Origin of the sequence: Mesorhizobium sp. L103C119B0 (assembly GCF_000502235.1) — a bacterium.
GTDB lineage: Bacteria > Pseudomonadota > Alphaproteobacteria > Rhizobiales > Rhizobiaceae > Mesorhizobium.
Window position 1 is genome coordinate 505,874 of record NZ_AYXE01000006.1, and the last position, 41,661, is coordinate 547,534.

The 41,661-nt window shown below is 63.6% G+C and carries 40 protein-coding genes and 2 pseudogenes (1 of these 42 running past the window's edge); 24 read left to right on the forward strand and 18 right to left on the reverse strand.

Going from position 1 to position 41,661, the window contains the following annotated elements; all coding sequences use genetic code 11:
- Positions 1–813, forward strand: a pseudogene (locus tag X728_RS01000000166715) (LysR family transcriptional regulator) (it extends 98 nt beyond the left edge of the window).
- Positions 814–824: 11 nt separating this feature from the next.
- Here X728_RS01000000166715 and X728_RS153630 read toward each other — a convergent pair.
- The 9 genes from X728_RS153630 to X728_RS153590 form a co-directional block, all read right to left on the reverse strand.
- A complete protein-coding gene (locus tag X728_RS153630; protein WP_023831524.1) occupies positions 825–1,007 on the reverse strand; it encodes a hypothetical protein in 183 nt (60 codons plus the stop codon).
- 65 nt (positions 1,008–1,072) lie between these two features.
- Positions 1,073–3,394 (reverse strand): Tex family protein, encoded by a 2,322-nt coding sequence (locus tag X728_RS153625; protein WP_023831525.1) that lies wholly within the window; start codon positions 3,392–3,394, stop codon positions 1,073–1,075.
- A gap of 114 nt (positions 3,395–3,508) precedes the next feature.
- Positions 3,509–4,690 (reverse strand): serine hydrolase, encoded by a 1,182-nt coding sequence (locus tag X728_RS153620; protein WP_023831526.1) that lies wholly within the window; start codon positions 4,688–4,690, stop codon positions 3,509–3,511.
- A gap of 32 nt (positions 4,691–4,722) precedes the next feature.
- Entirely contained in the window at positions 4,723–5,919 is a 1,197-nt protein-coding gene (locus X728_RS153615) for a serine hydrolase (RefSeq protein WP_023831527.1), read from the reverse strand.
- 62 nt (positions 5,920–5,981) lie between these two features.
- On the reverse strand, positions 5,982–7,016 hold the full coding sequence (locus X728_RS153610; protein WP_023671767.1) for an extracellular solute-binding protein: 1,035 nt from the start codon (positions 7,014–7,016) through the stop codon (positions 5,982–5,984).
- Positions 7,017–7,039: 23 nt separating this feature from the next.
- Positions 7,040–7,840, reverse strand: a complete 801-nt coding sequence (locus X728_RS153605; protein WP_023671766.1) for an ABC transporter permease — start codon at positions 7,838–7,840, stop codon at positions 7,040–7,042.
- On the reverse strand, positions 7,833–8,753 hold the full coding sequence (locus tag X728_RS153600) for an ABC transporter permease (RefSeq protein WP_023696888.1): 921 nt from the start codon (positions 8,751–8,753) through the stop codon (positions 7,833–7,835). The genes X728_RS153605 and X728_RS153600 overlap by 8 nt, the downstream gene beginning before the upstream one ends.
- 2 nt (positions 8,754–8,755) lie before the next feature.
- A complete protein-coding gene (locus tag X728_RS153595; RefSeq protein WP_023691713.1) occupies positions 8,756–9,856 on the reverse strand; it encodes an ABC transporter ATP-binding protein in 1,101 nt (366 codons plus the stop codon).
- Positions 9,857–10,012: 156 nt separating this feature from the next.
- Positions 10,013–11,692: an amidohydrolase gene (locus X728_RS153590; protein WP_023831528.1), complete on the reverse strand. Its 1,680-nt coding sequence runs from the start codon at positions 11,690–11,692 to the stop codon at positions 10,013–10,015.
- A 270-nt stretch (positions 11,693–11,962) separates the two neighbouring features.
- Between X728_RS153590 and X728_RS153585 the strand changes: the two genes are divergently transcribed.
- Together X728_RS153585 and X728_RS153580 are read left to right on the forward strand one after the other, a co-directional pair.
- A complete protein-coding gene (locus X728_RS153585; protein ID WP_023686329.1) occupies positions 11,963–12,616 on the forward strand; it encodes a TetR/AcrR family transcriptional regulator in 654 nt (217 codons plus the stop codon).
- 24 nt (positions 12,617–12,640) lie between these two features.
- Positions 12,641–13,672, forward strand: a complete 1,032-nt coding sequence (locus tag X728_RS153580; RefSeq protein ID WP_023831529.1) for a histone deacetylase family protein — start codon at positions 12,641–12,643, stop codon at positions 13,670–13,672.
- A 90-nt stretch (positions 13,673–13,762) separates the two neighbouring features.
- Here X728_RS153580 and X728_RS153575 read toward each other — a convergent pair whose 3' ends face one another.
- The 3 genes from X728_RS153575 to X728_RS153565 all read right to left on the reverse strand — a co-directional run bounded on the left by X728_RS153575 (position 13,763) and on the right by X728_RS153565 (position 18,001).
- Positions 13,763–14,956, reverse strand: coding sequence for a TMEM43 family protein (locus X728_RS153575; protein WP_023831530.1), 1,194 nt, complete (start codon positions 14,954–14,956; stop codon positions 13,763–13,765).
- A 92-nt stretch (positions 14,957–15,048) separates the two neighbouring features.
- Complete coding sequence (locus X728_RS153570; protein ID WP_196815075.1) at positions 15,049–17,538, reverse strand: insulinase family protein; 2,490 nt, start codon at positions 17,536–17,538, stop codon at positions 15,049–15,051.
- Between the two features lie 10 nt (positions 17,539–17,548).
- Positions 17,549–18,001 (reverse strand): insulinase family protein, encoded by a 453-nt coding sequence (locus tag X728_RS153565; RefSeq protein ID WP_023831532.1) that lies wholly within the window; start codon positions 17,999–18,001, stop codon positions 17,549–17,551.
- 507 nt (positions 18,002–18,508) lie between these two features.
- Here X728_RS153565 and X728_RS153560 point away from each other — a divergent pair.
- Both X728_RS153560 and X728_RS153555 read left to right on the forward strand, forming a co-directional pair.
- A complete protein-coding gene (locus X728_RS153560; protein WP_023831533.1) occupies positions 18,509–19,219 on the forward strand; it encodes a helix-turn-helix transcriptional regulator in 711 nt (236 codons plus the stop codon).
- Positions 19,216–19,986 (forward strand): helix-turn-helix transcriptional regulator, encoded by a 771-nt coding sequence (locus tag X728_RS153555; protein WP_023683474.1) that lies wholly within the window; start codon positions 19,216–19,218, stop codon positions 19,984–19,986. The genes X728_RS153560 and X728_RS153555 overlap by 4 nt, the downstream gene beginning before the upstream one ends.
- Before the next feature lie 31 nt (positions 19,987–20,017).
- Here the strand turns inward: X728_RS153555 and X728_RS153550 are convergent, their stop codons facing one another.
- The 6 genes from X728_RS153550 to motA all read right to left on the reverse strand — a co-directional run bounded on the left by X728_RS153550 (position 20,018) and on the right by motA (position 24,886).
- Positions 20,018–20,455, reverse strand: a complete 438-nt coding sequence (locus X728_RS153550) for a hypothetical protein (RefSeq protein WP_023671756.1) — start codon at positions 20,453–20,455, stop codon at positions 20,018–20,020.
- Positions 20,452–21,534, reverse strand: a complete 1,083-nt coding sequence (gene flhB, locus X728_RS153545) for a flagellar biosynthesis protein FlhB (protein WP_023831534.1) — start codon at positions 21,532–21,534, stop codon at positions 20,452–20,454. The genes X728_RS153550 and flhB overlap by 4 nt, the downstream gene beginning before the upstream one ends.
- 13 nt (positions 21,535–21,547) lie before the next feature.
- Positions 21,548–22,564 carry a flagellar motor switch protein FliG gene (locus tag X728_RS153540; RefSeq protein WP_023831535.1) on the reverse strand — a complete coding sequence of 339 codons (1,017 nt, stop codon included), beginning with the start codon at positions 22,562–22,564 and terminating at the stop codon, positions 21,548–21,550.
- A gap of 44 nt (positions 22,565–22,608) precedes the next feature.
- The gene (gene fliN / locus X728_RS153535; protein ID WP_023831536.1) at positions 22,609–22,998 is read right to left on the reverse strand and encodes a flagellar motor switch protein FliN; all 390 of its coding nucleotides are present in this window, start codon (positions 22,996–22,998) and stop codon (positions 22,609–22,611) included.
- Positions 22,999–23,031: 33 nt separating this feature from the next.
- Positions 23,032–23,382, reverse strand: a complete 351-nt coding sequence (locus tag X728_RS1000000171555) for a FliM/FliN family flagellar motor switch protein (protein WP_245266137.1) — start codon at positions 23,380–23,382, stop codon at positions 23,032–23,034.
- 628 nt (positions 23,383–24,010) lie between these two features.
- Positions 24,011–24,886, reverse strand: a complete 876-nt coding sequence (gene motA / locus X728_RS153530) for a flagellar motor stator protein MotA (protein WP_023671751.1) — start codon at positions 24,884–24,886, stop codon at positions 24,011–24,013.
- Positions 24,887–25,030: 144 nt separating this feature from the next.
- On the opposite strand from motA, the gene X728_RS153525 reads away from it, so the two are divergent.
- The 19 genes and pseudogenes from X728_RS153525 to X728_RS153440 form a co-directional block, all read left to right on the forward strand.
- A complete protein-coding gene (locus X728_RS153525; RefSeq protein WP_023831537.1) occupies positions 25,031–26,842 on the forward strand; it encodes a DUF1217 domain-containing protein in 1,812 nt (603 codons plus the stop codon).
- 7 nt (positions 26,843–26,849) lie between these two features.
- Positions 26,850–27,575, forward strand: coding sequence for a flagellar basal-body rod protein FlgF (gene flgF, locus X728_RS153520; protein WP_023671749.1), 726 nt, complete (start codon positions 26,850–26,852; stop codon positions 27,573–27,575).
- A gap of 4 nt (positions 27,576–27,579) precedes the next feature.
- On the forward strand, positions 27,580–29,001 hold the full coding sequence (fliI, locus tag X728_RS153515; protein ID WP_023710976.1) for a flagellar protein export ATPase FliI: 1,422 nt from the start codon (positions 27,580–27,582) through the stop codon (positions 28,999–29,001).
- A complete protein-coding gene (locus X728_RS153510) occupies positions 28,988–29,854 on the forward strand; it encodes a hypothetical protein (protein ID WP_031195436.1) in 867 nt (288 codons plus the stop codon). The genes fliI and X728_RS153510 overlap by 14 nt, the downstream gene beginning before the upstream one ends.
- Positions 29,855–29,939: 85 nt before the next feature.
- Entirely contained in the window at positions 29,940–30,320 is a 381-nt protein-coding gene (flgB, locus tag X728_RS153505) for a flagellar basal body rod protein FlgB (protein WP_023683310.1), read from the forward strand.
- A 2-nt stretch (positions 30,321–30,322) separates the two neighbouring features.
- Positions 30,323–30,739 (forward strand): flagellar basal body rod protein FlgC, encoded by a 417-nt coding sequence (gene flgC / locus X728_RS153500; RefSeq protein WP_023686341.1) that lies wholly within the window; start codon positions 30,323–30,325, stop codon positions 30,737–30,739.
- Complete coding sequence (locus X728_RS153495; protein ID WP_023686342.1) at positions 30,739–31,074, forward strand: flagellar hook-basal body complex protein FliE; 336 nt, start codon at positions 30,739–30,741, stop codon at positions 31,072–31,074. Before flgC ends, X728_RS153495 begins: the two co-directional genes overlap by 1 nt.
- 11 nt (positions 31,075–31,085) lie before the next feature.
- Entirely contained in the window at positions 31,086–31,874 is a 789-nt protein-coding gene (gene flgG, locus X728_RS153490; protein ID WP_023686343.1) for a flagellar basal-body rod protein FlgG, read from the forward strand.
- A gap of 6 nt (positions 31,875–31,880) precedes the next feature.
- The gene (gene flgA, locus X728_RS153485; RefSeq protein ID WP_023831539.1) at positions 31,881–32,408 is read left to right on the forward strand and encodes a flagellar basal body P-ring formation chaperone FlgA; all 528 of its coding nucleotides are present in this window, start codon (positions 31,881–31,883) and stop codon (positions 32,406–32,408) included.
- A complete protein-coding gene (locus X728_RS153480) occupies positions 32,405–33,646 on the forward strand; it encodes a flagellar basal body P-ring protein FlgI (RefSeq protein WP_023683306.1) in 1,242 nt (413 codons plus the stop codon). The genes flgA and X728_RS153480 overlap by 4 nt, the downstream gene beginning before the upstream one ends.
- 3 nt (positions 33,647–33,649) lie before the next feature.
- A complete protein-coding gene (locus tag X728_RS153475; RefSeq protein WP_031195437.1) occupies positions 33,650–34,231 on the forward strand; it encodes a MotE family protein in 582 nt (193 codons plus the stop codon).
- Positions 34,228–34,932, forward strand: a complete 705-nt coding sequence (flgH, locus tag X728_RS153470) for a flagellar basal body L-ring protein FlgH (RefSeq protein WP_023686346.1) — start codon at positions 34,228–34,230, stop codon at positions 34,930–34,932. Before X728_RS153475 ends, flgH begins: the two co-directional genes overlap by 4 nt.
- A gap of 17 nt (positions 34,933–34,949) precedes the next feature.
- The gene (locus tag X728_RS153465) at positions 34,950–35,450 is read left to right on the forward strand and encodes a flagellar basal body-associated FliL family protein (RefSeq protein WP_023686347.1); all 501 of its coding nucleotides are present in this window, start codon (positions 34,950–34,952) and stop codon (positions 35,448–35,450) included.
- Positions 35,447–36,183, forward strand: a pseudogene (gene fliP / locus X728_RS01000000166725) (flagellar type III secretion system pore protein FliP). Before X728_RS153465 ends, fliP begins: the two are co-directional and overlap by 4 nt.
- 210 nt (positions 36,184–36,393) lie before the next feature.
- Entirely contained in the window at positions 36,394–37,278 is an 885-nt protein-coding gene (locus tag X728_RS153460; RefSeq protein ID WP_023683303.1) for a flagellin, read from the forward strand.
- A 281-nt stretch (positions 37,279–37,559) separates the two neighbouring features.
- Positions 37,560–38,444 carry a flagellin gene (locus tag X728_RS153455; protein ID WP_023683302.1) on the forward strand — a complete coding sequence of 295 codons (885 nt, stop codon included), beginning with the start codon at positions 37,560–37,562 and terminating at the stop codon, positions 38,442–38,444.
- A 189-nt stretch (positions 38,445–38,633) separates the two neighbouring features.
- A complete protein-coding gene (gene fliF, locus X728_RS153450) occupies positions 38,634–40,274 on the forward strand; it encodes a flagellar basal-body MS-ring/collar protein FliF (RefSeq protein WP_023831540.1) in 1,641 nt (546 codons plus the stop codon).
- A gap of 3 nt (positions 40,275–40,277) precedes the next feature.
- Positions 40,278–40,904 (forward strand): hypothetical protein, encoded by a 627-nt coding sequence (locus X728_RS153445; RefSeq protein WP_023683300.1) that lies wholly within the window; start codon positions 40,278–40,280, stop codon positions 40,902–40,904.
- Positions 40,905–40,935: 31 nt separating this feature from the next.
- Positions 40,936–41,661: flagellar motor protein MotB (locus X728_RS153440; protein ID WP_023831541.1), on the forward strand; the 726-nt coding region annotated here is incomplete at its 3' end.

Genomic DNA, 41,661 nt, shown 5'->3' on the forward strand with positions numbered 1-41,661 from the left:
CAATTTGACCCAAGGGGCCGTCAGCCGCCAGATAGCCCTTCTGGAGGAACAGTTCGGCCGCCGGCTGTTCGAGCGCGACAGCCGCAATGTTCGGCTGTCCACGGCGGGCGAAATCTATGCCGAAGCCGTGCGGGCGGCACTCGGGCAATTGCACGACGCGGCGCTCGGATTGATGAGCAATCGGCATAGCGGCATGCTGAACCTCGCCATACTGCCGACCTTCGGCACGCGTTGGCTGATGCCGCTGATCCCGGATTTCGTCGCAGAAAACCCTGACATCACCATCAACTTTGTCACCCGCATCGGCCGCTTCGACTTCGCCCGCGAGCGGCTCGACGCCGCCATCCATCATGGCCAGCCCGACTGGCCGGACGCCGACTCCACGCTTCTGATGCGCGAGANGTAATGCCGGTGGTCTCGCCAGACTTCCTTGCCAGCCGCGATATCACCACCGCGGCCGACATCAGCCGCCTGCCGCTGCTGCACATGGCGACGCGTCCCGGGGCCTGGGGCGAATGGTTCGAGGAACAGGGCTTGAGCGCACCGATCGGACCCGGCATGCAGTTCGAGCAATTCGGCACCGTTGCCCAAGCCTGCATGGCGGGGCTTGGCGTCGCGCTCCTGCCGCAAGTTCTTATCGCCGGCGAATTGCAGCGCGGTGAGCTCGTGCCGGCGCCGGGACAGCCGATGCAAAGCCGCAGCGCCTACTACCTCGTCGTCCCGAACGACAAGCGCGGCCACCCGCCCGTCGTCAGCTTTCGCGACTGGCTGCTGAGCCAGGTTGAGAAGGAACCGGCCGTTCTGGCCTGGTAGCTACTTCCGCTTCATCGGCTCGGTTTCCGGCTGGAAGCGCAGCGTTTTTGCGACTTGCGTTCGGCAACTTTCGCATCGAGCTTGCTGTTGATCCGGGCGAAAGCCTGGTCTCCATCGACCGAACTGCCACTCGCCATGCCCTCGTCCCAAAGACGCCCCAACTCTTGGACACTCACTTTCTCGAAACTTGCCATATCGCGCGTATCTCCACACAAGGATGGTAGATAACGCTCTAGCGATTGCAAGGAACCATTCGAGGCTACTTCCGCTTCAAGGCATCGGCCAGTGCTGCGCCAAACGCGCCTTGCTGTGCCGGTCGTACCGGCTGACGCTGCGGCATCGGCGAAGGTTGCGCCGGCTTGCCGCCGCCATTGTCGCGCGGCCCCTTCGGCGTCCCGCCCTCGCCGCCGTCCTTGCGCATGGACAGCGCGATGCGCTTGCGCTTGATGTCGACATCGACGACCCGCACCTTCACCACGTTGCCGGCCTTCACCACCTCATGCGCGTCCTTGATGAAACGGTCGGCCAGTTGCGAGACATGCACCAGCCCGTCCTGGTGCACGCCGATATCGACGAAGGCGCCGAAGGCAGCGACATTGGTAACGGTGCCTTCCAGAAGCATGCCGGGCTTCAGATCCTTGATGTCGTCGATGCCATCGGCAAAGGTTGCGGTCTTGAAGCCGGGGCGCGGGTCGCGGCCGGGCTTTTCCAGCTCGGCAATGATGTCGCGCACCGTCGGCAGGCCGAAGCGTTCGTCGACGAAGACTCGCGGATCGAGCGCCTTGAGCGCTGCGCTGTCGCCCATCAGCGAGCGCACATCGCGGCCGCAGGCAGCGACGATCTTCTTGGCCACGCCATAGGCTTCCGGATGGACCGACGAGGCGTCGAGCGGCTCGCTGCCATTGGCAATGCGCAGGAAGCCTGCGGATTGTTCGAACGCGCGCGGTCCAAGCCGCGCCACCTTGAGCAGTTCCTTGCGGCTGGCGAACGGCCCGGTCGCATCGCGATGCGCGACAATGGCATCGGCAAGCGACGCGCCTAGGCCTGACACGCGGGCCAAAAGCGGCGCCGAGGCGGTGTTGAGATCGACGCCGACAGCATTCACCGCGTCCTCCACCACCGCCTCCAGCGAGCGGCCAAGCCGGTACTGGTCGACATCATGCTGGTACTGGCCAACGCCGATCGATTTCGGCTCGATCTTGACCAGTTCGGCGAGCGGGTCCTGCAGGCGCCTGGCGATCGACACCGCACCGCGCAGCGACACGTCGAGCCCGGGAAACTCAGCCGCCGCTGTCGCCGAGGCCGAATAGACCGAGGCGCCGGCCTCGCTGACGATCACCTTGAGCGGCTTTGGCCCACCATCCGAAGGCATGTCGGACAGCATGTGGGCGACCAGCTTTTCAGTCTCGCGGCTGCCGGTGCCGTTGCCAATCGAGATCAGCTCGACCTTGTGCAGGCGGATGAGCTTGGCGAGTTCCGCCTGCGTGCCGCGCACATCGTTCCGCGGCGGAAATGGATAGACCGTCGTCGTCGCCAGCACCTTGCCGGTGCCATCTACCACCGCGACCTTGACGCCGGTGCGGATGCCGGGATCGAGCCCCATGGTCGGCCGCGATCCGGCGGGCGCTGCCAGCAGCAAATCCTTGAGGTTGCGTGCAAAGACATGGATCGCCTCTTCCTCCGCCCGCTCGCGCAGGTCACGCATCAAATCGAGCGTCAGGTGCAGCGAAAGCTTGATCCGCCAGGTCCAGCCGGCGACTTCCATCAGCCAGCGGTCGCCCGGCAGGCTGCCGCCGATGGCGTAGGCATTGGCGATCATCCGCTCGACCGGCTTCACCGGCGAGGCATCGTCGGCATCGACCTCTATGTCGAGCGACAACACCTCTTCGTTGCGGCCGCGCAGCATGGCCAGCGCACGGTGGCTCGGAACATTGGCCCAGCGCTCGACATGCTCGAAATAGTCGGAGAATTTCGCCCCGGCCTCCTGCTTACCGTCGACGACACGGGCACGCATGAAAGCGCGCTCCTTCATGTAGGTGCGAAGCTTGCCGACCAGATCGGCATTTTCCGCGAACTGTTCCGACAGGATGTCGCGTGCGCCTTCCAGTGCGGCCTTGGCGTCGGTCAAATCCTCGGTCACATAAGCCAGCGCCGCCTCGGCGGGCACCAACGACCGGTTGGCCAAAATAGCCTCCGCCAATGGCCCCAGCCCGCGCTCCCGGGCGATCTCGGCCTTGGTGCGGCGCTTGGGCTTGTAGGGCAGGTAGATGTCTTCCAGTTCAGCCTTAGTGGCGGCAGCCACAATTTTGGCCTCAAGTTCCTCGGTCAGCTTGCCCTGCTCGCGGATCGAACCGAGAATGGTATCGCGGCGCGCATCGAGTTCGCGCAGATAGGCCAATCGCTCGGCAAGGTCGCGCAATTGGGTGTCGTCGAGCCCGCCGGTGACCTCCTTGCGGTAGCGCGCCACAAACGGCACCGTCGCGCCCTCATCGAGCAACCCTATAGCTGCTGATGCTTGCTCCGGCCGCGCCCCGATCTCTGCCGCGATGATGGATGCGATGCGTTTGCTGTCTGCTGCCATGCTGGTCCCTGTCGCAAAGAGCGGCGACCATAGGCGCTGATGTCCGTCACGCCAACCGCAGTGTTCTCAAGCGTCAAAGAGGTCCACAGGAAAGCGCCTTGCCTTGGCTCGTCCTCAGACCATCCCGCTCAGCGCCTCGAAAAAGGCAACGATCTCGCGTTCGAGCGGATAATCTTCAGGCACCGGCTGCGACCCCATTTTTGCAATCACCACTTCCGTCTTCGGATCGACGTAGAGCCATTGGCCATGGATGCCGATGCCGCAGAAAGCACCGTTTGCCGCACCCGTTTGGTACCACTTGTTGCGATAGCGGCCCTTCGGGAACAGATGCACCATCGTGCCGCGCTGCCAGGCCTCCGCGCTGCCGCCGGCAACGGTCGTATCGCGCACCCAGCCTTCCGGCACGATGCGCCGGCCATTGGCCGTGCCGCCCTGCCGCATCATCTCGCCGATACGCGCCAGGTCGCGCGGCGTCACCGAAATGCCGCCGGCGGTGCGCGCCGTACCTTCCATGTCGACGCCGATCGAAGCCTCGCTGACAGCACCCAGCGGCAGCCACAGTTTCTCGCGCATCAGGTCGGGGAAGCGCTGGCCGGAAGCTCGTTCGAGCAGCAGGCCGAGCAGATCGGAATTGGGCGAACGGTAGCGGAAGGTTTTGCCATGCGGTTCTTCGAGCCGCTGCAAGGTCAGAATGAATTCGCGCAAGCTTTCAGTGCCGCCGCCCGGATTCCACAGCGTCGCGCGGCGGTAACGGGCAAAGGCGCTTTCGGGATCGAGATAGGCCTCCTCGAAATCGAGGCTGACGCTCATGTCGAGCACATGCCGGCAGCTTGCATCGGCATAGGCCGAGCCGGCGGCTTCCGGAATGTACTGGGTCACCGGCGCTTCCGGGTCGAACACGCCCTCGCCTTCCAGTATTCCGGCGATGATGGCGGTGACCGATTTGCTGATCGAAAAGATGATGTGACGGGCGCCGAAATCCATATTGGGCGCGAACCAGTCGCCGATGACCTTGCCAGCCTTCATCACCGTCAGCGCGTCGCTGCTCGAACGTGTGAGGAATTCGGCCACCGTTTCCGGGGCGCTGGCGATCGAAACCTTTTCGCCGAGCAGGCCGCTCAGGTCCCGCACCGGCGCTTCGACGCTTCCCGGCGTCGCCGCCACGGGAGCGGTCGGCACCAGTTCGCCAAGGTTCTGGAATGACCAGCGGTTGAACGGGCTTTCGCGCCAGTTGGAGAGCAGCACCTCATTGCGGGCGAAGCCGTAGCGGGTCTCGAACGCGGTCTTGCCGGTCATGAACGTTTCCTCGGAGGGTGATTTGTTGTGGGTCAACCAAGCGCCATGGCGATGGTGTGCACCGCCTTCAGCGTTGCCACCGAATAGGCGACATTGCTGAAATCCGGATAGGTCGAAAGCTTGACCACGACCATGCCGGTGTCCCAGTCGATATGGATCATCTGCCCGAACACGCCCCGGCACATCAGCGCGCGTGAGCGCGGGTTTTCGATCCAGAACTGGTTGCGATAGCTGCCTTCGGGCAGGCTCGGATTGAAGTCCGGCCCATGCCTGCCGTTGCGCGTCGCCTCGATCCAGTCGGCCGGCACGATGCCGCGGCCCTTGTCGAGGATCAGCTGGCCGAAGCGGGCGTAATCGCGCAGCGTCGCGTTGAAGCCGCCATCGGCCAGCGCATAGCCGGCGCTGTCGACCGTGAAGCAGGCGCTTTCGTCGGCGCCGAGCTTTTGCCACAGCTCCTCGGACACCAGCTGCGCCAGCCGTTTACCGGTGACCCGCTCCATGATGAAGGCAAGCACGTCGGTCTCGATCGAGCGGTACTCGAACGCGACGCCATGCGGCCGCACCTTGTCCTTCAGCTGCTGGATCAACTCGAACAGATGCGGCGGCCATTGGAAATCCGGATCGCTGTCCGGCGGCACCGGCTTCCAGCCCGTGGCGACATCAACCTGGCCGATGTCGGAGTAACGGTCGGTGTATTCCTCGGAAAACCGCACGCCGGTGGTCATATCCAGCACATGCTGCACGCTGGCGCCGTCCCAGCCGGTCGCGCCGAGCTCCGGCAGATAGGCGGTCACCGGTTTGGCCGGGTCGATCAAGCCGCGCCCAACCAGAATACCGAACACGGTGCCTGTTACCGACTTCGCCATCGACTGCGACAGATGCAGCGTACGCTCGGCCATGCCGTTGAAATAGCGCTCATAGGCGACCTTGCCGTCTTTGAGCACCAGGAAGCCGTCCGTGTAGGTCTCGTCGAGCAGGCCAACGAGCGTCGTCGGACGGCCCTTGCTGTCTTCCACCGGCAGCGCGTCGAGATCGGTCTCTGCGCGCTCAAGACGATGGCGATGGCCATTGCCGCGCCAGACCTCGATGGTCGGCAGGAATTCGCGGATGTGTTGGAAGGCCCAGCGATTCCATGGCGGCCGGTCCCAGTCGAGCTTCGGCAGCACCATTTGAGGCGGCGAGCCCTGCATGATCGACGGCCGCGGATCGCTGTTGCGATAGGAGTCCATGAAAGCCATTCCGGAAAAGAAAAGACCCGGCGGCGCAGGCCGCCGGGTCTGTCAGGCTGCGGTTATTTCTGCAGTTCGGTCCAGATCTTGGTGTAGATGTCCTGGATCTCAGGCGCGCACATCTTCTGGAATTCGCCTTGTGCCTTCGCAGCCTCCGGAATGACGACTTCCGGGGCATCCTTCATATCGGCCGGCATGTACTTGTCCGAGCCGGTAATGGCGTTTGCGTAGCGATGGAAGGCCGAGAGGCCGGCCGCGTTTTCCGGATCCATGATGAAGTTCTGGAACAGCTTGGCGTTCTCGACATTTTTGGCTTCCTTGAGAACGACGACGTTATCGCTCCACAGGCCGTAGCCTTCCTTCGGATAATTGTAATGGATGGCCGGATTGGCCAGCCGCTGACGCAGCGCCGAACCGTTCCAGTCGCTGGTCGCCTTGAAGTCGCCGGCGCCCATCTTTTCGATGGTGTTGTATTCCATGGCGATCCAGTTCGGCTTGGCCGCGACAAGCGTGTCGCGCACCTTCTTCAGCACCGTCTTGTCGTCGGTGCACTGCTGGCCGCCGACATATTTGATCGCCGCGAAGATAACGTCATTCATCTCGGGAACGACATTGGTCTTGCCCTTCAGCTCGTCCGGCGTGTTGAAGATGATGCCCCAGCTGTCGGCTGGTCCCTTGTAGGCATCGGTGTTGACGACGACACCGACGGTGCCCAGCGCCCACGGCACGGAATATTTGCGGCCGGGGTCGAAGTCTGGATTGGCCCATTCCGGCGCCACGTTCTTGAAATTCTCCATCTTGCCCGGATCGGTCTCCTGCACGAGGCCCTCCTTGATCCAGATCGGCACGTAGGTTTGCGACGGAACGGCGATGTCGAAGCCGGTGCCGCCCTGGCGTACCTTGGCGAGCGCCGTATCGTTGGAATCGTAATCGGTGATGGTCACCTTGACGTTGTATTTGGCTTCGAACTTTTTGATCACGTCGGGGCTGGTATAGTTGCCCCAATTGTAGATGTTCAGCTCGCCATCGGCGCGGGCCAGGCTCGTCGTTGCGAGCAGCGCCAACCCGATGGCGGCTGTCGTTGTTTTCCAGTTCATGGTTTTAGCTCCCATTTGTCGGTTCAGTCTCTTTTCCTGCTGACGAAGAAAAACAACGTGACGATCGCGACCGAAAGCAGCAGGAAGGCGGTCGATATCGCGTTGATCTCAGGCGTGATGCCGCGGCGGATCTGGCCGAGCATGTAGGTGGGCAGCGTATCCTGGCCGCCCGATTTGACAAACTCGGTGATGACGACGTCATCGAGCGAGATGACGAAGGCCAGCATCAGTCCGGCCAGTATGCCGGGCCACAAAAGCGGCAGCGTGATGCGGCGGAAGGTCTTCCAAGGCGTCGCGTACAGATCGGCGGCCGCGCGCTCCAGCGTCAGGTCCATGTTTTCCAGCCGCGCCCGGATCGGCAGATAGGCGAACGGGATGCAGAACGCCGTGTGCGCGGCGATCAGATAGCCGATGCCGGAATAGCCGGTGAAAATCTTGATGCGCGAGAAGAAGATCAGCAGCGCCACGCCGGTGACGATCTCGGGCACCATCAGCGGCTGGTTGATCGCCGCATATTTGAAGGTGAGGCCCGGATAGGACGCGGTGCGCGTGGTGGCAAGCGCGGCCATGGTGGCAAAGATTGTCGACAGCACCGCAGCCACGGCGCCGATCTGGAACGAGCGTAGCGTCGCGTCGATAACTTGCACGTTCTGCCAAGCCGACTGGAACCAGCGCATCGAAAAGCCGCCCCATTCGGACGTCGAGTTCGCCGCGTTGAAGGCATAGGCGACCAGCACGATGATCGGCAGATAGAGCACGATAAAACAGGTCGCAGCGATCACCGTGAAGCCGGTCTGGTGCTTGATGGAAAAGTTCTTAGCCATGCCGCGCCCCCGACTTGCCGGCATTGCGCACATAGGCAAGCAGCGCCACCATGACGATGATCATCACCGTGATCGACAGCGCCGAGCCGAGCGGCCAGTTGCGGCCTTGGCCGAACTGCAATTCGATCAGGTTGGACAGCATCATATTCTTGCCGCCGCCAAGCACGCTCGGCGTCACATAGGCGCCAAGGGCTGGAATGAAGACCAGGATGGAGCCGGCAATGACGCCGGGTTTGACCAGCGGGAAAATGATCTTCCGCAATACCTTGAATCGGGTCGCGTAGAGGTCGTAGCCCGCCTCGACGAGGCGAAAATCAAGCTTCTCCATGCTGGCATAGATCGGCAGCACCATCAGCGGCAGATAGACATAGGCCATGCCGATCAGAATCGCCGTGTCGGTGAAGAGGATCTGCACCGGCGCCGAGACGATACCAAGCTTGATCAGGATGGTGTTGATGATGCCTTCGTTGCGGATGATCTGCAGCACGGCGAAGGTGCGGATCAGAAGGTTGGTCCAGAACGGAATGGTGATCAGGAACAGCCAGAGATCCCTGGTTTTCTCGCTGCGCGTCGCCATGAAATAGGCGGTTGGAAACCCCAATGCCAAAGTGGCGATCGTCGTTATCACCGCCAGCTTGATCGAGCGCCAGAAGATGGTGACATGCGCTGCCGCAAGCGAAAGCGTATCGTCGAAAATGTCGCGTTCCATGAACACCGACAGCCAGGCATCGGGCGAAAACTGCCACTTCACATCGCCATAGGGGCCAGGCGTCAGGAACGAGTAGATCAGCACGATCAGCAAGGGGCCTGTCGCGGCGAGGAAGATCACCAGCAAGGCTGGCGCTGACAGCAGCCACCGGTCGCGCACATCGCGTCGCTGCGCTGCCTTGGCGACTTGTTCCGCGGTCGCCATGATCAGTCCTTCAGCACTTGCGCGGCGTCGTTGCCGATCATGATGCCGATCTGGCCGCCCTGCACGAAGCCGTCACCGGCGCCGCGGCTGTTCTGACGCCGCACGATGAACGGCTCGCCACCGGCAAGGCGCAGATGGAAGTGCGTGTCGGTGCCGAGATAGACGATGTTTTCGACGGTGCCGGACAGCGAAGCGCTCGGGCTGGCCGTGCCCAACTGCGCATGCTCTGGACGCACGACGATGGTGACCTTGCCGCTGGGGCTGAAGCCTTCCGGCAGCGAGGCTGGGATTTCCACACCAGACGGCAGCTTCACCGTCGCCCGGCCACCAGTCGCGCTAACCACATCCGCCTTGAGGAAGTTCGACTCGCCGATGAAGTCGGCGACGAAACGCTCGGCCGGCCGGTCGTAGATGTCGCGCGGCGAGCCGACCTGCAGGATCTTGCCCGACGACATCACCGCGATGCGATCCGACATGGTCAGCGCTTCCTCCTGGTCGTGGGTGACGAAGATGAAGGTGATGCCCGTCTCGTGCTGCAGCCGCTTCAATTCGATCTGCATTTCCTTGCGCAGCTTGTAGTCCAGGGCCGAGAGCGGTTCGTCGAGCAGGAGCACCTTGGGCTGCGGCGCCAGCGCCCGGGCGAGCGCCACGCGCTGCTGCTGGCCGCCGGAGATCTGGCTGGTGCGGCGGCCCGCCAGCGCCTCCATCTTCACCAGTTTCAGCATCTCGGCGACGCGCGCCTTGATCTCGGCCTTCGGCTTGCCCAGCATTTCCAGGCCAAAGCCGATATTGTCGGCGACCGTCATATGCGGGAACAGCGCGTAGGATTGGAAGACGGTGTTGACCGGCCGCTTGAAGGGCGGCAACGGCGCGATGTCCTGACCGTAGAGGAGGATTTCGCCGGCGGTTGGAAAGTCGAAGCCGGCAATCAGCCGCAGCAACGTGGTCTTGCCGCAGCCGGATGGTCCCAGCAGGGTGAAGAACTCATTCTCGCGGATGGATACCGAGACCGTATCGAGGGCAGCAACCTGCCCCTCACCCGATCCGAAAATTTTACTGACGTTTACGACTTCAATTGCATTCCGATCCGGTTTTTCCGGCACGATACGCCTCACTGTTGACCCCGCTCTTGCTGGCGGAGTTTTTCCCCTGTTCGATGTGACCACACGGCCGGTAGGTTGGCAAGTCCGGCATTGAACCACAGTTCAGTCGGTCATTTCGTCTTGCAAGCGGCAAGCTGTGCAAGCCGCATGCCATTGTCAGGCCTGGTAGGTTACCTTGCCACCGCAGACCGTCGTCACCGGTCGCAGCTTGTGCAGATCGGCCGGCGCCGTCTTCTCGATATCGGCCGACAAAACCACCAGATCCGCCATGTAGCCGGGTTTCAGAACGCCTTTGCGATGCTCGGCGAATTCGGCATAGGCGCCCTCGACCGTGTAGGCGGCAATCGCTTCCTGCAGCGAGAAACTCTGGTCAGGATCGCCTTCTGCCCATGGTTTGCGCTGCACTGCCGCCTGAATGCTCAGGATCGGGTCGATCGCTGCCACCGGCCAGTCCGAGGCGAACACGACATGGGCGCCGGCGCTTTTCAGGGTGCGCCAGGCATAGCTCAGCGGCCAGCGGGCCGGCCCGATGCGTGACACCGTCGGCTCCAGCGGAAAATCCATGGCGCCGGGCGGATGCGACGGCTGCATCGAGGCGATGACGCCGAGTTCGGCAAAACGCGGCACGTCGGCTGCTGTGGTGACCTCGATGTGCTCAACCCTGTGCCGGCTGTCGCGCTTGCCATTGACCTTCTGCGCCGCCTCGTAACCGTCGAGCACTGCGCGCACGGCGCCGTCACCGATCGAGTGCACGGCGATCTGCAGCCCGCGTTTGTCGATAGCCACGGCGAGATCGATAAATTGCTGCGGCGTGAACAGCGGCTCGCCGACCCAGTCGGGACGATCCGCATAGGGTTCGACCATAACCGCGGTCCAGGAATCGAGCACGCCGTCATAGAACACCTTGACCATGCCCGATGACAGCCACTCGCTGTCGTAGCGCTCGGCCATGACGGACGCCTTCTCGAGCATGTCGAGCGTCATGAAATTCTTGTAGTGGAACGGGATCTTGACGCGGCAGGGCAGGCCTTCCTCGGCCTCGATCTCGGAAAGCAATTCGAGTTGGTAGAGATTGCCGTCCATGTTCTGGATCGAGGTGATGCCGTGGCGCGCGCACCAGGCAAGTCCGCGCCGCATGATGTCACGGTCAGCGGCCCGCTCGGCGGCCGACGGCATTGGGTCCGGCTCGCCGCCGGTCGACAGCCCCAACCGCACCCGGCTTTCGCCGGCAAGGTCGAGCACCGGACCGAAGGCCTCGCCCTCGCGCAATTCGCCCGCGGCCAGGCCGTCGTCACCCATCACGATCTCGTTGCCCGGACCGAGCGTGCGTCCCTTCAGGATGCCGGCCATCTCCAACGCCTTGGTGTTGGCCCACATCGTATGGTGGTCGGGTGCCGCCATGCAGAAGGGGCGGTCGGGCAGGATGGCGTCGAGATGATGGCGTGTCACCCGCTCGTCGCCGAGCACGGTGTAGTCGACGCCCTGTCCCACAAGCATCTTCGCCTCGGGCCACGTCGTGGCGTAGTCGCGGATGGCGCTTTGAAGCGCCTCGAAGCCATGGATACCGCCGAGTTGAAGATGCGCGAGCTCAGCCCCTCCCGAGAACAGATGCATGTGGGCTTCGATGAAACCGGGCAGGACCGAACCGCCCGTGGCGTCGATCACGTCTGTGGTCGTTCCCTTGAGTTTTTCGATGGCGGCGTGGTTGCCGATGGCGATGATGGCGCCGTCCTTGACGGCAATCGCCTCGGCGGCGGGATTATCATCGTCCATGGTCCGCACGCGACCATTGATGACGATCAGATCAGCATTTTGACCCGCACCCGTGACAGACATCGCGACTCCGCGCTTTTGACGACTGGCTGAGACCGACAACCCTCTTGTCCGACAAGCTGCCACTCCGCTGGAGCGGCGTTATCGGACGAAAACTGATGCCAGTGCGCTGTTTCGAAATTCCCCTTGTGATCTCTCAAAACAGCGTGGATAAAAGAATGCGACTAATTATTCGCGTTTGTCAACGTGCCGAATTTCGAATGTATTGTGGACAACACACCACTTGAGACCGGGACCTGTGTTGAAACCGGCAGGGAACGAAGGCATCAATCCGTGAAGCGCAGTCTCAGCCGCGAAACCAGGATGGCGCTCGAACCGCGCAAGCAGCCGCGGCAGGAACGGTCGAGCAAGGTGGTCGACCGGATACTCGACGCGGCTTTGATCCTGACGCGGGAGCAGGGAACCAAGACGCCGACGACGCTCGCCATTGCCCGGCGCGCGGGCCTGTCGGTCGGTTCGGTCTACCAGTACTTTCCCAACAAGGAAGCCATTCTCCTCGACCTCGCCCGGCGCTGGCTGTCGTCGTTTCCCGAGGTGATCGCCAGGCGCATCGAGGTCACCCCACCCACCAACCGCGACGAGTTTCGGCAGGAGGTGCGCAAGCTCTTCATCGATACCTCCAGAATATATCTCGAAAACGCCACCCTGATGCCGGTGATCGAGGCGATATCCGGCAATGCCGACCTCAGGCCGATCCAGGACGAATATGACGAGCAGATCATCGCGCTTTACGCCGCGTGGCTGCAGCATGTGAACCCGGCCCTTGAAGACAAGATCGCCAGCCGACTCGGCGTGCTGATGATGGATGTCGGGCACGCCTGCCGGCTTGTGGGGTTGAAGCGGGATCGCAAGACATACGACCTCATTGAGGACGATGTGGAAAGAATGTGGCTCGCTCTGGTCACCCCCTATCTCAACCTTGACTGATTTCGCTATTTCGAGAGGAAATTCATGAAGACTGTCTATTCGCCGCTTCATGCCGGCCATGCCGGCCAGATGGAACTGGTCACGTCGGCAATCGTGCCGGGTTTCGAAAAGCCGTCGCGGGCCGAGTTCATCAAGGCGCGGGTCGAGAGCGAGAAGCTGGGGCCGATCATCGGACCGGTCGAGCACGATCTCACAGCCGCCAAGCGCATCCACAAGGCCGACTATATCGACTTCCTGCCGACCGTCTGGCCGGCGTGGAAGGCCGCCGGCTTCGAGGGCACGGCGATGCCCTTCACCTGGCCGACGCGCGGCCTGCGCGGCGACGTGCCACCCAAGCGCGTCGACGCCTTGCTCGGCTACTATTCCTTCGACGCCGGCGCCACCTTCGTCGAAGGCACATGGACCGCGATCAAATCGTCCTATGACGTGGCGCTGACGACGGCGGCCTTGGTCAAGGGTGGCGAGCGGTCGGCCTTCGCGCTCTGCCGCCCGCCCGGCCATCACGCCGGTGCCGGGTTCATGGGCGGCTACTGCTACATCAACAATGCCGCGGTCGCCGCGCAGTGGTTCCTCGATCAGGGCGCAAAACGCGTCTCGATCCTCGACGTCGACTATCACCACGGCAATGGCACGCAGGAGATCTTCTATGAACGCGCCGACGTGCAGGTTCTCAACCTGCATGGCGATCCCATGGTGGAGTATCCGTTCTTCCTCGGCCATGCCGATGAACGCGGCGCCAGCGCCGGCGAAGGTTTCAACGTCAATTATCCCATGCCCTTCGGCACCAATTGGGACGCCTGGAACGCCTCGCTGGAGGACGCTTGCGCCAAGCTCGCCGCCTACGCCCCCGATATCGTCATCGTGTCGCTCGGCGTCGACACCTTCGAGAAGGACCCGATCAGCCAGTTCAAGCTGAAAAGCCCGGACTATCCGAAGATCGGCCATCGCATCGCCAAGCTCGGCCTGCCGACGCTGTTCGTGATGGAAGGCGGCTACGCCGTCGAGGAGATCGGCATCAACGCCGTCGGCGTGCTCACCGGCTTCGAGGACAAATAGGAAAGCAATTCCAGGACAAGTGTGAGGCGGTTTTCCGGCCGGAATTGCGCCAAAGAGATATGGGGCGGCTCCGGCCGCCCCGACCTCTATCTAGGCGGCCGCCGCCGGGTTGGGCGCAACCACCGGAACGGCTGGCCTTCGCGACCGACCGATACGGTAGACAATCACCGCCGCAATCACGCCTGCCGCCAGGATGGCGAGCGCCAGCAACGGTCGGTACCAGAACCAGGCAATCGCAATCGTCACCGTGCCGACCAGGATCGCCAGGACGAAGGCGATGATGCCGGTGCCCATCCGCGCCATGCTGCCGAGGAAGGGTATGACGTCGAGGATCACCCCGATCGGGCTGAGGAACAGCGCAAAGCCTATGGTCAGCAACAGCAAGCCGGCGCCGCGCAGCAGCCAGGTGATCAGCGTGTTGGCGCTGACCGCGTCGGCGAACATCTTTTCGGCCGGGACGTTGCCGGTATCGACCATCAGCAGCGCATCGCCGGCTTGCGTCTGGTAGGGCTCGAAGCGGCTGCCGGCCTGGCGCGCGATGATACTGATCACGCCCAGCGGCGCCAGTTCGTAGCCGATTCGATAGTCACCCAAAGCGGGCGTCGTGTTGTCATTGCCGAGAAAAATCTTGCCATCGACGATGCTGAGCGGTTTCGTTCCGGTATAGGCAGCCTTTATCGCCGCCGACTGGTCGGCTGAGAGCGAATAGTCCTTGTCACCCTCGATACGGTCCAGCACTGGCGTATCGAGATCGAAGGCGACAAGCTTGCCCTCAGGAATCTGGAAGGTCCGGCCGTGGATTTCCATCGGCGGATTCTGGTGGCCGTCCGGCTTCTTGAAGTCCGACGAGTCGATCTGGCTGTCGTCCCACACCTTGGAATAGCTGTAGGTGGTCACCGTCTCTTCGCCACCGCCGAGCTTCTTGGTCGTCTGCGACTTGGACTCTTCCTTCCACTGATACATCTCGACACTGCGCGACAGCCGCAGCCCTTGCGTGGCGATGCCGAAATCCGGATCCGCCAGGCCGCTGTCCGCCGTCACCAGTCCGCTGACATGAACCAGCTTGCCGTCATTGGCGGTATCGACGCTGTCGGCGCCGACCGAAACCACCGCTCCAGAACCTTCGGCCAGCGAGCGCGCCGTCTGCACGGCGCGGCCTTCGTTCCAGAACAGCCCGATCACCATCAGCACGATCAGGATAAGGCCGAAGATGACCCCGCCGACGGCGCGCTTGATCCGCCCGAACCACGAGACGGATGTGACTTCCCGAAATGAATCGCTCATCGTTTCCCCCGAAACAAAGTTGCCCAAGATTTAAACGCGGCCGGCGGCCGCCTCGTATCGATCAGTCGGCGTGGATCTGCGCGCCGCAGTCCCTATCGCCTGTACAGGAATGCACCGCCCGTGTCGTGCCGCCATCGCCGACCCGCCATGGCGATGCGGAGAGCGGCGCCTGGCGATTGCCCCCCGAGAAGATCGAGCGCCCGCATCGCCGTCTCTTCGCCGACCTCGTCACGCTTGACGATCTCGACGTCCTTGAAACCGATAGCGGCAAGCTGCGCCATCACCACATCGGGGTCGCCCGCCACCACGATCAGCGACGGATCGAGCGACGCAAGGGCCAGCGCCTGTTTCTGAACCGCATCGAGCGTCAGCTTTGTGCGCGCCGCCATGCGGGTTTGCTGGTCCTCCAGCGTCGATCCGCTGCCGACCGCGCCAATCAGCGAGGAGAACAGACCAGCCGACGTCTCGGCCGATCCAGCCAGCGCCCGGCGATAGACAGTCACCGTGCGGTCGACCTCGTCCTGCGCCACCGGCAAGGTGGTCAGGCCGGCAAATCCTTTCAGGATTTCGGTAATCGCCGGCCCTGTGTTGGCGCGCTCGACGGTGGTTGCCACGACCAATCCCGAGCCGGCCTTCATCGGGCTCATCAGATAGCTCGACACGCCATAGGAGTAGCCCTTCTCCTCGCGGATCACCGAATTCAGCCGGCTGGAGAAATCGGCGCCAAGCAGGTTGGAGACCGCGGTCGATTCGGCGCGCTCGCTCTCGTCGGTGCCGGGCGCCGGCCGCGCCACGAACAGCGCCGACTGGCTGGCGCCGGGTTCGGGCACCAGCAGCACTTTCTGTCCCCCGTTGAAATGCGCCGCCGGCGACGGCTCGACGGCATAGCCGTCGGTGTCGCTTGTCCACGCGCCGAATGCTTTTTCAAGGCTGGCGGCGACGGTCGCGACCGGCATCGGGCCGACGCTGTAGAAGGTCACCGCCTTCGGCGTGAACTCCGCCTTGAATGCGTCCCTCGCCTCGTCGAGCGAGATCGAGGCCAGCGCCTTTGCCGACCAGTCCACCGCTGCCTTGCCCGGCACCTGCGGGATCAGCGTCGCCTTTGCCATGCGGCCGGCAACGCCGGGCAGATCCGCCTCGCGGCCGTTTAGCCAGTCGACCGTCTGCGCCATCAGCACCGTCCATTCGGTCTTGTCGAAACGAGGCTTCAGCACCGCGTCGGCGAGCAGGCCAATACCCTGATCGAGCTTTTCCGGCGGCACGCCGAGCGTCATCATCGTGGTCAGCGTTCCGGCCTGGTGGCCGACGCCGGCGCCGATGTCGCTGGCCGCCTTGGCGAAATCAGCCGAGCCGCGATCGGCGGCCCCGCGTGTCGCCATGCTTGCTGCAAGCTCCAGCAATCCCTCCTTGCCTTCCGGCACGCTGTTCCAGCCGCCGGCGGCACTGGCCGCGACATAGACCATCGGCGCTTCCGGCATTGTGTAGTGGACGAGTTTGATGCCATTCGAGAGCGTCGCCGTTTCCATGGCGGGCAGTGTTGCCGAAGGCGCTTGCCCGGCCGCATGCTTCGGAATGTCGATCGCCGCTCGCTCCGGCGCGGTGAACGGCTGCGGTGTGCCGGACGAGCCGATCAGTGCATCGGGATAGCCGCCGCGCGGTCCGGGCTTCAGCACCAGCACGCTGGCGTCTTCCGGTTTCAACAGCCGCTTCATCGTGGCCTCGACATCCGCCACGCTGGCGTCCTTCACCCGCGGGTCGTCGACCAGCGCGCTCTGCGCATCGCCGAGCACGTCGGCATTGTAGGAGACGACGCCGGCGCGATCCTTCAGTGCTTCGCTGCCGAGCCGCGCTGCCTGCAAGATGCCCGTGCGCGCACGCTCGACATCGACCGGATCGAGCGGGGTCTTCAGGAAATCCGCGAACGCCGTTTTCATCGCGCTTTCCAGCGCTTCCGGCGCCACACCTTCGGCGGCACCCGCCTCGAAGGTAAAGCGGCCACCGAGCAGACCGCCGGTCCAGCTCGCGCTGGCATAGGTGGCAATGCCCAACTGCGAAACCAGCCGGTTGCGCAAAAATCCATATTCGCCGTTGCCGAGCAGTTCGGCGGCAATGCTGAGCGCACCATTGTCGGGCGACTGCGCCACCGGGCCACTGAAGCCGACCACGACGATGGGGCTTGGTACACGATCCTCGAGCACCAGCTTGAGCCGGGCCTGCGTCGGTGCCGGCACGGCGGGCCGCGCCACATCGGCGCCGCGCGCCACGCTGCCGAACGTGTCGGCAATCAGCGCCTTGGTGTCGTCGATCTCCAAGTCGCCGACCAGCACCAGCACCGCATTGTTGGGCAGATAGTAGCTGTTGAAGAAACCCCTGACATCGTCGAGCGTCGCCGCATCAAGATCGGCGACCGAGCCGATGACCATGCGGCTATAGGGATGCGGCTTCGGGAACAGCCCGGACCAGAAAGCTTCCCAGCCGGATGCGCCGGCCTTGTCGAGCACGTTCTGGCGCATCTCGTTCTTGACCACCGAGCGCTGCAGATCGAGCTTGGCCTGAGTCACCGAACGGCCGAGATTGGCCATGCGGTCTGCCTCAAGCGACAAGATCATCGGCAGTGACGACGACAGCCCGTCGACATAATAAACCGTGCCGTCCTCGGTGGTCCAGGCATTGATCTCGTTNCATCGGCAGTGACGACGACAGCCCGTCGACATAATAAACCGTGCCGTCCTCGGTGGTCCAGGCATTGATCTCGTTGCCGAGCGCGGCGTGCGCGCCGAACACGTTCGGCCAGGCCGGCGTGCCGGAAAACATCAGATGTTCGAACAGATGCGCAAAGCCCGAGCGTCCCGCGGGTTCATTCATCGACCCGACGCGGTAGCGCAGGTTCATCACCACCTTCGGCACGCGATGGTCGGGCACCAGCACCACCTGCAGCCCGTTGTCGAGCGCATAGGTAACGGTCGGCTCAGCCTTGGCGGGCGCTGCCATGCCGGCAAGAGCCGCAAGCACCACCGTGAACGCCAGGAAAACCTGCTTCATCATGACCCCCGATGCTGATGGCCGCGAGCAAGCGCCGCCAAATCCGCCGTATGACCGAAGGGATGCCCACCCCTCACGGCTGCCGAGACCCTATCGGAATCGATCGGCCCTCGATACGGCAGTATCGCAACACCCTCTGGCTTTTTCGTGTCGGCGTTTCAGGCCTTTTGCGGCGGAAAAGGCCGCGAAAGCAGCCCCTGAGTCGCTTGAGTCCAATAATATTGATTTTGTCAAATCGCGTTTGATGTCGGATTCATCTGCGGGTAGATTAGACCCGAATCAGCCGGTCCTTGGGGGGCGCGGCGACCACCCAAAGTCTCAAGTTCCGGCCAATGACCGGCACCAGACGCGGACGGCTTCGCGTTCCCTGAATGGATTCGGCGATCAGCGCGACCGCCGCGCCGTGTGAGTGCTTCGTAAACGTGATGCGTCTTCAAGTTCGGCCGCTGCTAACCCCAGCGTCCGGGCTCAAGAAAAGACTCCGGCCATGACATACAACCAAAGCATCCAATGAGCAGTTCCGCCGCGCCTCTCCAATCCGATACGTTAGGCTCGCGCCTCGAATCGCGCGGCGATCTCACCTCCTTTTTCATGCAGCTTGCCGCCGAGATCGGCGCCGACAGCTACATGCTCGTCGCCATCGTCCACGACCAGGACCGCAACGACGCCCGCATCGTCTCATCCAACTGGATCTTCGACGCCATTGAACTGATCGGCAAGCGGCTGATCGCCGGCCTTGCCCAGGGACCGCTGACCGTTGCACCTGGCATCCGCCCGAGGCCCCTGGTCGCCGCCGCGGCACCCGACGCCGGCGGACTGCTCACAGGCGAAGAGGCGCGCCTGCTCGACGTGCTTGGACATGCCGAAGTCTATTCACTGCGGCTCAATGTCGGCCGCCAGCGGCTGTTTGCGCTTTTCTCGGCGGCCGAGGCCGGCAGTATCGACCAGCCGGCGCTGATGAAGGCTCAGTTGAAGTGCTGTTACGCGCTGTCCGCCATCCCGCAATTGATCGCCGCCGTCGCCATGCAGGACCCGCTGTCCGACCGCGAGCGCGAATGCCTGTTCTGGGTGTCTGAAGGCAAAACCACCGATGAGGTCGCAGTGATCCTCGGGGTCTCGTCCAACACCGTCAACAGCTACATCACCCACGCCATCCAGAAATTCGCGGCGTCGAACCGCGCGATGGCCATCGCCACGGCGATCAGGAGCGGCATCATTTGAAACATGCTGACATCAAGGCGGCGGCCGAAGCCCTTTTCAACGAGCAGCGCAATCCGTTCGGCGCCTTCTCCATCGGTTCCGAGACGCACCATGCCGTTACCATCCCGGACGCGGTGCGCCGCTGCCGCTGGATCGCCGTCGACATCAACGCGTCGGCGTTTGGCCTCTACTTCGTCAGCCCCTCGCCGGAACGGGCGCGCCTGGTGCCGAGCTTCGATTCCGACTATCCCGCCACCGCGGTGACAACCAAGTTCATTGCCGGCGCCAATGGTGAGGAGATGGTTCGCCACAGCGGCGCCTCGACAGCGCCGCGCTGGTGGGCCGATGACGGCATCGCCGGCTCGGACGCCGTCTTCAAGAACCTCGCCTGGGCGGAGCGGACGGAGCCGCTGGCGCCGGGCACCAACGGCATTGGCTTTCCCGTCCATGCCGATCGCGGCCATTGCGGGCTGGTGGTGTTCCTCGGCTCGACGATCGCTTTGCCGGAGGACACGCTCTACGAAATCCACGCCCGCTGTTTTTCGCTGTTCGCCGCCGTCGCCCGCATTCGTCCGAACGATGCCGGCCGGATGCGGTCGATCTCCAAGCGTGAACTGGAGTGCCTGAAGCTGACCGCCAACGGCAACACCAGCGAAGAGATCGCCAGGCTGTTGAAGCTGTCGGTCCACACCGCCAACCAGTATCTCACCCAGTCGACGCAGAAGCTCAACGCGGTCAACCGCAACCAGGCGGTGGCCAAGGCGCTGCGGCTGGGGCTGATCGAGTGATCGCGTCTGGCAGTTGGAGTAAGACAAAAGATCAGCGATAGGCGAGCGGCTCGGTCCGGCGAATCCGCGCCTCTTCGATCACCGTCTCCAGCAAGGCCGTGTTGTGCTCGGGGTCCTCGCCCGGCTTTTCGAACGACACATAGTTGACCGCGACCGAAGACCTCTCCTCGCTCAGCGTCAGCTGGAAATAGACGGTGACGCCCGGCGGCCGAAGCTCGAGATCGAGCACGATGCGCGGGCTGCCGCTCCAGTCGACATGTGCCTCTCCGCCATGGCCGAGCCTGAGCGTGCCCGGCAGGAAGAACAGCTCCACCGCCGAATCCACCAGATCCGACAGGCAAGCGAAATGCTCGAGCCGGATGAAAGCGATGTAGTCGGCGACATCGATCAGCCGCAACTCGTCGACCACCTGCTCGATGGCCTTGGCGACGATGAGTTCGCGGGATTTTGCGTGCGGTTGGCGGTTCATGAAATTTGTCTCCGCTCAGCCTTTTTGGAGTAGACGATCCGCACCAGTTCGGCGACGGCCTGGTAGAATTGCGACGGGATCACGCTATCAACCGAAACTTGCTTGTACATGGAGCGGGCGAGCGCCACGTCCTCGAAGATCGGGATGTTGTGCTCCTTGGCAACCTCGCGAATCTTGAGCGCCACAAGGTCCTGGCCCTTGGCCAGCACCATGGGTGCTGAATCCTCGTCGCGGACATATCTGAGCGCGATAGAAAAGTGCGTCGGATTGGCGATGATCAGCGTCGCGCGCGGCACCGCCGTCATCATCCGCTTGCGCGCCCGGTCACGCGCCAGCGAGCGCAGCCGGGACTTGATGATCGGGTCGCCCTCGGACTGTTTGAACTCGTCCTTGACCTCCTGCTTGGTCATCCGCAGATCCTGCTTCCAATGGAAGCGCGACCAGACGACGTCGACCGCCGCGATCAGCCCCATGACGAAGACGATCGCCACCAATATGTCGACGGTGATGCTTTTGATGACGAGGCCGAAAGCGACGGGGTTGGTGATCATGCCGGCCAGGAGCTGGCGGTAGTCCTGCGACAGCGTGAAGTAGAGCACGATACTGGCGAAGCCGAGCTTGCCCAGCGATTTCAGGAATTCTACCCAGCCCTGAATACCGAACATCCTGGTCCAGCCCTTGGCTATCGAGATGCGCGACAGTTGCGGCCGGATCCGCTCGCCGACGACTTGCGGCATGTTCTGCAGCACCGAGGCGCCGATGCCGGCCACCACCAGCAGCACCAGCAGGCTGACGACGGCGTTGCCTATTTCCATCATCACGGTCTTGTAGAGCGCGATGACGTCGGTCTCGGTGTCCATCGGCCACGCCTCGGGCTTTTCCAGGAACATCGACAGGAACATGCCGAGATTGACGACCGCGTCCTTGGCGTAGAAGACGGTGAACACCAGTATAGCGATGAAGGACGCCAGAAGTGCGGCCTCCCTGGAATGGGGCAGCTTGCCCTGTTCGATGGTGTCGCGGATCTTCTTTTCGGTCGCGTCTTCGGTTTTGGAGTCTTTGTCCGCCGCTTCAGCCATTCAGCGCTCGGCGTTAAGCCGCTTCGCTCTGCTGCGACGAGGGCAGTTCGAAAGCCCCCTCGCGCGAAAGCCGGATTGTCGCCAGCGCGATGTTCTTGCGCGCCGTCATGATATCGGCAAGCTGAATGCCTTCCGAGCCCTGTCCGAGCTCGGACTCGATCATGCGCCGCGACCGTGCGCCGATCGCCGACAGCACCGATTCCGTCAATGCGGGCGCCGCACCGCGCAGCGCCAGCGTGATCAGTTCGGTCGACAGCCCGTCGAACAGGAGTACCCTCGCCTTCTGCGTCAAAAGCGGCAGATCGTCGAAGGCAAACAACCTGGAGCGGACACCGCCGAGGTCCGGCGTGCCGGCCTCTTCCAGATCCTGCATGACCTCTTCCAACTGAGGCTTGTCCATCTCGTTGAGCATACTGGCGACGCGCGCCTGTCCCGCCGAGATGTCCTTGGTCGCTGTCTGCGCCAGCACGCTGGCGCGCAGCTGGTTCTCGATGATCCTGGTCGCCGCGTCCGGAATGGTCGCCATCGTCACCATGCGCTTGATGATCTGGCTGCGCATCGGCTTTTCCATCGTCAGCAGAATGTTGGCGGCGGCCTGCGGCGCAAGCTTCGACAGCACCATGGCCGCGGTCTGGGGATGCTCGGCGGCAAGGAACGTGCCCAGACGCGTCGGCTCGAGCTTTTCCAGCTCCGGCCAGATCGGCGGTGGTCCTTCCGGCGCAACCTCGAAGCGCTTGTCGCCCATGATGGCGCTCATCTCTTCGGGCGACAGCGATTCATTGAGGATCGTGTCCATCCGGTCGGCGGAATCGAGCAGGCCCGCACCTTCGGTGAACTCGGCCTCGAATTCGGCAACGATGCGTTCGAGGTCGCTTTGCGGGATGGTGCGCAGCAGCCGCGCCCCTTCGATCAGTGCCTTCAGTTCTTCTTGCTTGAAGAATTTCAGCAGTCGGCTGGCCGAAGGCTTGCCCATCGCCACCAGGATGGCGGCGGCCTTTTGCGGGCGCGTGAGCGTCACCGGCGTCGTCATGGCATAAGCTCCGATCGCTGCTGAGACCGCATGTCGTCTAATCCTCAGGCGCTCCTGGCGGCAGCGATGATTTCGGTCAGCCTGATGCCAAAGCGCGACGGATCGCTTTCCAGCACGGTGATCTCGCCGCGCGCGATCTTGCGGCCGTTGACCACGACATCGACCGGTTCGCCGATGCGCCGGTTGAGCGCCACCGTCGAGCCCTTCTGCAGCGCCATCAGGTCCGACACCGGCATTTCCGTACTGCCGAGGATGATCTGCACATCGACCGGGATGCTCATGATGATGTTCGAATTGGCGCCGGACGTGGCAGCCCGCAAGGCGGCGTCGGGGCGCTTTTCCTCCTCCTGGAGGACGCCGCGCAATTCCTCGATGGCGCGGTCGAGCTGCTCGTCCGGCTGGTCGATATTGGCTTCCACCTTGGTCTTGGCCATAAGTCGTCTCCAAATGCTTGAGCTTGCCCGGCGTCAGCCCGGCATGAGCCCATCGATAAAATCCTGACCGGCATCGTAAGGATGCCTGATCCGGACGGTGTAGTTCTGCCCGAGTTTGCCGAACTCGCAGACAAACAGCGTCTTGTCGCGCGCGCTCAGCTTGGCGTGCGACTGCGCGGTTTCCTCGAACTCGATGATCTGGCCTGGCTCGAAACCGGCGAGATCGCCGAGCGTCAGGCGGGCCAGCGGCATGGTCGCTTCGAGCGTCACCGTCGAGCGCATCACTTCTTCGGAAAAACGTGCCCGCCAGTCGGAGGTCGTGCCTTCGCTGTCGTGGACATCGGCGATACCGCGTGTGGCAAGCAGAATGCGCTGCGGGATCATCACCGTGACCGTTCCGCTGTCGGTAGGCGTCGAGANGGCGTCGAGATGCCGAAGACGATGCGCACCGCCGCGCCATCGCGCAGCACGCGACGCTTGGCTTCGCTGCCCGAAAGCGCCCGCGGCACCGGCAGCCGCAGCTCGAGCGAGCGCCGGCCTGATCCGTTCAACGCCTGCGCAACTTCCTGGAAGACCGTGGTCGCAACATCGGTCTCGATCTGCGACAGAGCGCGCTCGATCGGCGAAACCGGCTGATCCGGATCGCCGCCGAACAGCGCGCACACCATCACGGCGATGGCCGGCGCATCTGCCACCAGCGTCATCGCATCCGAAGACGTCGGCGATGCTATGATGGCCATGGCAAAGGCATCGCCGGCATTCGTGCGGGCATCGGGAACACGGCTGATCTCGACCGCGCGCAGGTCGACGGTGACCGGTGCGCCGAGTTCGCCGGCCAGGCTCTTCTGCAGCAGCGGCAGTGCGCGCTCCCCCATCGAGCGCCCGGTGCCGATGACGTGAGCGGCCTCACCGCTGTCACCGACCAGACGCTCGATGATCAGCGAGCGGGCTTGCGAGGGGCTGCCAGGACTTGTCATGACGGCGTGCGGTCCTGTCTGTCGTCATGCATGGCTCAAGCCGCTTTCTTCTCGGCGGAAGCTGTGTTCATCGTGCTTTGCTCGACGGCATCGATCGTCGGCCGCTCATAGGACGAGATGGTCTTGCGGCCGAACTCGATCGCCACCTGCGGCAGAGCGCCGTTCATGTAGGCAAGCAGCGTCTGCTTGACGATGATATAGAGGCGGTTCTTCTTCTCGCGCACCGTCTTGATCTTGGTGGCGACCGGCCCGACCACTGCATAGGACAGGAAGATGCCGAGGAAGGTTCCGACAAGGGCGGCGCCGATCAGGCCGCCGAGGATTTCGGGCGACTGGTCGAGCGCGCCCATCGCCTTGACCACGCCGAGCACGGCGGCGACGATGCCGAGCGCAGGCAGACCGTCGCCCACCGCCACCAGCGCATGGTAGGCCTTCATCTTGTCGGACTTGATGGTCTGGATTTCCTCGTCCATCAGCGCCTCGATCTCATGCGAGCGGGCATTGCCGATGATGATGATGCGGCAGTAGTCGCAGATGAAATTCGTCAGGTCGTGGTTCTTCAGCACGGTCGGGAACGCCTGGAAGATCGCCGACTCCTCCGGATTGTCGATGTGCGCCTCGACCTCGCTGCGCGACTTCGAGCGCAGTTCGCGCATCAGGCTGTGCAGCACGCCCAGCGTCTCCAGATAGTCGCGTTCTTTCGGTACCGCCTGCTTGAACGCTTCGAGGATACCCCTGCCGGTGTCCTTGACCGTCTTCATCGGGTTGGCGACGAGAAAGGTGCCAAGTGCGGCGCCACAGATGACCACCGCTTCCCAAGGCTGCATCAGCACATGCAGATGGCCGCCCATCGCCATGAAGCCGCCGAGAACACAGCCGAGCGTCACCACAAGTCCGATCAGAATGCCCACGCCAGATCCTTCCGCATCACGTCAGGCCTAACCGATAGCCCCCGTGCCTTGTGTGAGGCTTGAATCATGCAAGGTGAGGCGATTCAGCCTCGCGCAAGCAAGTCCGCATACTCTTGCTTTTGAAGCTGCGACCGGAGGCATGTCGTGTTGAGCACTTTTACCAGCTACCAGCTCATCGCCAGGGACATCCCCAAGGCGATCGACCGCATCGAGGCGGAGCCGATCACCAAGCGCGACACCGACTACTATCTCGCCAACATCGGCAGCGTGAAATCGATAGACGATTTCGTAAAGAACGACCGGCTGTTCAAATATGCCATGAAGGCATTCGGTCTCGGCGACATGGCTTACGCCAAGGCCTTCATGGTCAAAGCCCTGAAGGAAGGGGTGTCGGATTCCGACAGCTTCGCCAACAAACTGAGCGACAAGCGTTATGCCGAGTTCGTGTCGGCCTTCAATTTCGCCGCCCTGGGCCCTAATGCCACGAGCTACAATTCGGCGCAGCAGGGCGTGACCAACAATTACGGCCTCCAGGTCTCGGTCGGCCCTTCGCAGAACGGCTTCACCTACTACAAGGGCGAAACCTCGTACTACCTGAGCAACATTTCCAACGTAAAATCGATCGACGACCTGATGGGCAACGATCGCCTGCTCACCTATGCGATGGCCGCGTTCGGCCTGGACGCCGACGCCGAGCCGGCTGTGACCGTGCGGGCCATGCTGGAAGGCGGCGTCACCGACCCGAACAGCCCCGCAAACACGTCGACAAACAAGGGCTATGCGGCTTTCGTCGCGGCTTTCGACTTTGCCCAATATGGCGACCAGGCTACGGCGGGCGACGCCGTCCAGCAGGCGGTCCCAAAAGCTGTGATCGGCGGAACCGGGCTGCTGCTCGTCAAGCCGACCGCGCAATACATCAAGGGCGAGGCCGACTACTACGCAGCCAACATCTCCAAGGTGAAGTCCATCGAAGACCTGCTGAAGGACAAGCGCCTGCTGACCTTCGCCATGGCTGCCTATGGGCTTGATGCATCGACCCAGACGACGAAGCAGATCCGCACCATGCTTACCGGCGGCGTTGCCGATCCGTTGAGCCCCGCCAATTTGTTGACCGACAAGAGCTACGCCAACTTCGTCAGCGCCTTTGATTTTGCCCAGTATGGCGATCAGACGACCACGCGCGACGCGGTGCTGAAGACCACGCCGAAGCTCTACACGACCGAGTCCAGTCTTGGCCTCATCAAGCCGAATGCGGACGCTGTCCAGGCCGAGACCAGTTACTACCTCGCCAACATCATCAAGGTGAAATCGGTCGACGATCTGATGGCCGACAGCCGCCTCTACAACTATGCGCTGTCCGCCAGCGGGCTCGATCCGGCGACGACCAACAAGGATCTCGTCCGTGATGTCCTTGAGGGCGGTGTCCGCGATCCCGCCAGTGTCGCCAACAAGCTCTCCAACAAGGCCTATGCCAGGCTCGCCACCTCGTTGAATTTCGAGGCCTACGGCGAAGCGGCAACGACCCGCAGCCCGTCGCAGCAGCCGGTGGTCGACAAATACATGCGCCAGACCCTGGAAGAAGACGCCGGCAAGACCAATGAGGGCGTGCGGTTGGCGCTCTATTTCGAGCGCAAGGCCTCGACCATCACCAACTGGTACGACGTGCTGGCCGACACGGCCCTGGCCAGCGTGGTACGCACCGCCATCGGCCTGCCCGATTCCTTCGCTGCCGCAGATATCGACAAGCAGGCGCAGGCCTTCGACGCAAAGCTCGACCTCACCGATTTCACCGACCCGGCCAAGCTCGAGAAATTCCTCACCCGCTTCACCAGCCTTTGGGAAATCAATCATCCGACCTCGACCGCCCAGACATCGATCGGTGTGCTGTTTGCGCAGCCGACCACCGTCGGCATCTCGACCGATCTGATGATGGCCATGCAGAAACTGAGATTCTGAGAACACCATGCAGGACAGCCTTTACGTCGCCCTTTCCTCGCAGATCGCGCTTGAGCGCCGTCTCGACACCATCGCCGATAATGTCGCCAACGCCTCGACCATCGGCTTTCGCGCCACCGGCGTGAAGTTCGAGGATGTCGTCTCCGGCAGCGGCCCCAAATCGGTGTCCTTCGCCTCCTCCGGCAAGACCTATTTGTCCGGCGCGCATGGCGCGATGACGCAGACCGGCAACCCGTTCGACTTCGCCGTCCAGGGCGATGCCTGGTTCGGCATCGACACCCCGGCCGGCACCGTGATGACGCGCGACGGACGCTTTTCGATGAACGAGAACGGCGAGTTGATGTCGCTCGAAGGCCATCCGGTGCTCGACGCCGGCGGTGCGCCGATCCAGCTCGACCCGCGCGACGGCCCACCCAAGGCGGGCGCCGACGGCTCGCTGCGCCAGGGCGACAAGCTCGTCGGCGCCATCGGCCTGTTCAATTTCGATCCCGGCCCGAATTTCGTCCGCTACGGCAATTCTGGCATCGTGCCCGCGCGTGCGCCGGAGCCGGTCACCGACCGTTCCGATCTCGGCGTCGCGCAGGGCTATGTCGAGGAATCCAACGTCAATCCGGTGCTGGAGATGACGCGCCTGATCATGGTCCAGCGCGCCTTCGAGAACACGGCGGCGCTGATGCGCCAGACCGATGCCTCGACCGACGACGCCATCAAGACGCTCGGCTCCAAGTCGTAGCAGCATGTCGAGCAGCAAATCATCGATACGCGCGCTTGAACGGCAACCGGAGACAGCACCGGAAAACCGGCTGGCTGCGCTGGAGCGGATCTGGCGCCGCTTCGATGACACCGAGACGTTGCTGCGGCGCGGCGGCCGTGTTTCGGAGGTTTCGCCAACGCATTACAAGGTGCGCGGCCTGTCTGAAGTCGCCAGGCTTGGCGACCTCGTCGAACAGCGCGGCAATGCCGGCACGCGCCGCGGCGAGATCGTCAGGATCGGCCGCGACGAAGTCGTCATCGCCCCTTTCGAACGCAGCGCCGACGCCGGCATCGGCGACGCCGTGTTTCGCCGCGGCCCGCTGACGGTAACGCCGCATGCTTCGTGGCGTGGGCGCGCCATCGACGCGCTGACCCGCGTCATCGACGGCGGCCCGCCGCTGATCAGGATCGGCGAGGCTGCGAGCGGCGACGGCACAACGCCCGGCGCCATGGCGCGGCAGCGCGTCGGCACCGCCTTCACGACCGGGGTCAAGGTCATCGACATCTTCACGCCGCTCTGCCTCGGCCAGCGCCTCGGCGTCTTTGCCGGTTCCGGCGTCGGCAAGTCGACGCTGCTCGCCATGCTGGCCGGCGCCGACGCCTTCGACACCGTGGTCGTGGCGCTGATCGGCGAGCGCGGCCGCGAGGTACGCGAATTCCTCGAAGACACGATCGGCGCAGAGAGCATGGCCAAGACGGTCGCCGTCGTCGCTACCAGCGACGAGAGCGCCATGATGCGCCGGCGCGCGCCGGATACCGCCATGCGCGTTGCCGAACATTTTCGCGACCAGGGCCATCGCGTGCTGCTGGTGCTGGATTCGATTACCCGCTTTGCCCATGCGCTGCGCGAGGTAGCGACCGGCACCGGCGAGCCGCCGGTCGCCCGCGGCTATCCCGCTTCGGTTTTCACCGACCTGCCCAAGCTGCTCGAACGCGCTGGCCCGGGCGCTGAAGGCCCCGGTATCAAAGGACAGGGATCAATCACTGCCATCATCTCGGTGCTGGTCGACGGCGACGACCACAACGACCCGGTCGCCGATTCGGTACGCGGCATTCTCGACGGCCATGTCGTGCTCGACCGCGCCATTGCCGAACAGGGCCGCTACCCCCCGGTCAATCCGCTGTCGTCGATCTCGCGCCTCGCCGACAAGGCATGGAGCCCCGAGCAACGCATGCTGGTGACCAGGCTGAAGTCGATGATCTCGCGCTTCGAGGACACGCGCGACATCCGCCTGCTCGGCGCCTATCAGGGCGGCGCCGATGCCGAGCTCGATATTGCCGTGCGCCAGGTGCCGCTGATCTACGAGGCGCTGACGCAGTCGCCCAGGGATCGCGCCTCGAGCGACGCATTCTCCGACCTCGCCCGTCATCTGAAAGGCAAGCAAAGTGTCGATGCAGGAGACTGAGCTTCAGTACACCGAGCGGCTTTTGCGCGAGATGATCGCAGAGGCCAGTGCCGCCGAGGAAGCCCGGGCCAACGAAGCGAGAGCTGTCAGGGCAAAGGCCGATCTCGACAAGGCCGCCAAGGCTGAGGCCATTCTGGCCAGGGCCGCCAGGCCATTCTTGCCCAGGGTAGCCAGCGTAGTCGAGTCCACTGTGCCTCGCTTGGCCGAGCCTGCCTTGCCCAGCGTCGTCAAGCCTGAATTGCCAAGGACCCCTCGCGCCGGCCCCAAAGAAGCGATCGAGACCAGTCGTGACTCGCTTCTCGACGGGCTGTTCCCGGTCACCGAATGGCCGCAGCCGCCAAGGCCGCAATATCCCAGGCTCGACAAGAAATCCGACCGCCGCAGCGATATCGTCTTTGCCGCGCTCGGCATCACGCTTGGCCTGATCTGCGCGCTGTTTCCCTGGTATATCTTCTTCAATCAGGACCAGTTCGGCGTGCAGGCGATCAAGTTCGGCGGCAGCGGCACCAATGCAGGGCGGGTCAGCGGCGGCTCGCAGATGGAGAACAGCGGTCAGCCGCTGACGGCAAACGATGTTCCCGATGTCGACCTGTTCGCCACCGGCACGCTGCAGGACCCCGAGGACAAGACCCAGCCTCCCGGCGTCGACGAGCAGCCCTTCCCGGCGGGCGCCAAATTTCGCATGGTTCATGTCGCCAATGGCCGCGCCATGATCGAGGACGATGCCGGCCTGTGGATCGTCCAGCGCGGCTCGAAGCTGCCCGATACCAGCGTCGTCTCGTCGATCGAGCAACGGGGCGGCAAGTGGGTCATGGTCACCAGCACCGACCAGGTGATCGAACTCTCCAAATAGCGGCACACCGGATTTACCCCCGAGCCGCGCAAGGTCCGCGCAAGACTGGCAGCCTAGTCTTGTACGTACCAGCCCGGAGATCCCCATGGAGCCCGTCAATCTTTTCGATCTCGCCGCCAAGCAGTCGCAATGGCTGTCGGTGCGCCAGTCGGCCATTGCCGGCAACATCGCCAACGTCAACACGCCGGGCTACACCGCCGGCGATGTCGAGCCGTTTGAGAAGGTGCTCGACCGCACGGCAGTGTCGCTGACCGCCACCCAGGCAGGCCACCTCGGCACTGCCGCCACTAATGCCGGCTTCACGGTCAAGCCAGAAGAGACGACCGGCGCCATCATGCCCTCGAAGAACACGGTCGTGGTCGAGAACGAACTGATGAAGGCCGGCGAGGTCCGCCGCTCGTTTGAACTCAACACCGCGATCGTCAAGGCCTTCCATTCGATGATGATGATGGCGGTGAAGAGCTGACCATGGACGCCTTGACCTCAGCCCTCAAGATCGCCGCGTCCGGCCTCAGCGCCCAGTCGGACCGCTTGCGCGTCGTCTCGGAAAATCTCGCCAACGCGCAGTCGACCGGCAACACCCCGGGCGCTGACCCCTATCGCCGCAAGACCATCAGTTTCGTCTCGGAACTCGACCGTGCCTCCGGTGGCACGACAGTTGAGGTCAACTCCATCGACCGCGACCCCAGCGACTTTCCCGTCGAATTCCAGCCCGGCAACGAGGCCGCCGACGACAAGGGCTACGTCAAGATGCCCAATGTCAACGTGCTGGTCGAGATGGCCGACATGAGCGAGGCCAACCGCTCCTACGAAGCCAACCTTCAGGTCATCAAGCAGGCGCGTGATCTGATCTCCATGACCATCGACCTGATGAGGAACCAGTAATGATCAGCGGCATTGGCGGTATCGGATCGCTTCCCCTCAAGCCGGAGATCGGTGGCGCCGATACCACGACCGACCTGTTCCAGGGCACCAGGGCGCCGATGGCCGGCAGCGAAATCGGCGCCACCTTCGCCGAAGCGCTGAGCCAGGCTGCTTCAAAGACCGTCAACACCTTGCACAACGCCGAGCAGGTCTCGATCCAGGCGCTCAAGGGCGACGCCGATACCCGTCAGGTCGTCGACGCCGTCATGAGCGCCCAGCAGGCCCTGCAGACCACGATCGCCATCCGCGACAAGGTCGTCTCCGCCTATCTCGAAATCAGCCGTATGGGCATCTGAGGAGACTTGCCGTGAAAGCACTCGCCATCGCAGCGACCGGCATGAATGCCCAGCAGACCAATCTGGAAGTGATCGCCAACAACATCGCCAACATCAACACCACCGGCTACAAGCGCGCGCGCGCCGAATTCTCCGACCTGCTCTACCAGGTCGACCGCACGCAGGGCGTGCCCAACCGCTCCAATTCATCGCTGGTGCCGGAAGGCGTGTCGATTGGCCTTGGCGTCAAGACGACGGCGGTGCGCAACGTCCATACCCAGGGCGAACTGACCTCGACCGGCAACAGTTTCGACATGGCGCTGACCGGCCGAGGCTGGTTCCAGATCGAGGGCGCCGACGGCGGCACGCTCTACAGCCGCGCCGGCGCCTTCAACACCAACGCCACCGGCCAGCTGGTGACCGTCGACGGCGCCAATGTCATCCCGGCCATCACCGTGCCGACCGATGCCATCGAAGTCGTGGTCAACAAGACCGGCCAGGTCTTTGCCCGCATCGACGGCCAGACCGACCTCCAGCTGCTCGGCCAGCTGCAGCTCGCCAACTTCGCCAATGAAGCCGGCCTGGCGCCGCTCGGCGATAATCTGTTCCAGGAGACGCCGGCCTCGGGCCCGGCCAATGTCGGCGTGCCCGGCGATCCCGGCTTCGCCTCGGTCGAGCAGGGTTATCTCGAGGCCTCCAACGTCGATCCTGTCAAGGAAATCACCGAGCTGATCTCGGCGCAGCGCGCCTATGAGATGAACTCCAAGGTCATCCAGGCCGCCGACGACATGGCCTCCGTCGTGTCCAAGAACATCAGGTAAGGTTTGATGCTCTCTCCGGCCTCCCGCTCCGCGCTTTGCCGCACCGCGCTGATGCTCGCGCTGGTGGCCGGCGGTGTGCCGGCGTTTGCCCAGGAGAGCGCAGACCAGCAGACCAGCACCCACGTCGCGAGCAGTCAGGCAACCGGCGAGATCGTTCTGATCCCCAACCGGGTCATTTATCCCGGCGAGATGATCGACACCGGCGTGCTGAAACCGGTGACGCTGCTCCCCGGCAAGCACAGGCCGGATGCGGTCGCCACGCGGGCCATGGAACTCCAGGGCAAGGTCGCCAAGCGCACGCTGCTGCCCGGCCGCTACATCCCGGCCGCCGCCATCCGCGACGCCTGGCTGGTCGAACAGGGCGCCGCCGTGCAGGTCTATTTCATCGCCGGCGACCTCACCATTTCGGCTACGGCGGTGTCGCTGCAGCCGGGTGCCGCCGGCGATTTGATCAAGGTCCGCAACACAGACAGCGGCAAGATCTTTTCCGGCACGGTGATGGCGGACGGCACCGTCCGGGTCAGCGCGTCATGAGACGCGGAGCTGCCCTTCTGCTCGCGACCGTTGTCGGCCTGCAGCCGGCGCTGGCCGACGGTCTTACGCCGAAGCAAAAGCGCGATCTTGCCGGCCAGAATGGCGGCGCCTTTGTCGATCCCGAATATGATCCGGCCACCACCAACCGCATGTTCAGGGTCTCCAACGGCCCAAGCTCTCTGCCACCCGGCCAGGTCGCATCGCGCATCAAGGACATTGCGCAGCTGCAGGCTTCGCGCGACAACCAGCTCGTCGGCTACGGCCTCGTCATCGGCCTCGCCGGATCGGGCGACAGCCTGCGCAATTCGCCCTTCACCGAACAGTCGATCCGCGCCATGCTCGAAAATCTCGGCATCGCCACCGAAGGCGGCAGCGCGCGGGCCAAGAACGTCGCCGCCGTCATCGTAACCGCCAACATGCCGCCTTACGTGCAGTCGGGCGCCCGCATCGACATCGACGTCTCCTCGATGGGCGACGCCACATCGCTTGCCGGCGGCACGCTGATAATGACGCCACTGAAGGCGGCCGATGGCGAAATCTATGCTGTCGGGCAAGGCTCGGTCATCGTTTCCGGCTTCACTGCCCAGGGCGATGCCGAAAAGCTGACGCAGGGCGTGCCGACGGCCGGCCGCGTGCCCAACGGCGCCATCGTCGAGCGCACGGTGCGCGCCGAATTCGAGGACCAGGCGCTGCTCACCTTGCAATTGCGCAACCCCGATTTCTCCACTGCCGTTCGCATCGCCGACGCCATCAACGGCTACACCTCGCAACGCTTCGGCATGCGCGTGGCGGCGGAGCGCGATGCACGTACCGTGCAGATCAGGCGGCCGAAGAATGTTTCGGCGGCGCGCTTCTACGCCGAGATCGAGAATTTGGTGGTCGAGACCGACACGCCGGCACGCGTCGTCATCGACGAACGCACCGGCACCATCGTCATCGGCAACGAGGTCAAGATCTCGCGGGTGGCGATCAGCCACGGCACGCTCACCGTGCGCATCACCGAACAGCCGAAGATCGTCCAGCCGGAACCGTTCTCCAAGGGCGTGACAGCGGAGGAACCCTTCACCACCATCGATGCCACGCGGCCTGACGCCCGCGTCAATGTGCTCGACGGACCGAACCTCGAAACGCTGGTGTCGGGCCTCAACCGTCTCGGCGTCAAGCCGGACGGCATCATTGCCATTTTGCAAGGCATCAAGTCGGCCGGCGCTTTGCAGGCCGATCTGGTTCTCCAATAGGCCATGCCGATGATCGATTTCTTTTCCCAAAAGCAGCACCGCCGAAGCGCGGCCTTGGCAGCTTGCGTCATCGCCGCCACTGTCCTTGCCGGCGGCACTGTCCGCGCGGAAGAAGCGGTGCGGCAGGTTCTGCCTGGCGGGCAACAGCCGGCGGCAATGCAGCAGCTGGTCCGCGAGAAGGTGCCCGATGAAAGCGAGATCCAGCGCTTCTGCTCCAACATCGCCGACGCCGCCCGCGACCGCCGTTACGCGCTGCAGGCCGAAGAGTTGAAGCAGTTGCAGGCTGGCATCGACCAGCGCATGAAGGCGCTGGACGACAAGCGCGCCGAATACGAGCAATGGCTGAAGCGGCGTGAAGTTTTCCTGGCCCGCGCCGAGGATGGCGTCGTCAAGATCTATGCCGGCATGAAACCGGATGCCGCGGCCGAGCGCCTGGCCATGGTCAACACTGATCTCGCCGCCGCCATCCTGATGAAACTCGATTCGCGCAAGGCCGGCGTCATTCTCAACGAAATGGACCAGAAGGCGGCAGCCACGCTCACCGGCATTATGGCCAGCGCGGCGCGAAGGGTAGACCCGTCATGAAGTCGCATATACTCGCCCTGGTCGCCACCGCTTCACTTGCCGGCTGCGCCTCCGACCCCAGGGAGATCGGCAGGGAGCCGGCGCTGTCGCCGGTTGGCGCCGGCATTACCGGCAGCGTCAATGCGCCCTACTCCTATCCCGAAACGCCACCCGCGCCAGTGAAGAAATTCTCGCTGTGGGATGATCGCCAGAGCCGGTTGTTCACCGACCCACGCGCGCTGCGCGATGGCGACATCCTCACCGTCAGGATCAAGCTCAACGACAAGGCCAACTTCAAGAACCAGAACGACCGCAGCCGCACCGCCGGGCGCAAGCTCGGCTATGACGTCAACCTCGGATGGGAAGGTGCCACCACCAGCGGCAAGGGCGACGCGGGGCTGAGCTCCACCACCGAAACCAATGCGGACGGCGAAATCAAGCGCTCGGAGAACCTCGAGCTCAACGTCGCCGCCGTCGTCACCGAAGTCCTGCCCAACGGCAATCTGATGATCCGGGGCTCACAGGAGGTGCGCGTCAATTACGAGCTCAGGGTGCTGACCATCGCCGGCATGGTGCGTCCATCCGATATCGGCGCTGAAAACACCATCTCTTATGAACGCATCGCCGAGGCGCGCATCTCCTATGGCGGCCGCGGCCGCGTCAGCGAAATCCAGCAGCCCGCTTACGGTCAGCAGATCCTCGACCAAGTCCTCCCCTTTTAGGACTGGAGAACGGCGCCGTGGCAAATGTCGAACAGGTTCAGCAAAAAAAGGGCCCGTCGCTTGTCATCCAGCTTGCGATGCTGCTGGCGATGACGGGCGCCGCGATCGGCATGGGCTGGATGTCCGGCGGCTATCTGAAGGGCGTCGGGGGACCGGTGCCGGTGCCCGCCGCGCCCGAGAACCAGTCCAACGCCGAGCAACCGAGCAAGGCGGCCGAACATGCGCCCGGCACCGGGCCGACGCTTGTCCAGCTGGCGCCGATCACCACCAATCTGGCTTCGCCTGCCGACACCTGGATAAGGCTGGAAGCGTCGGTGGTCTACGATGCGCCGCAGCCGCCGGAACTTACCGAAAGCATTCACCAGGACCTGCTTGCCATGGTCCGCACCCTGAAGATGCATCAGATCGAAGGCGCCAGCGGCTACCAGCATTTGAAAGCCGACCTCGAGGAGCGCGCCGCAATCCGCAGCGGTGGCCATGCCAAACAGGTTCTGATCAGGACATTGCTGCTCGAATGAGAAAACTCGTCCTCGCCGCCGCGATCGTCGTCGCCGCCACCTCTGTCGCCGCCGCCCAGCAGCTCGATCTCGACGGCATCGGCAAGGCCGACGGCNCGGCGCCACCGTCGGCTATATCATCCAGATGTTCGGTCTGATCACCGTGCTGTCGGTGGCGCCGGGCCTGTTGATCATGGTGACGAGCTTCACCCGCTTCGTCATCGCCTTCTCGATCCTGCGCGCCGGCATCGGCCTGCAGTCGACGCCGGCCAATCTGATCCTGATCTCGCTGTCGCTGTTCATGACCTTCTACGTCATGGCGCCGACCTTCGACCAGGCCTGGAACACCGGCGTCAAGCCGCTGATGGACAACCAGATCAGCCAGACCGAGGCGTTCGAAAAGATTTCGGACCCGTTCCGCACCTTCATGCTGCACAATGTCCGCGACAAGGACTTCGACCTGTTCGCCGATCTCGCCCGCGAACGCGGCCAGGTCGTTGCCAGGGACACCGTCGACCTGCGCATCCTGGTGCCGGCCTTCATGATCTCCGAAATCCGCCGCGGCTTCGAGATCGGCTTCCTGATCGTGCTGCCGTTCCTCGTCATCGACCTGATCGTCGCCACCATCACCATGGCCATGGGCATGATGATGCTGCCGCCGACCGTCGTTTCGCTGCCCTTCAAGATCCTGTTCTTCGTCCTCATCGACGGCTGGAACCTGCTTGTCGGCAGCCTGGTGCGCTCCTTCACCTGACCGTCCGCGCGCCGTTGGCGCCTTGCTAAAGTTTTATGCAATATATTTCCGGTTAACCGTCCCGTTTAGCCCTTTGGTAGGGACTTGCCCGCATATTGCTCGCAGATGGCGGGTGATCGGGTCTCACGATCATTGGCATGATGCCGCTCCGTCATACCGGAAAAGCCGGTATGTCAAAAACACCCTGTAAAAATCAAGGTACGAGTAGCCATGTCCAGTATCATGACGAACGCCTCGGCGCTGACCGCGCTGCAGAGCCTGAACAACACCAACAAATCCCTCGAGCAGACGCAGGCCCGCATCTCGACCGGCTACCGCGTTGCCACCGCTTCCGACAACGCCGCTTACTGGTCGATCGCGACCTCGATGAAGTCCGACAACAAGGCCAACTCGGCCGTGCAGGACGCCCTCGGCCTCGGCGCCGGCAAGGTTGACACCGCCTACACCGCCATCAACGACGTCAAGGACCAGGTCGACCTGATCAAGACCAAGCTGGTCACTGCCCGTAGCGCCTCGAAGGAAGACCAGCAGAAGATCGCGACCGAAATCAACGCCATCCAGGCGCAGATCAAGTCCTCGGTCGCCAACGCCAACTTCGCCGGCTCGAACCTGCTGCAGAACGACGCTGCCGCTGCGTCCGACCTGAAGATCGTTGCGGCTTACAACCGTACCGGCGCGACCGTCACCATCGACACCATCGACGTCAAGGCAGCCGATACGCAGGTTCTCGATGTCGCAGGCACGGGCGGCATCGTCGGCGGCCTGCTCGCCGCTGCCTTCTTCGACCCGAGCACCACGGCGGTTACCCCCGCCGCCATCGACACCGCGCTCGGCACTGTTGAAACCGCGCTTGCCAAGCTGTCCACCGGCGCTGCCTCGCTCGGCGCCGCCAAGTCGCGCATTGACACCCAGAAGAGCTTCCTGTCGAACCTGTCGGACTCGATCGACAAGGGCGTCGGCGCGCTGGTCGACGCCGACATGAACAAGGAATCGACGCGGCTGCAGGCCCTGCAGGTCCAGCAGCAGCTCGGCATCCAGGCGCTGTCGATCGCCAACGGCAACTCGCAGTCGATCCTGTCGCTCTTCCGCGGCTGATCTCTCGACATTACGACTGACACCATCCGTCGGGCCGCGCCAACAGCGCGGCCCGATTTCTTTTGCGGCTGTTGATTGTCTTGCTGAATGGCTGCCGATTTTTGCTCTTGGCCAGCGCCCTGAATGGCTTGGTTTAACAGGCCGTTAACCATATCCCGGTAGTCATGGTTAACCATTCCATGGCGGGCAGACCATACGGTCGATGGGCTTATGCCTACCCCCTTGATGAAGTTGATCCGGCGTGTTCGGGACACGCCAGTGTTTGAAAAGGGGTAAATATCTTGGCTAGCATCATGACGAACGCTTCGGCTCTGACCGCGCTGCAGAGCCTGAACAACACCAACAAGCAGCTTGAAACCACCCAGTCACGCATTTCGACCGGCTACCGCGTCGCCACCGCCAGCGACAACGCCGCCTACTGGTCGATCGCCACCACGATGAAGTCCGACAACAAGGCGCTTTCGGCCGTTCAGGACGCGCTTGGCCTCGGCGCCGGCAAGGTCGATACCGCCTACACCGCCATCACCGACATCAAGGACCAGGTCGACCTGATCAAGGCCAAGCTGGTCACTGCACGCAGCGCCAGCAAGGACGACCAGCAGAAGATCGCGACCGAAATCAAGGCCATCCAGGACCAGATCAAGTCGTCGGTCACCAACGCCTCCTATGCCGGCTCGAACCTGCTGCAGAACGACGCTGCTGCGACCTCCGACCTGAAGATCGTCGCGTCCTATAACCGCACCGGCACGACCGTCGCCATCGACACCATCGACGTCAAGGCGGCCGACACGCAGGTTCTCGATCTTCCTGGCACTGGCGGCATCGTCGGCGCTCTGCTGGCGACGACCTTCTTCGATCCCAGCACCACCCAGGTCCTCCCTGCGGCCATCGACACCGCACTCGGCGCCGTTGAAACGGCGCTTGCCAAGCTGTCCACGGGTGCCGCCTATCTCGGCGCCGCCAAGTCGCGCATCGACACCCAGAAGAGCTTCCTGTCGAACCTCTCGGACTCCATCGACAAGGGCGTCGGCGCGCTGGTCGACGCCGACATGAACAAGGAATCCACGCGGCTGCAGGCCCTCCAGGTCCAGCAGCAGCTCGGCATCCAGTCGCTGTCGATCGCCAACGGCAACTCGCAGTCGATCCTGGCGCTGTTCAAGCAGTAAGCCTGACCCGGCTTTCTCTTCCTTGAATAGGCCGCGCCAACAGCGCGGCCCTTTCCTGTATGGGTGTGTTTTGACGCATGTCGTTGACCCGGAACCGCTGCACACTTCCGGGCGACATGCTCTATCATCTTCGCACAAGCTTCGCGGTCTAGTGTTCCCACGGAATATCATGCTGGGAGCGCTTGAATCGTGCCGCAACAGATCCAGAGCATCATCTCGAATCTCAGGGCATTTGGCGTCAGGCGCCTTGCCATGCTGGCCGGCATTGCCGCATTGGTGATGGCCGTCATCGGCATCGGCTCGGTCTATCTCAACCGCCCGGCCTATGAGACGCTCTATGTCGGGCTCGATCGCTCCGACGTGAACCAGATCGGCCTGGTGCTCGGCGAGGCCGGCATCGGCTTCGACGTCGGCTCCGACGGCACCTCCGTGCTGGTGCCGGCCGGCACCACCGCGCAGGCGCGCATGCTGCTCGCCGAAAAGGGCCTGCCGACCAGCGCCAATGCCGGCTACGAACTGTTCGACAATGTCGGCTCGCTCGGGCTGACCTCCTTCATGCAGCAGATCACCCGCGTGCGCGCGCTGGAAGGCGAGATCGCCCGCACCATCCAGTCGATATCCGGCATCAAGGCCGCCCGCGTTCACATCGTCATGTCCGAGCGCGCCAATTTCCGCCGCGACGAACAGCAACCCTCCGCCTCGGTGGTCATCCGCTATTCCGGCATCGACGCCGAAAAGAGCGCCATGTCGATCCGCCATCTCGTCGCCGCCGCCGTGCCGGGCCTGTCGGCCGACAAGGTTACCGTGCTCGATTCCAACGGCAACCTTCTCGCCGCCGGCGACGATCCCTCCAACACAAGTGCTGCCCGCACGCTCGGCGTCGAGCAGACCGTCGAGGCGCAGATCGGCGACAACATCCGCCGCGCGCTGACGCCTTATCTCGGCCCCGACAATTTCCGCGCCAGCGTCAAAGCCGACGTCAATACCGACACCCGCCAGACCGAAGAGACAATCTTCGATCCGGAGTCGCGCGTGGAGCGTTCCGTGCAGTCGGTGCGCGCCAACGAAAACAGCAATCAGAGGCAGGCCTCGACCCCGGCCACCGTCGAGCAGAACCTGCCCGAGACCCAGGCGACCAGCACCGATGGTCCGCAGACGTCATCGGCGAACGACCGCAAGGAGGAGATCACCAATTACGAGATCAACTCCAAGAAGATCGCCACAGTCTCGAACGGCTATTCCGTTACCAAGATGTCGATCGCCGTCGTCGTCAATCAGCAGCGGCTGATGACCATCCTCGGCAAGGACGCAACGCCCGAGCAGATCGCCAAGCGCGTTGCCGACATCCAGAAGATGGTGGCCTCGGCCACCGGCTTCGACGACAAGCGCGGCGATATCATCGATGTCTCGGCGGTCGAGTTCATCGACGGGCTGGACGGCGAGCCGGTCGAACAGCCGGGCATAGTGGCGTCGATCGGAACCCATGCCGGTACGATGATCAACGCCGGCGCGTTCATCGTCGTGGTGTTCCTGGTCGCCTTCTTCGGCCTGAGGCCAATGGCCACCGCGCTGAGCGCGCGGCCGACGCCGGCACTTGCCGGTCCGAGCTTCGACGACGTCCAGCGTTCGCTGCCGACACCCGAAGCCGCCGGCGCCGAACCGGCGCCGGCTGCCTTGCCCGGCAGCCGCCCAGGCGCGACTCCACTCGACGATCTTCGTCAGAAGATCAGGCCGGCGCCGCAGGAGCGGCTTGCCCGCATGGTCGACATCAATGAGGAGCGCACCGCGCAGATCCTGCGCAAATGGGCGGCCCAGGAAGCAGCGGTATAGACCATGGCCTCGGCAGCGCTTTTCGACCTTTTGCCGGATTTCGGCGCACGCAGCCAGCGTGCCGGCCAGCCCTCGCTCGCGGCCATGGCCGAGCCAAGGCCGGAGACGTCGGCGCCGCAGGCCGACATCGGCGCGCTGATCGCCGAAGCGGTCATCGATGCCGAAGCCGCCCTTGAAGCCCGCCTTGCCATCGCCCACCAGGCAGCGCTCGAGGCGCAGAGACAGGCCAACGCCGATGAAGCAAAGGCCTTTCTGGAAAGTTTCGGCGGCGATCTCGGCGCGGTCGTCACTGCCCGTATCGAGATCATGGAGGCGAAGGTCAGCGACCTCGTCGGCGCCACCATTGCGCGCATCATTGGCGGCCTTGTCAGCGACGATCTGCAGAAGCGTTCGCTGGAAGCCCTTGCCGGCACGATCCGCGAAGCCGTCGGCGACAGCGAGGCGGTGCGCATCGCCGTGCGCGGACCGCTGTCATTGTTCGAGGCACTGAAGGCTTCGCTCGGCCCACGCGCGGCCAATCTCGATTTCATCGAGGCGCCCGGCTTCGACCTTACCGTCGCCATTGACGAGGCGGTGTTCGAAACCCGCATTGCCGAATGGTCGGCCGCCTTGTCGGAGGCCCTATCATGAGCGAGGGCCCTATTATGAACGAGTGGACGTCATGAGCGTTGTCGAGGCCGCAGACGCCAGGCACGAGATCATCATCGTGCGGCGCAATCACGACGACCACGACGACGCCCACCACGGCGGCGTCTGGAAGATTGCCTTTGCCGATTTCATGACCGCCATGATGTGCTTCTTCCTCGTCATGTGGCTGATCAACGCCGCCAACGAGCAGACCAAGGCGGCCGTTGCCAGCTACTTCAATCCGGTCAAGCTGGTCGATCGCAACGCCAGCCGCAAGGGCCTCGAAGACCTCGGCGATGGCCCGAGCAAGGTCGGGCTGACGGCGGACGACCCGCGGGACAAGACCAGCAAGGCCGGACAGGACGGCGTCGGCGGCGCCGGTACTTCCGACAAGAAGCAATCGAAGGAATCGGCGCCGAAGACCGATCTTTCCGACGAGCATCTGTTTGCCGATCCCTATGCGGTGCTGTCGGAAATCGCCACCGACACCGGCGTCATGCAAAATGTCAGCGAGAAGGGCGATGGCGGCGCGCAGGCGTCCGGCCCAGCTACCGGCGCATCCAGCGGCCAATCCTACCGCGACCCGTTCGCGCCGGATTTCTGGTCGCAGCAGGTGGCTGCACCAGGCGCCGAAGCCACCGCCGAACGCACCAAGATCGAAGGCGATCCGCTGAAGCCGGGTGACAAGGCGGCACAGACGCAAGTGGCGGAGGTGAAGGCCGTGCCGGCCGCGCCGCCAGCGGCCGCGGCGCCGCCAGTG

Excerpts from the sequence above, each read along its gene's own strand:
- X728_RS153630 (WP_023831524.1), bottom strand. The coding sequence starts at position 1,007 with ATGGCAAGTTTCGAGAAAGTGAGTGTCCAAGAGTTGGGGCGTCTTTGG.
- X728_RS153625 (WP_023831525.1), bottom strand. The coding sequence starts at position 3,394 with ATGGCAGCAGACAGCAAACGCATCGCATCCATCATCGCGGCAGAGATC.
- X728_RS153620 (WP_023831526.1), bottom strand. The coding sequence starts at position 4,690 with ATGACCGGCAAGACCGCGTTCGAGACCCGCTACGGCTTCGCCCGCAAT.
- X728_RS153615 (WP_023831527.1), bottom strand. The coding sequence starts at position 5,919 with ATGGACTCCTATCGCAACAGCGATCCGCGGCCGTCGATCATGCAGGGC.
- X728_RS153610 (WP_023671767.1), bottom strand. The coding sequence starts at position 7,016 with ATGAACTGGAAAACAACGACAGCCGCCATCGGGTTGGCGCTGCTCGCA.
- X728_RS153605 (WP_023671766.1), bottom strand. The coding sequence starts at position 7,840 with ATGGCTAAGAACTTTTCCATCAAGCACCAGACCGGCTTCACGGTGATC.
- X728_RS153600 (WP_023696888.1), bottom strand. The coding sequence starts at position 8,753 with ATGGCGACCGCGGAACAAGTCGCCAAGGCAGCGCAGCGACGCGATGTG.
- X728_RS153590 (WP_023831528.1), bottom strand. The coding sequence starts at position 11,692 with ATGTCTGTCACGGGTGCGGGTCAAAATGCTGATCTGATCGTCATCAAT.
- X728_RS153580 (WP_023831529.1), top strand. The coding sequence starts at position 12,641 with ATGAAGACTGTCTATTCGCCGCTTCATGCCGGCCATGCCGGCCAGATG.
- X728_RS153575 (WP_023831530.1), bottom strand. The coding sequence starts at position 14,956 with ATGAGCGATTCATTTCGGGAAGTCACATCCGTCTCGTGGTTCGGGCGG.
- X728_RS153570 (WP_196815075.1), bottom strand. The coding sequence starts at position 17,538 with ATGGCCAATCTCGGCCGTTCGGTGACTCAGGCCAAGCTCGATCTGCAG.
- X728_RS153560 (WP_023831533.1), top strand. The coding sequence starts at position 18,509 with ATGAGCAGTTCCGCCGCGCCTCTCCAATCCGATACGTTAGGCTCGCGC.
- X728_RS153550 (WP_023671756.1), bottom strand. The coding sequence starts at position 20,455 with ATGAACCGCCAACCGCACGCAAAATCCCGCGAACTCATCGTCGCCAAG.
- flhB (WP_023831534.1), bottom strand. The coding sequence starts at position 21,534 with ATGGCTGAAGCGGCGGACAAAGACTCCAAAACCGAAGACGCGACCGAA.
- X728_RS153540 (WP_023831535.1), bottom strand. The coding sequence starts at position 22,564 with ATGACGACGCCGGTGACGCTCACGCGCCCGCAAAAGGCCGCCGCCATC.
- fliN (WP_023831536.1), bottom strand. The coding sequence starts at position 22,998 with ATGGCCAAGACCAAGGTGGAAGCCAATATCGACCAGCCGGACGAGCAG.
- X728_RS1000000171555 (WP_245266137.1), bottom strand. The coding sequence starts at position 23,382 with ATGATCCCGCAGCGCATTCTGCTTGCCACACGCGGTATCGCCGATGTC.
- flgF (WP_023671749.1), top strand. The coding sequence starts at position 26,850 with ATGCAGGACAGCCTTTACGTCGCCCTTTCCTCGCAGATCGCGCTTGAG.
- fliI (WP_023710976.1), top strand. The coding sequence starts at position 27,580 with ATGTCGAGCAGCAAATCATCGATACGCGCGCTTGAACGGCAACCGGAG.
- X728_RS153510 (WP_031195436.1), top strand. The coding sequence starts at position 28,988 with ATGCAGGAGACTGAGCTTCAGTACACCGAGCGGCTTTTGCGCGAGATG.
- flgB (WP_023683310.1), top strand. The coding sequence starts at position 29,940 with ATGGAGCCCGTCAATCTTTTCGATCTCGCCGCCAAGCAGTCGCAATGG.
- flgC (WP_023686341.1), top strand. The coding sequence starts at position 30,323 with ATGGACGCCTTGACCTCAGCCCTCAAGATCGCCGCGTCCGGCCTCAGC.
- X728_RS153495 (WP_023686342.1), top strand. The coding sequence starts at position 30,739 with ATGATCAGCGGCATTGGCGGTATCGGATCGCTTCCCCTCAAGCCGGAG.
- flgA (WP_023831539.1), top strand. The coding sequence starts at position 31,881 with ATGCTCTCTCCGGCCTCCCGCTCCGCGCTTTGCCGCACCGCGCTGATG.
- X728_RS153480 (WP_023683306.1), top strand. The coding sequence starts at position 32,405 with ATGAGACGCGGAGCTGCCCTTCTGCTCGCGACCGTTGTCGGCCTGCAG.
- X728_RS153475 (WP_031195437.1), top strand. The coding sequence starts at position 33,650 with ATGCCGATGATCGATTTCTTTTCCCAAAAGCAGCACCGCCGAAGCGCG.
- flgH (WP_023686346.1), top strand. The coding sequence starts at position 34,228 with ATGAAGTCGCATATACTCGCCCTGGTCGCCACCGCTTCACTTGCCGGC.
- X728_RS153460 (WP_023683303.1), top strand. The coding sequence starts at position 36,394 with ATGTCCAGTATCATGACGAACGCCTCGGCGCTGACCGCGCTGCAGAGC.
- X728_RS153445 (WP_023683300.1), top strand. The coding sequence starts at position 40,278 with ATGGCCTCGGCAGCGCTTTTCGACCTTTTGCCGGATTTCGGCGCACGC.